Origin of the sequence: Komagataeibacter nataicola, from assembly GCF_003207795.1 — a bacterium.
In the GTDB taxonomy this organism is placed as follows: Bacteria; Pseudomonadota; Alphaproteobacteria; order Acetobacterales; family Acetobacteraceae; genus Komagataeibacter; species Komagataeibacter nataicola.
In genome coordinates this window covers 1-57671 of sequence record NZ_NIRT01000016.1, presented here as the reverse complement: position 1 = coordinate 57671, position 57671 = coordinate 1, and the positions used below count along the sequence as shown (strand labels likewise).

49 protein-coding genes (1 of these 49 running past the window's edge) are annotated in these 57671 nt (G+C 61.4%); 22 read left to right on the top strand and 27 right to left on the bottom strand.

Annotated elements, in window-relative coordinates:
- From CDI09_RS10320 to ppdK, 9 genes are all read right to left on the bottom strand, one after another.
- Window positions 1–32, bottom strand: partial view of an MFS transporter gene (locus CDI09_RS10320; RefSeq protein WP_078524709.1) — the 5' end (the start) only. Its footprint begins 1195 nt before the window's first position; the window shows 32 of its 1227 coding nt (coding positions 1–32); the start codon lies at window positions 30–32; its stop codon lies beyond the left edge, outside the window.
- Between the two features lie 404 nt (window positions 33–436).
- Complete coding sequence (locus CDI09_RS18840) at window positions 437–568, bottom strand: hypothetical protein (RefSeq protein WP_257788376.1); 132 nt, start codon at window positions 566–568, stop codon at window positions 437–439.
- A gap of 270 nt (window positions 569–838) precedes the next feature.
- Window positions 839–1078, bottom strand: a complete 240-nt coding sequence (locus tag CDI09_RS17745; protein ID WP_146220869.1) for a hypothetical protein — start codon at window positions 1076–1078, stop codon at window positions 839–841.
- A complete protein-coding gene (locus tag CDI09_RS10315) occupies window positions 1050–2723 on the bottom strand; it encodes an alpha-keto acid decarboxylase family protein (RefSeq protein ID WP_078524711.1) in 1674 nt (557 codons plus the stop codon). The genes CDI09_RS17745 and CDI09_RS10315 overlap by 29 nt, the downstream gene beginning before the upstream one ends.
- A gap of 52 nt (window positions 2724–2775) precedes the next feature.
- Window positions 2776–4116 (bottom strand): B12-binding domain-containing radical SAM protein, encoded by a 1341-nt coding sequence (locus tag CDI09_RS10310; protein WP_078524713.1) that lies wholly within the window; start codon window positions 4114–4116, stop codon window positions 2776–2778.
- Window positions 4117–4688: 572 nt separating this feature from the next.
- Window positions 4689–5870 carry an AGE family epimerase/isomerase gene (locus tag CDI09_RS10305; protein WP_078524715.1) on the bottom strand — a complete coding sequence of 394 codons (1182 nt, stop codon included), beginning with the start codon at window positions 5868–5870 and terminating at the stop codon, window positions 4689–4691.
- Window positions 5863–7308: a D-glycero-beta-D-manno-heptose 1-phosphate adenylyltransferase gene (gene rfaE2 / locus CDI09_RS10300; RefSeq protein ID WP_078524717.1), complete on the bottom strand. Its 1446-nt coding sequence runs from the start codon at window positions 7306–7308 to the stop codon at window positions 5863–5865. Before rfaE2 ends, CDI09_RS10305 begins: the two co-directional genes overlap by 8 nt.
- 137 nt (window positions 7309–7445) lie before the next feature.
- Entirely contained in the window at window positions 7446–8312 is an 867-nt protein-coding gene (locus CDI09_RS10295) for a pyruvate, water dikinase regulatory protein (protein WP_078524719.1), read from the bottom strand.
- Between the two features lie 79 nt (window positions 8313–8391).
- A complete protein-coding gene (gene ppdK / locus CDI09_RS10290; RefSeq protein ID WP_078524721.1) occupies window positions 8392–11067 on the bottom strand; it encodes a pyruvate, phosphate dikinase in 2676 nt (891 codons plus the stop codon).
- A gap of 558 nt (window positions 11068–11625) precedes the next feature.
- Here ppdK and CDI09_RS10285 point away from each other — a divergent pair.
- Window positions 11626–11802 (top strand): DUF3311 domain-containing protein, encoded by a 177-nt coding sequence (locus CDI09_RS10285; protein WP_078524723.1) that lies wholly within the window; start codon window positions 11626–11628, stop codon window positions 11800–11802.
- Entirely contained in the window at window positions 11799–13313 is a 1515-nt protein-coding gene (locus tag CDI09_RS10280; RefSeq protein WP_078524725.1) for a sodium:solute symporter family protein, read from the top strand. The genes CDI09_RS10285 and CDI09_RS10280 overlap by 4 nt, the downstream gene beginning before the upstream one ends.
- Before the next feature lie 295 nt (window positions 13314–13608).
- On the opposite strand, the gene CDI09_RS10275 is transcribed toward CDI09_RS10280, so the two are convergent.
- Together CDI09_RS10275 and CDI09_RS18175 are read right to left on the bottom strand one after the other, a co-directional pair.
- Complete coding sequence (locus tag CDI09_RS10275; RefSeq protein ID WP_205836673.1) at window positions 13609–13827, bottom strand: (2Fe-2S)-binding protein; 219 nt, start codon at window positions 13825–13827, stop codon at window positions 13609–13611.
- Window positions 13828–13840: 13 nt separating this feature from the next.
- On the bottom strand, window positions 13841–13999 hold the full coding sequence (locus CDI09_RS18175; protein WP_170120494.1) for a hypothetical protein: 159 nt from the start codon (window positions 13997–13999) through the stop codon (window positions 13841–13843).
- A gap of 65 nt (window positions 14000–14064) precedes the next feature.
- Between CDI09_RS18175 and CDI09_RS10270 the strand changes: the two genes are divergently transcribed.
- A complete protein-coding gene (locus CDI09_RS10270) occupies window positions 14065–14967 on the top strand; it encodes a delta(1)-pyrroline-2-carboxylate reductase family protein (protein ID WP_078524727.1) in 903 nt (300 codons plus the stop codon).
- Between the two features lie 81 nt (window positions 14968–15048).
- Here the strand turns inward: CDI09_RS10270 and CDI09_RS17740 are convergent, their stop codons facing one another.
- Window positions 15049–15348, bottom strand: coding sequence for a hypothetical protein (locus CDI09_RS17740; protein ID WP_146220868.1), 300 nt, complete (start codon window positions 15346–15348; stop codon window positions 15049–15051).
- 170 nt (window positions 15349–15518) lie between these two features.
- Between CDI09_RS17740 and CDI09_RS10265 the strand changes: the two genes are divergently transcribed.
- The 3 genes from CDI09_RS10265 to CDI09_RS10255 all read left to right on the top strand — a co-directional run bounded on the left by CDI09_RS10265 (window position 15519) and on the right by CDI09_RS10255 (window position 20520).
- The gene (locus CDI09_RS10265; protein WP_211308940.1) at window positions 15519–18110 is read left to right on the top strand and encodes a TonB-dependent receptor plug domain-containing protein; all 2592 of its coding nucleotides are present in this window, start codon (window positions 15519–15521) and stop codon (window positions 18108–18110) included.
- Window positions 18111–18428: 318 nt separating this feature from the next.
- Complete coding sequence (locus CDI09_RS10260) at window positions 18429–18887, top strand: Rrf2 family transcriptional regulator (protein WP_078526048.1); 459 nt, start codon at window positions 18429–18431, stop codon at window positions 18885–18887.
- A 241-nt stretch (window positions 18888–19128) separates the two neighbouring features.
- Window positions 19129–20520, top strand: a complete 1392-nt coding sequence (locus tag CDI09_RS10255; RefSeq protein WP_078526046.1) for an NAD-dependent succinate-semialdehyde dehydrogenase — start codon at window positions 19129–19131, stop codon at window positions 20518–20520.
- Window positions 20521–20632: 112 nt separating this feature from the next.
- Here CDI09_RS10255 and CDI09_RS10250 read toward each other — a convergent pair whose 3' ends face one another.
- The 5 genes from CDI09_RS10250 to CDI09_RS10225 all read right to left on the bottom strand — a co-directional run bounded on the left by CDI09_RS10250 (window position 20633) and on the right by CDI09_RS10225 (window position 28726).
- Window positions 20633–21196, bottom strand: a complete 564-nt coding sequence (locus tag CDI09_RS10250) for a phosphatase PAP2 family protein (protein ID WP_078526044.1) — start codon at window positions 21194–21196, stop codon at window positions 20633–20635.
- 574 nt (window positions 21197–21770) lie between these two features.
- Complete coding sequence (locus tag CDI09_RS10240; RefSeq protein ID WP_110571314.1) at window positions 21771–23093, bottom strand: cytochrome c; 1323 nt, start codon at window positions 23091–23093, stop codon at window positions 21771–21773.
- Window positions 23086–24723, bottom strand: a complete 1638-nt coding sequence (locus CDI09_RS10235; protein WP_078526038.1) for a GMC family oxidoreductase — start codon at window positions 24721–24723, stop codon at window positions 23086–23088. Before CDI09_RS10235 ends, CDI09_RS10240 begins: the two co-directional genes overlap by 8 nt.
- 17 nt (window positions 24724–24740) lie before the next feature.
- Complete coding sequence (locus tag CDI09_RS10230) at window positions 24741–25358, bottom strand: sugar dehydrogenase complex small subunit (RefSeq protein WP_078526036.1); 618 nt, start codon at window positions 25356–25358, stop codon at window positions 24741–24743.
- Window positions 25359–25819: 461 nt separating this feature from the next.
- Entirely contained in the window at window positions 25820–28726 is a 2907-nt protein-coding gene (locus tag CDI09_RS10225; RefSeq protein WP_078526034.1) for a TonB-dependent receptor, read from the bottom strand.
- Between the two features lie 203 nt (window positions 28727–28929).
- Between CDI09_RS10225 and CDI09_RS10220 the strand changes: the two genes are divergently transcribed.
- Window positions 28930–30036 carry a glycerophosphodiester phosphodiesterase gene (locus tag CDI09_RS10220; protein WP_078526032.1) on the top strand — a complete coding sequence of 369 codons (1107 nt, stop codon included), beginning with the start codon at window positions 28930–28932 and terminating at the stop codon, window positions 30034–30036.
- A 345-nt stretch (window positions 30037–30381) separates the two neighbouring features.
- Here CDI09_RS10220 and CDI09_RS10215 read toward each other — a convergent pair whose 3' ends face one another.
- The 4 genes from CDI09_RS10215 to CDI09_RS10200 all read right to left on the bottom strand — a co-directional run bounded on the left by CDI09_RS10215 (window position 30382) and on the right by CDI09_RS10200 (window position 35659).
- On the bottom strand, window positions 30382–30720 hold the full coding sequence (locus tag CDI09_RS10215; protein ID WP_078526030.1) for a metal-sensitive transcriptional regulator: 339 nt from the start codon (window positions 30718–30720) through the stop codon (window positions 30382–30384).
- A 104-nt stretch (window positions 30721–30824) separates the two neighbouring features.
- Entirely contained in the window at window positions 30825–33197 is a 2373-nt protein-coding gene (locus tag CDI09_RS10210) for a heavy metal translocating P-type ATPase (protein ID WP_078526028.1), read from the bottom strand.
- A gap of 72 nt (window positions 33198–33269) precedes the next feature.
- Window positions 33270–34892 carry an ABC-F family ATP-binding cassette domain-containing protein gene (locus CDI09_RS10205; RefSeq protein WP_078526026.1) on the bottom strand — a complete coding sequence of 541 codons (1623 nt, stop codon included), beginning with the start codon at window positions 34890–34892 and terminating at the stop codon, window positions 33270–33272.
- Window positions 34893–34966: 74 nt separating this feature from the next.
- Entirely contained in the window at window positions 34967–35659 is a 693-nt protein-coding gene (locus CDI09_RS10200; RefSeq protein ID WP_078526024.1) for a glutathione S-transferase, read from the bottom strand.
- 349 nt (window positions 35660–36008) lie between these two features.
- Here CDI09_RS10200 and CDI09_RS10195 point away from each other — a divergent pair, with 349 nt between their 5' ends.
- The 5 genes from CDI09_RS10195 to CDI09_RS10175 all read left to right on the top strand — a co-directional run bounded on the left by CDI09_RS10195 (window position 36009) and on the right by CDI09_RS10175 (window position 40637).
- Complete coding sequence (locus CDI09_RS10195; RefSeq protein WP_172155388.1) at window positions 36009–36350, top strand: cupredoxin domain-containing protein; 342 nt, start codon at window positions 36009–36011, stop codon at window positions 36348–36350.
- Window positions 36351–36352: 2 nt separating this feature from the next.
- Window positions 36353–37171, top strand: a complete 819-nt coding sequence (locus CDI09_RS10190) for an FTR1 family iron permease (protein WP_078526022.1) — start codon at window positions 36353–36355, stop codon at window positions 37169–37171.
- A 153-nt stretch (window positions 37172–37324) separates the two neighbouring features.
- Window positions 37325–37711: a hypothetical protein gene (locus CDI09_RS10185; protein ID WP_078526020.1), complete on the top strand. Its 387-nt coding sequence runs from the start codon at window positions 37325–37327 to the stop codon at window positions 37709–37711.
- An 80-nt stretch (window positions 37712–37791) separates the two neighbouring features.
- Window positions 37792–39807, top strand: coding sequence for a copper resistance system multicopper oxidase (locus tag CDI09_RS10180; RefSeq protein WP_078526018.1), 2016 nt, complete (start codon window positions 37792–37794; stop codon window positions 39805–39807).
- Complete coding sequence (locus tag CDI09_RS10175; RefSeq protein WP_078526016.1) at window positions 39804–40637, top strand: copper resistance protein B; 834 nt, start codon at window positions 39804–39806, stop codon at window positions 40635–40637. Before CDI09_RS10180 ends, CDI09_RS10175 begins: the two co-directional genes overlap by 4 nt.
- A gap of 55 nt (window positions 40638–40692) precedes the next feature.
- Here the strand turns inward: CDI09_RS10175 and CDI09_RS10170 are convergent, their stop codons facing one another.
- A complete protein-coding gene (locus CDI09_RS10170; protein ID WP_078526014.1) occupies window positions 40693–41154 on the bottom strand; it encodes an Lrp/AsnC family transcriptional regulator in 462 nt (153 codons plus the stop codon).
- 108 nt (window positions 41155–41262) lie between these two features.
- On the opposite strand from CDI09_RS10170, the gene CDI09_RS10165 reads away from it, so the two are divergent.
- Window positions 41263–42738: an aminotransferase class V-fold PLP-dependent enzyme gene (locus CDI09_RS10165; RefSeq protein WP_078526012.1), complete on the top strand. Its 1476-nt coding sequence runs from the start codon at window positions 41263–41265 to the stop codon at window positions 42736–42738.
- Between the two features lie 50 nt (window positions 42739–42788).
- On the opposite strand, the gene CDI09_RS10160 is transcribed toward CDI09_RS10165, so the two are convergent.
- The gene (locus tag CDI09_RS10160) at window positions 42789–43415 is read right to left on the bottom strand and encodes a glutathione S-transferase (RefSeq protein WP_078526010.1); all 627 of its coding nucleotides are present in this window, start codon (window positions 43413–43415) and stop codon (window positions 42789–42791) included.
- 11 nt (window positions 43416–43426) lie between these two features.
- Entirely contained in the window at window positions 43427–44623 is a 1197-nt protein-coding gene (locus CDI09_RS10155; RefSeq protein ID WP_078526008.1) for an MFS transporter, read from the bottom strand.
- 475 nt (window positions 44624–45098) lie between these two features.
- Here CDI09_RS10155 and CDI09_RS10150 point away from each other — a divergent pair, with 475 nt between their 5' ends.
- The 3 genes from CDI09_RS10150 to CDI09_RS10140 all read left to right on the top strand — a co-directional run bounded on the left by CDI09_RS10150 (window position 45099) and on the right by CDI09_RS10140 (window position 49613).
- The gene (locus CDI09_RS10150) at window positions 45099–47558 is read left to right on the top strand and encodes a membrane-bound PQQ-dependent dehydrogenase, glucose/quinate/shikimate family (protein WP_078526006.1); all 2460 of its coding nucleotides are present in this window, start codon (window positions 45099–45101) and stop codon (window positions 47556–47558) included.
- A gap of 66 nt (window positions 47559–47624) precedes the next feature.
- Window positions 47625–48515, top strand: a complete 891-nt coding sequence (locus CDI09_RS10145; RefSeq protein ID WP_078526004.1) for a transporter — start codon at window positions 47625–47627, stop codon at window positions 48513–48515.
- A 186-nt stretch (window positions 48516–48701) separates the two neighbouring features.
- Window positions 48702–49613: a helix-turn-helix domain-containing protein gene (locus CDI09_RS10140; protein ID WP_236944677.1), complete on the top strand. Its 912-nt coding sequence runs from the start codon at window positions 48702–48704 to the stop codon at window positions 49611–49613.
- A gap of 10 nt (window positions 49614–49623) precedes the next feature.
- Here CDI09_RS10140 and CDI09_RS10135 read toward each other — a convergent pair whose 3' ends face one another.
- The 3 genes from CDI09_RS10135 to CDI09_RS10125 all read right to left on the bottom strand — a co-directional run bounded on the left by CDI09_RS10135 (window position 49624) and on the right by CDI09_RS10125 (window position 52105).
- Window positions 49624–50856 (bottom strand): MFS transporter, encoded by a 1233-nt coding sequence (locus CDI09_RS10135; RefSeq protein WP_078526002.1) that lies wholly within the window; start codon window positions 50854–50856, stop codon window positions 49624–49626.
- A gap of 31 nt (window positions 50857–50887) precedes the next feature.
- Complete coding sequence (locus CDI09_RS10130) at window positions 50888–51286, bottom strand: GlcG/HbpS family heme-binding protein (protein WP_078527971.1); 399 nt, start codon at window positions 51284–51286, stop codon at window positions 50888–50890.
- 87 nt (window positions 51287–51373) lie between these two features.
- Complete coding sequence (locus CDI09_RS10125) at window positions 51374–52105, bottom strand: IclR family transcriptional regulator (protein WP_078527969.1); 732 nt, start codon at window positions 52103–52105, stop codon at window positions 51374–51376.
- A 212-nt stretch (window positions 52106–52317) separates the two neighbouring features.
- Here CDI09_RS10125 and CDI09_RS10120 point away from each other — a divergent pair, with 212 nt between their 5' ends.
- The 6 genes from CDI09_RS10120 to CDI09_RS10095 all read left to right on the top strand — a co-directional run bounded on the left by CDI09_RS10120 (window position 52318) and on the right by CDI09_RS10095 (window position 57628).
- Entirely contained in the window at window positions 52318–53241 is a 924-nt protein-coding gene (locus tag CDI09_RS10120; protein ID WP_078527967.1) for a ketopantoate reductase family protein, read from the top strand.
- Between the two features lie 275 nt (window positions 53242–53516).
- Window positions 53517–53996, top strand: a complete 480-nt coding sequence (locus CDI09_RS10115; RefSeq protein ID WP_078526000.1) for a hypothetical protein — start codon at window positions 53517–53519, stop codon at window positions 53994–53996.
- Window positions 53997–54172: 176 nt separating this feature from the next.
- Window positions 54173–54829 carry a TetR/AcrR family transcriptional regulator gene (locus tag CDI09_RS10110; protein ID WP_078525998.1) on the top strand — a complete coding sequence of 219 codons (657 nt, stop codon included), beginning with the start codon at window positions 54173–54175 and terminating at the stop codon, window positions 54827–54829.
- Between the two features lie 225 nt (window positions 54830–55054).
- Window positions 55055–55705 (top strand): Crp/Fnr family transcriptional regulator, encoded by a 651-nt coding sequence (locus CDI09_RS10105; RefSeq protein ID WP_313142712.1) that lies wholly within the window; start codon window positions 55055–55057, stop codon window positions 55703–55705.
- Window positions 55706–55852: 147 nt separating this feature from the next.
- On the top strand, window positions 55853–56872 hold the full coding sequence (locus CDI09_RS10100) for a Dyp-type peroxidase (RefSeq protein WP_078525996.1): 1020 nt from the start codon (window positions 55853–55855) through the stop codon (window positions 56870–56872).
- 12 nt (window positions 56873–56884) lie between these two features.
- On the top strand, window positions 56885–57628 hold the full coding sequence (locus CDI09_RS10095) for a family 1 encapsulin nanocompartment shell protein (RefSeq protein ID WP_078525994.1): 744 nt from the start codon (window positions 56885–56887) through the stop codon (window positions 57626–57628).
- Window positions 57629–57671 lie beyond the last annotated feature (43 nt).

The window sequence follows — 57671 nt, the reverse complement described above, 5'->3', positions numbered from 1 at the left end:
CCTCCACGGTCATGGATCATTGTCTGTGTCATGCATATGCTCTGGATGAATAGGGTAAAGCGCGCGTGTTGCACGCAAGCGGTTGCGCGCCGTTACACCCATGCCGACATGCCGACAAGCCCCGCTGGATGATGTATTTCAGCCCGCGCTGCAACCATGCGGGCGAAAGGGGCGGTAAACGCCTGATGCGGCGTTTTACGAAGTTTTGTGAAAAAATTTTCGCCACAAACGTCCTGATGCCGACACGGCGCGGACAGGCATGCGCCCTGTATGCAGCGCGGACCCTTCAGGACTGCTCAGGGCAGGACACCGGGCACAAAAAAAGACGCCGAAGCGCCTGTCATGGTCATTCTTTTTTTGCCTGCTGGCTGCCGGCCATTCCCACATTAACGTGGGAATTCCGGCGGCAGGGGTATCAGGACAGAAACCCCAAAGCTCAGGCAGCGCGATCGGACACGATGGTAGCGATCATCAGGGCAGCGATCATGGGCAGGAAAGCAACCATGGTCAGGGAGGACATGGCGTCAACGGAGTGGGCAATCATGGTGCTGATGTTTTCAATAAACATGTTTCAGTTCCTTTGGTGTCGTGTTGGTGAGACGGAAGGAACACCAGAACCGAAATACTGGCAATAAAAATTCTGGAACAGTTGGCAATAACTAACAGACCATTACAGTATCGGCATATTATTATTGTTCAATAAATACGCATACCCGCAAGGCCGTCCTGATCCTTTTTCTGATAGTCAGGAAACTATGCTGAACAAAACAGCATAATGGCCTCGCACCCCGCCTGAGGGCTGCAAGGCCAGATTAAAATCTATGCAAATGCACAATATTTAATCTTCTATTATCACGATTTCGTGATCTATCTGACTGTCTAATGGGCCTATTTTCAGGCCATGCCAGCCCGTTTCAGGCGACTTCAGGCGCAGGCCCGAAAAAACTGTCTTATTTTCAATAGCCTGCGCTGAAGCACCCGTCCAGCATAAAAACAGGTCATTTTCCCCCAAAGGCAAAAAAGTGACCTGCTGCGCCTGACCGCTCCGGTCAGGGCTGGTCGGGCAGATCGATTCCATAATCATAGCGCCGCACCGCCGCCCCCATTTTAGGCATGCCCGCCGGAGCATCCATGGGGGTGAACAGCACCTCGATAAAATTCACGCCTTTATGGGCCGCCGCCTGCTCCAGCGCGGTTTCAAGCGCATCCATGCCGCTCACCTTCCACGCACGCGGCGCCCTGTCAGGGCCAAAGGCCTGCGGCAGGTCGGCATAACGCCAGTTGGCAATGTCGTTATAAGCCGATTGCGGGCCAAGGATCATGCGCTCGATGGTGTAGCCACCATTATTGATGAGGAAGATGGTGATATTGGCCTCATGGCGCAGCAGGGTGGAGAGTTCCTGCACGGTCATCTGAAAGGAGCCATCGCCAATAAACAGCACATGCCGCCGCTCGGGGCGGGCAAGGCATGCGCCAAGACTGGCAGGCAGCGAATACCCGATCGCCGCCCAGACCGGCTGCACCACCAGGCTGCACCCAGCCGGCAGTTGCGCATGCAGCATGGCCGTCATGGATGAGCCGTTATCCGCCACCACCACGTCACCCGGCTGCAGGAAGGATTCGACCCGGCGCCAGAACGGGGCCTGCGCCCAGCCTTCGCCCTCAGGCGCGGGTGCTACGGGGGCTGCGGGGGCGGCAATCCGCTCGGGGCGCGCCATGCGCACGCTGGCCAGGCGCTGATGCACGCTATCAAGCAGGTCGGCTGCGGTAATGCCCTGAATGTTCTCGCCATTGCAGGTCAGGCTGAAGGGCTGCACATCCACCATGGCCCCCGGCGCGATCTGCTGCGAGAAATAGCCCGACGTGGAATCAACGAACCGGACCCCCAGCGCAAGCACGCAATCGGCGGTCTGCACGTAATCCGCAACCGTCGGGGCGGAGGCCGCTCCCCCATACGCCCCCAGCCATTCTGGTCCGGATTCAGGCAGCAGCGTGCGCGCGGTGGACAGGGCAGCATAGGGAATACCAAAGGTGGTGCACAACGCCTGCACGCGCTCGTGCAGGCCATACTGGCGCACCATCGCATCAACCAGCACCACGGACTTGCGGGCCTGGCTGAGACGCCGGACCACCTGCTCCGCCGCACGGGCAAGCAGGCCGGGATCGGACACCGCAGTAACCGTGGGCGGCGGCGGCACGTCAACCACGACATAGCAGATATCGGAGGGGAACTGGATATAGACCGGGCGGCGCAGTGTCTGCACGGCCTGCAGCACGCGGTCGGTTTCGGCCACGGCGCTGGCGGGGTTGAGCCGCGCACAGGCCACCGTGAACTGCCGGTAGCAGTTCAGCACGTTATCATAATTGCCATCGGCCAGGGTGTGGTGCACCAGCGCGCGTGACTGGATGGCGTGCCATGGCGGCATGCCCGAAATCACGACCAGCGGCACGCCCTCGGCACTCGCCCCCGCCACGGCGGAAAGGCATGACAGGTCGCCCACCCCGTAGGTGACCAGCACCGCCCCGATGCCCGCCAGCCGCGCATCGCCATCCGCCGCGTAGGCCGCATTGAGTTCATTGCAGGTGCCAATGAACTCAATGCCCGGCGTGCGCTCGATAAGCTCGAGGAATTCAAGATTGTAATCACCGGGGACGCCATAAATACGCGAAACACCAAGATGCCGGAGCCGGTCCAGCAGCATACTACCGATTGATCCGCGCATGCCGTCTTTCCCCTATCTGTTGCCACCCCCGCCGAAATTGGCGGGGGCAAGGTCAATAGATATCAAAATCATTGTTTCCGGTGGATGAAAAGGCCATACGGCGTTCCGTCATGTTCAGGATCCATGATGACATGTCCGAGCGCGTACGCGGAAACGGCAGGCGGTGCACCATCGAGCGCATGCTGTAGAATTTGCGGTACATGCTCTGGATGCGCTGCTCCATCTGCCCCGGCGTGCAGTTCTTGGGCCAGATATGGCAGACCTGTCCGGGCCAGCGGTCGATATCTTCGGGGTCGATGATGCGGCCCGCCTTCTTCATCCGCTCGAACAGGGCCGTGCCCTTGGTGGGGGTGAGAATATTGAAATAGGCGGCAGGCACCTTGTGCGCCTCGAGAAAGGAGAGGGTCGCCTCGTACACATCGGGGTGTTCGTTGTCGTAGCCAAAAATGAAGTTGAGCGAGTAGCTGATGTCGCGCCTGCGCAGGTTGTCGAACATCTCGCCATAGCGGCTGGCCTTGTTCCAGCCTTTCTTCATGCCCTGGAGCATCTCCTCATCAATGCTTTCGATGCCGATATTGACGTGCATGACCCCGCTGCGCCGGGCAAGGTCGAGGAAGTCCGTATCAAGGCACAGGTTGGATGACCACAGCGTGGACCACCGGATCTTCAGCGGCACCAGCCCTTCCATCAGTTCCATGGCGCGGCTTTTCTTGCCGCCGAAATTGCTCTCGCCAAAAAAGAAGTGACTGCCCTTGTCCTTGATGCGCTCAAGTTCGGCCACCATCTGGTCGACCGGCCGCCAGCGGAAACGCCCGCCAAGGTAGAACCGCTCCGAGCAGAAATCGCACACGAACGGGCACCCGCGCGAGGACTGCACGGCAAAGGTGCGGAAGGGGCCGAACTTCTTCAGGTCCAGCAGGTCATAGCGCGGAGGCGGCAGGTCATTGAGTTCCTTGAGCGGGGTGGCGCGGTAGATCTTTTGCAGCCGGTCGGCTGCCGCATCCTCGAGCATGGTGCGCCAGATGGGTTCGGCCTCGCCCACGCCTACTGCATCGCAATGTTCAGCCGCCTCCTCGGCATAGAAGAACACATGCGGACCACCCATGATGACCTTGACCCCGCGCCTGCGGAACTCGGCGGCGATGTCGTATGCGCGGGGGGAATGCAGTGTCCAGGCGCTGAGTGCGACCACATCGACCGGCACCTCGAAATTGATGTCCTCCAGCTGTTCATCGAGCAGGGTGACGGTCCATTCGCGTGGGGTAAGGGCCGCAAGGTAAGGCAGCGCCAGCGGCACCATCTGCCGCCGCCTGGTCTTGAAAATGGTCCGGTCGGTCTTGGAACGGTAATGCGATGGCTGGATAATCAGCAGCTTGAGATCTGCCTTGGACATGCTTCAACTCCATGGACCGGGATGTGAAGGAAATATGCTGGATAAATAACTGTCGGGCATATCGTACGGTTTTTGTCCCGCATGTCCACCGCATGCAGTAAACACGATTATATTCAGGAGCATCCATATAGAGTATGCATATTTCATATATCAAAAATTTGCATGATTATTTATTGAACAGATTTTTTATTACTTATTTATTATTTAATTTGTTTTTCTTGCTACAAAACATCCCGCCGCAACTTAAAACAGCCCACATATCAGGTTTAAGCCTGCTGCATGTCTGTGGCCCCTATATGCAAAAAGACCCGGTCCTTGCGGCACGGGTCCTGTCCCCTCCCCTCGCGTCAGGCTGCGCGTTGAGCCACACACCCTCCTAACCTTCGGTAATCAGAAAACGCCAGCCGGGAGCCAGCCCCAGATATGGGGATGACCAGCGCGCACCTTTCCATAAGGAGCGTTCAGGAACAGTTCACTGATGAAAAATAAAAGCTTTCGGGTGTCACCTTTTTTCAAGACGATGACATCTTCAGAAGCTTTTATAATTTCAGGATGGTATCGAGCCTGCCTGTTCAGACAGCTACTTCTGCTGACAGGCTGCTGCCTGAGCCGATTTCACGCACGGCGCCATAGATATGGTACAGCGAACTCGCGGGCATGTAGCCATCAAGCGGTGTGTCATCCACCCCCAGCCGGTCAAACCAGCCACCGCGCAGGGCGGGCGGCACATAGGCGCGCGCAAAACGGGCGCAGGCTGGCGCCACCAGCCTGGCGGCGGCATCATCGCCCCCTGCGGCGCGGCGGGCAAGCTGGCGGATGAATTCGGTCTGCTGCCAGATGCGTGTCGTGGCCTCGAGCGGAAAGCCCTGCTCGGTCACCGCATCGCACACGGCCAGCGTGTCGGGGCAGACGCCATGGCGCATGCCAAACGCATGCAACTGCTCCGATGCACGCATGAAGGGCGAACCTGCTCCCTCCCCCGCCAGCCGTGCATATTCCGCCAGCAACCAGGCCCATTCAAACACATGGCCCGGCTCGGTCCGGTTCTGGCCCGGGGGGGCCGCCGGCTGCCACAAGGGCGTGAACAGTTCGCCCACTGCACCGCCGGGCAGCATGAAATGCCGCATGCCCAGCACCGCAAGGGCGCGGGCGTGATCGAGATACACCTCGCCCCCCCCAACCTCGACCAGCGCAAGGAAGGCTTCAAGCAGGTGCATATGGGGGTTCTGGCGACGAAAACCATCCTGCCCCGGCACGGTATCAAGGTAACCGCCGACCTGGGCGGTGCCGAACAGGGTGGTTATTTCATCCACCGTCTGCCGTGCCGTCTCGAGCCATGTCCGCTCGCCCGAGAGCCTGTATGACCACGCGCAGGCATAAAGAACAAAGGCATGGGCATAGAGGTCGCGTCGTGTATCCGCCGGGGTGCCATCGGGGGCGAGTGAAAAGACCCAGCCCGGCGCGCCATCCGCCCGCCAGTAACGCTTTCGCACCTGCGCCATGCAGGCCAGCGCCGTAGCGCCAGCCGCACCATGGCCATCATCGGCGGCCCGTACATAGGTCGCGATCTGGCGGGCCTGCACCATCAGCCGCAGGGCGGGCGGGTTGCACGGCACGCCGTCAAAGCCCAGCCGCTCATGAAACAGGCGCCGCACGGGGTCGAAGCCCGCCCCGATCCATAACGGCAGGGCGGCCTGCGCCAGCCAGTCCCGCAGCCCCACACCCGGTTGTGCGCCCACGGGCGGCTCACCCATTGGCCTGCCCCGCGCCTGCGCGCCGGACCAGCGATGTGGTCGAACGGCCGTCAATCAGGTCGATCAGGGCCACGCGGCCACCATAACCACGCACGAAGGGCGCGCCCACCACCTGCTCTTCCGTATAGTCCGATCCCTTGACCAGCACATCGGGGCGCAGGGCCTTTATGGCTTCGATGGGCGTCTCCTCATCAAACAGCACCACAAGGTCCACATCACGCAGTGCGCCGAGCACGGTGGCCCGCGCCTGCTCATCCTGCACCGGGCGCGAAGGCCCCTTGAGTGCCGCCACCGAGCGGTCGGTATTGAGTGCGACCACCAGCCTGTCACCCTGCCGCGCGGCACCGCGCAGCAGGGCGATATGGCCGGGGTGCAGCAGGTCGAAACAGCCATTGGTGAACACGATGCGCGCGCCATGCCGCCGCCAGTCCGCTACGATGCGCGTGGCCTCGACCAGACTGACAAGGTTGCCGTGGCCCGTGGTTTCCCCATTAAGGGCATGTTGCAGTTCGTGGCGCGAGACGGTGGCCGTGCCATGCTTGCTGACCGAGATCGCCGCCGCCGTGGTGGCGATGACCACGGCTGTCTCGAGCGGCAGCCCGGCGGAGAGCATGGTGGCGATGGTGGCCACCACCGTATCGCCCGCGCCGCACACATCAAACACTTCCGAGCGCTGAGCCGAGACATGCCGCACATTGCCCGCCTGCTGCCACAGCGACATGCCCTGCTCCGAGCGCGTGACCAGCACATCACCGCCAAACTGGCCGCCCGCCGCGCGCGCCGCCGCCTCCACCTGCGCATCCGTGCCGGTGGGCAGGCCGGTGGCGCGGCTGATCTCGGCGCGGTTGGGCGTAATCAGCGCGGCCCCTGCGTAAATGCCGAATGTCTCGCGCTTGGGGTCCACGATCACGGGCACGCTGGCCGCCGCCGCCCGCGCCATAATGCCCCGTATCACATCATCCGACAGCACGCCCTTGGCGTAATCCGAGCAGACCAGCACCCGCGCGCCCGGCAGGGACGCATCAACGGCAGCAAGCAGGCGCGCATTGGTTTCATCACTGAAGGGGGTGAGAATTTCTTCATCAATGCGGATGATCTGCTGCTGGCCGCCCAGAATGCGGGTCTTGGTGATGGTGGTCCATGCGGGGTCGATCACCCATCCGCTTGTGTCGATGCCGGGCCATGCGGCCAGTTTTTCACGCAGGGTGCGGGCCGCGCCGTCCGCACCCACGACCCCGATCAGGCTGACCTGCGCGCCAAGGGCCGCCGCGTTCGCCGCCACGTTGGCGCCCCCGCCGGGGGTAGCGTGCTCGCGCGCATGCAGCAGCACGGGCACCGGGGCCTCGGGCGAGATCCGGTTGACCGAGCCGGTAATATAACGGTCCAGCAGAAGATCACCCACGACAACAATCCGGCCGGGTGTGAGTGTATCAATCATCCATGATCCATCGGGACAGAAAAAAGGCAGGCGCACGCGCTACCGCAGCAATAGGATATGGCGGCGTATCTGTCACGTCGCCCCGTCTGGATACGGCCTGCGCCCTGAGCGGATTTCAAAAACTTTCATTCCGCGCCTTACACGGCAGGCAGCGTCCTGGCGGCACCATCATGCTCGAGCATGTCGATGATGGCGGCTGCCGTTTCCTCCACCGAGCGGTGGGTGACGTTGATGACCGGCCATTTATGCCGCGTGCACAACCGCCGCGCCCATTGCAGCTCCTCCTGCACGTTGACCGGGTCGATATAGGGCTTGACCGATGTTTCCGACATGCCGGGCGCCGCCATGGAGCGGCCAGGCAGCATCATGCCCACGCGCGAGCGGCGGATTTCGAGCAGGGTATGCGCATCAATGGTCAGGCCGACCACAAGGCCGGGAAAATGTTCCAGCCCCGCAGGCAGCGGCGCATGCGGCACGAGTGGAATATTGGCAGCCCTGATGCCCCTGTTGGCCAGATAGAAACAGGTGGGTGTCTTGGATGTGCGCGACACCCCCACAAGCACCACCTCCGCGCGGGTCAGGTCGGTTGTCTTCTGCCCGTCATCATGGGCGATGACATACTGCATCGCATCGATGCGGCGGCGGTAGCTGTCATCCATCACGTACTGGCCACCGGGGTGGCGTTCGGCGGGGATGCCGGTCTGCTGTTCAAGGAAATGGATCGTGCCATCAAGGATGTTCTTGACCTGCACCCCAAGGCGCGCGCACCCCACCCGCAGCATGGTCTGCAATTCGGGCGATGTGAGCGAGGACAGGACCGGCCCCGGCTCTTGACTGATTCCGGCGAGCACGCGGCCAACCTGCACGCGCGTGCGCACGAGGTTCCAGTTACGGGGGGAAAACTTGGCATCCTGGAACTGGGCCCCGCAGGCGCGCATGACCGCCTCGAGCGCCTGCCCCGTCGCCTCGGATACAAGATGCAGGATAATCGGCTGTTCGCTCATTGTCCTGCCTGACAGGCGCGCCGCTGCCCGAAGGCAGGCGACGCGCCATTTTTTTAGTACCTGTGCCCCGTGGGACGTATCAGGCGGGGTTGCCTACCCTGTTGCGGGTGGCAAGAGCCGCCTGTGCCGCGGCAAGACGGGCTACCGGCACGCGGAAGGGCGAGCACGATACATAATCCAGCCCGACTTCCTCAAAGAAGGCGATGGAATCCGGGTCGCCCCCATGCTCGCCGCAGATGCCCAGCTTGAGGTCCGGGCAGGTCTGCCGCCCCCGCTCCACGCCAAGGCGCACGAGCGCGCCCACGCCATCGCGGTCGATGGACACGAACGGGTCGCGCGGCAGCAGGCCGTTATCGACATAATAAGGCAGGAACGAACCCGCATCATCACGCGACAGGCCAAAGGTGGTCTGGGTCAGATCGTTGGTGCCGAACGAGAAGAAATCAGCATATTCCGCAATTTTGTCCGCCTGGATGGCGGCACGCGGCAGTTCGATCATGGTGCCGATATAGTAGTTGAGGTTGGTGCCCTCTTCCTTCAGAACGCGGGCGATCTCGTCTTCCGCTGCCCGGCGGGTGGTGGCCAGCTCGGCCTGCGTCGCCACGAGCGGGATCATGATCTCGGGGCGGATGGGCTTGCCGAGTTCCTTCTCCACAATCACGGCGGCCTGGATCAGCGCGCGCACCTGCATGGCATAGATTTCCGGGCTGGTCAGGCCAAGGCGGCAGCCACGGTGGCCCAGCATCGGGTTGGTCTCGGCCAGCGCCGCACACCGGGCGCGAACTTCTTCCACGCTCTTGCCCAGCGCCTGCGCCACTTCGGCCATCTCGGCTTCCTCATGCGGCAGGAACTCGTGCAGCGGCGGGTCGAGCAGGCGCACGGTCACCGGCAGCCCGGCCATGATGCGAAACAGGCTGGCGAAGTCATCACGCTGGAAGGGCAGCAGCCCTGCAATGGCCTTCTGGCGCACCAGTTCGTCATCGGCGATGATCATCTGCCGCACCAGCCCGATGCGGTCAGGCCCGAAGAACATGTGCTCCGTGCGGGCAAGGCCAATGCCCTCCGCGCCGAAGCGGCGGGCTGTGGCGGCGTCATCAGGCGTTTCGGCATTGGCGCGCACGCCAAGGCGGCGCACGCTGTCGGCCCAGCCCATAAGCGTGTTGAAATCATCGGACAGCGCAGGCGCAATGGTGGGCACGCGGCCGAGATAGACAGCCCCCGTACCGCCATCGAGCGTGATCCACTCGCCCTGCGCAATGGTGTGCGCGCCGATGGTCATGGTGCCTGCGGCATAATCGACATGGATGCTGCCCGCACCCGCCACGCACACCCGGCCCATGCCACGCGCCACCACGGCGGCGTGCGAGGTCATGCCGCCACGGGTGGTGAGCACGCCACGGGCGGCGTGCATGCCGTGCACGTCTTCCGGCGAGGTCTCGATACGGACAAGGATCACATCCTCGCCCTTCGCGGCCCGCGCCTCGCATTCCTCGGCCGAGAACACGACGGCACCGGCAGCCGCACCCGGCGATGCGGGCAGGCCGCGGGTGAGCTGCACGCGCTCGGCCTTCGGGTCAAGCGTGGGGTGGAGAAGCTGGTCGAGCGAGGAGGCCGGCACGCGGCGGATCGCGTCCTCCTGCGTAATCAGGCCTTCACGCGCCATGTCGATGGCGATCTTGAGTGCCGCGGCAGCGGTGCGCTTGCCGCTGCGGGTCTGGAGAATGTAGAGGACATTGCGCTGGACGGTGAACTCGATGTCCTGCATGTCCTTGTAATGGGTTTCGAGCACCGAGCGCACGCGCAGCAGCTCGGCGTAGGCCTGCGGCAGGGTGGTTTCCATCGGGTGCTGGCCTGCCTCGGCGCGCGCGCACGCCATGGGCTGCGGGGTGCGGATGCCCGCCACCACGTCCTCGCCCTGCGCGTTGATGAGGTATTCGCCGTAGAAGATATTCTCGCCCGTGGACGGATCACGCGTGAAGCACACGCCCGTGGCGCAGTCATCGCCCATGTTGCCGAACACCATGGACTGCACGTTGACCGCCGTGCCCCATGAGGCGGGGATCTCGTGCAGCTTGCGGTAGGTGTTGGCGCGCGGGTTCATCCACGAGCCGAACACCGCCCCGATCGCGCCCCAGAGCTGGTCCTGCGGGCTGGTGGGGAATTCGGTGCCGGCATGGGTGCTGATGAGGTGGCGGTAATCGGCCACGATGGCGCGCCACTGCTCCGCCGTGATGGCGGTGTCGTCTTCCACCCTGCTCGCGCGCTTGAACTGCTCGAGCACGTCCTCGAAGTGATGGTGCGGCACGCCCATCACCACCGAGCCGTACATCTGGATGAAGCGGCGGTAGCTGTCCCATGCGAAGCGGGCATCGCCGGAGGAGCGGGCCAGGCCTTCCACCGTCTCGTCATTGAGGCCGAGGTTGAGCACGGTATCCATCATGCCCGGCATGGACACGCGCGCGCCCGAGCGCACAGAAACCAGCAGCGGGGCCGTGGCATCGCCAAAGCGCAGGCCCATCGACTGCTCGACCCGGCGCAGCGCCTCGTTCACCTGCGCCTCGAGTTCGGCGGGGTATTTGCGACCATTTTCATAAAAGGCCGAACAGACTTCCGTTGTAATGGTGAAGCCAGGCGGCACGGGCAGGCCGTTTGCCGCCATTTCCGCCAGGTTGGCGCCTTTGCCGCCCAGAAGGTTGCGCATCTCCGCGCGCCCTTCGTTCAGGCCATCTCCGAAGCTATAAACCCATTTGGTCATGTCTGTTCGTTCCTACGCGCGTCCGTCTGTTCAGGGTAACACCTGCTCCGGCACAGGGTAAAAACAGACGACCGTGCTTTTTAATATTGTTTGTTGTTGGCAGGTCCGGGCGATGAATTTAACCGGCACGGGCAAGGGCGGGCAATCACTAATTTCACCTGCCCCAGCGTGCCATGTGGCGCCGCCTCAGGTGTGGGAGGCGGGGCATAATATAAAAAATTAAAATAATATTGTTTAATTACAATGACGTATTTTTATAAACTGTCATAACAAACGCGGGCGCCCAAAAGGCGGGATATGCATTATATTATTTTTAATGATTTTAGTTATTTAATTTATGAATGATTTTCCTGCCCCGCGAAGCTCCTGTTTTTGCTGCATTGCATTGTGCATTGCAGCAAAAACATTGCGCGGCGCACAATAATGAAATGTAATTACAAAATAATTCGTTCAATTCTTCAGAAAATACTTTAAAAACGCCCTCAATTATGTTGACACCCTGTCGCGCTTTCCAGAAAAATTGCTGACGGCCACACAAAAACAAGAAGTTCGGTCAACATGAAAAAAACCATACTCCTCCTGCTGCCCTTCGCCGGGCTGCTCTGGGTGCCGCTGTATAACCGGCACGATCCGGTGCTGCTCGGCTTCCCGTTCTTTTACTGGTACCAGCTTGCCTGGGTGCCCGTCACATCCGTCCTGATCTGGATGGCATGGAAGGCGGACAAACAGTCATGAGCACCTCCCTGCCTGATAACGCCGCCATTGGCGTGTTTATCCTCTTTTTTGTCGCGACCATCTTGCTGGGCAGCACGGTGCGGTTCTGGCGCCCGCTGCTCAATCGCCGCAAGGCCGCGACCAACCACAGCCAGGGCGAGGAATGGGGGCTGGGCGGGCGTGAATTCGGCGCCTGGGTCACATGGTTCCTGGTGGGGGGAGATTTCTATACCGCCTACACGGTCATCGCGGTGCCGGCGCTTGTCTATTCCACCGGAGGGTTCGGCTTTTTCGCGCTGCCTTACACCATCATCGTCTATCCGTTCATCTTCGCCGTAATGCCAAAGCTGTGGACCATCGCGCGCGATGGGGGCCACGCCACGGCGGCCGACATCGTGCGTGCCCGCTTTGGCAGCCGCACGCTTGAACTGGCGGTGGCCATAAGCGGGCTTGTGGCGGTGCTGCCCTATATCGCGCTGCAACTGATCGGCATCCGCACGGTTGTCGAGGCGCTGGGCTATACCGGCATGCTGCCGCTGCTGTTCGCGTTCGTGTCGCTGGCCGCCTATACGTGGCTGGGCGGGCTGCATGCGCCTGCGCTGACCGCATTCATCAAGGATGTGATGATCTATATCGCCGTGCTGGCGGCGGTCATTATCGTGCCGATCCACCTCGGCGGCTATGGCGCCATGTTCCATGCGGCGTCCGAGCACCTGCCTGCCATTCCCGGCGGTCGCGTCGTGTCGCAGGACCAGACGGTGCCTTACGCCACGCTTGCGCTCTCATCGGCTTTTGCCGCCTTCCTCTACCCGCATACGCTGACCGGCATCCTGGCAGCGAAATCCGCCGATACCATCCGGCAGAATGCCGTGTTCCTGCCCATCTACACCATCGTCCTCGGGCTGATCGCGCTGCTGGGGCTGATGGCGCATGCGGCGGGAATCGTCACAACCTCGTCCTCGCAGGTGGTGCCGCAGCTGTTCCTGGCCATCTTCCCCTCATGGTTCGCGGGCTTCTGCTTTGCCGCCATCGCGGTGGGGGCGCTTGTGCCGGCCTCGGTCATGGCGATTGGCGCGGCCAACCTGATCATGCACAACATCCTGCCGCGCCACAGCGAATCGGTTACCGGCTCGCGCCTGGCCGGGCTGGGCGTGAAAGTGGGCGCGCTGGGCTGTGTCGTATTCCTCAACGCCAAGTTCGCCATCGACCTGCAATTGCTCGGTGGCGTCATCATCCTGCAGACCTTCCCCGCGCTGATCATGGGGCTGCTGCCGCTGCGGCTTTCGGCTCCTGCGCTGATTGGCGGCTGGGCCAGTGGCTCGCTGTTCGGGCTGGGGCTGTGCTGGATGGATGGGCTCAAACCCGTGCACCCCATTGCGTTTGGTGGCTTTTCGGCTTCCGTTTCAACCGGATTGCTGGCGCTGGGCGTCAATATCGTGGTGACGATGGTACTGGGCAGCGTGATCCGGCTGGCGCTGGGGGCTTCACCCTCCACCCTCCAGCCACGCCAGAGCATGCGGCGGCAGGGCTGACAGGGTGCTACCTTTATATTTGAAGGAAAACGGTGTTTCCTGAAGCTTCCTGAAAAAAGCTTCACCGGAAAATTCTGTTACTTCCCGTTATCGGATCATAGCGGCACGCCCTGCAAGGCGTGCCGTTTTTTATGCCTTCAACGCAGGTCGCCACGCCAGCGCCGCAGCACCCCGATAGCCGATCAGGCATGGCGTGCCGCCGGTTATCTGGCGTATCACACGCTTTTAAATCCTGATGAAGTCTCCTGCCGCACGATGGCAGGCGCATCCATGCTCGGGCAGGCCAGCAAGCCGGTCAGATGGCCTGCATATCAGGATGCACAGCCACCTCGGGCATGACCATGCGGCCCTGACGGGCGAGCTGGCGCAGGATGCACACCACACCGGGCACGCAGTTACCGCACTGGGCCCGACAACCTTTTGATTCATAGACTTCTTTAGGCCTGACCGCGCCATTGCGGGCTGCGGTCTCCACGTCCGTGTCAGTCAGCATATTGCAGGAGCAGACAAACATTTATCCATCCCATTCATGATGTGGGAGCACCATAATCACGAATGAGAACAAATCGCAATACAATTAACCCTAAAAAAATCGCGCGTGAATGGCAGACAGCCAGACGCATCATGCCCATTTCATTTTTATTATGGGCGATAACATTTATATATTTGACAGATGCACCATTCACGATGACGGTCGCCGCGAAATCCCATACCCATACATTCCCACCCCATGACGCAACGGTTCACACGCATGCAGCAGTATTCCGCGCCTGAAACGCGCGCTCTCCTCCCCTTCCCCGCTCTGATCGATGCCCTGGCACAGGCGGCGCGCGATACGGCGCGCGGCCTGATCCAGTGCCCCGAGCGCACCACCATCCGCACCCACGACCAACACGGCGCGCTCATGAACATGCCCTGCGTGGCTGATGACATCATGGTCACCAAACTGCTGACACTGTTTGCCAGCAATCCGGCCCTCGGGTTGCCCACCATACAGGGGCAGGTCATCTGCGCCGAAGCGCAGGCCGGGCGCTTCCTGTTCACGCTTGATGGCCCCACCGTCACCATGCGCCGCACCGCCGCCATCAGCCTGCTCGGCATCCGCACGCTGGCGCGCGGCCCCGTGCGGCGCGTGCTCCTTATCGGCACCGGCACGCAGGCCATCGCCCATTTGCAGGCACTTGATGCCGTTTATCCCGGCATCACCGTCGTCATACGCGGGCGCACGCCCGAGCGGGCACGAACCTTTTGCGCGGCGCACGCCATGCCCGGCCTGAGCGTGCGCCCCGAGCAGGCGGATGAAGATCCCTTTGATGTAGTGCTCACACTCACCGCCAGCACATCGGTCATCTATAATGAGCCCGCCCGCGCATCCTGCCTTGTCATAGGTGTCGGCGCCTACCGGACCGACATGGTGGAAATTGGCCCCACCACCATTGCGGGCAGCGCCCTTTATGTTGATGACCCCATCGGCGCCCCGACAGAAGCCGGCGATCTGCATCAGGCCAAGGTGGACTGGCAGACCGTCCGCCCTCTCTCTCTGGCGCTGCAGGGCAGCATTCCGGCCCCGGACCAGCCTGTGTTTTTCAAATCCGTCGGGTGCGCAGCATGGGATCTGGCCGCCTGCCGGGTTGCCCGCCAGCAAGGAGGATGAACGCACTCCCCCTCTGAACCCGGCCGCACTACATGGCCCGACTCTCCCGCCCCTGTCGCAGCAGCGCCGATTCCAGCTCTTTCACCCGCCGTCAGGGTGAAAGGCGCCCTCCACATCCGCAACTGCGGCAGCCTTACGGTTCGCGGCATCGGCATGCGCTGGAAATGCAGTTGGCACACAGGTGACCGTATCTTTTATATCACGCTTTTCTGGAACATATGGAAATATGCAATGCGTTGATTTTAGATTGTTATTACAAAGAACCAAATAACTTTTATGCGCTGTCAACCACGAAAGAACGCCAAAAAAGCCGGGCGGGCAGAAAATTATCAATATATTGAAAACAAAAGATATTCTGTAAAAATGATAGAAAATTTCCAAGCCGCCATCAGTTTCGTTTCGCGCAAAGTTAACTTAAAGTAACATCTAACATTGTGTTGCATCCCCGCAACATATCTCTAGTGCAATGATCGGAAGGCGTTTTTCCCTCTCGCAAATTGTTACGAGCCGCTAATAAATAAGATGACGAGCTATGGATTGCGGGGCCCTCAATGAACAGACGCACTTCTCTTTTGATTACGACTATCTGCTCTTTTGTTTCCTGTGGAGCGATGGCCGCCACGCCATCTGGTGGCGCGACAACAGCGGATCAGAAGGGAAGCACCGTGCGTGCGCACCACACCGCAACCGCGCAGACACAGGCGCACAGCCGTGCCGCCACCACCCTCAGGGCTAACAAGGCAGATAATGGGGGCGTGAACAGTTCCGGCGTCGAACAGATCAGCGTCTCCACCGGCACGCACTCCACCAACCGCAAGGCGCGTGACAGCATGAGCCCGGTCTCGGTCATCAGCGGGGCGGCACTGCGCCGCTCGGGCCAGATGAACCTGGCCGATGCGCTGACCCGCACCAATGCCTCGATCAATGTCAGCGCCATGGGCGCCGATGCGGGCGCGCTTACATCCTCCATCCGCATGCGCGGCCTGAACCCGAACGAAGTGCTCGTGCTCGTTGATGGCAAGCGCCGCCACACCACGGCCAACCTGTATGCGGATTCAGGCCCGGAATCAGGTTCCACCCCTGTTGACCTGAACATGATCCCCGCCAACGCCATCGACCATATCGAAGTGCTCGAGGATGGCGCGGCCGCCATGTATGGCTCGGACGCAATCGCCGGCGTGGTCAACATCATTACCAAGAAGCAGGATCACGGCCTCAATCTAAGCGGCCAGACCGGTGCAAACGCCTATAACGGCGATGGCTGGAACTACCAGCTCAATGCCGATGGCGGCATGAAGCTCGGTCAGGACGGCTTCCTGCACATCAGCGGGCAGATGTACCACACCGACCATTTCGTGGCCAACAACGCGCGTGATCATCGCCTGCTCGGCTCACAGCCCTCCTATGCCGCCAGCCCGACCTATACCGGCCCCAATGCCGGCAAGATCGCCACGAACTCCAACAAGATCATGAGCACGCCGGAAGAAACGCGCGAAAATCTTTCGATCGAATGGGGCAAGCAGTTTACGCCCGGCATCAATTTCTATGGGCTGATCACCTATGCCCATCGTCACGCGGAAGCTTACGAAAACTACCGCACGCCCGATGTCGGAGCCTCCTGCAGTGGCTGTGTCGCCATGGCGCCCTATGGCTTCTCCCCGCTGGAAACCATGGAAGAAAACGATTTTGCCGCCACGCTGGGCCTGAAGGGTGACAACTTCATGGGCTTCAACTGGGATCTCAGCACCACCTACGGCGAAGATATCGACAAGATCGGCAACAAGAATACCCTCAACAGCTATTACGTTAACAATTACGGCACCAGCCCGCGCAAGGCGCGCGCCGAGAGCTACAGCATGGTGCAGTGGACCAATAACCTTGATTTCCGCCGTCATTTCAATATCGGGAATACTGTTCCGATGACGCTGGCCTTCGGCGCTGAAGAACGGATGGAATCCTACAACATTACCGCAGGTATTCCCGCCTCTTATGAAAACGGCGGCACGCAGGGTTATGCCGGCATTTCACCCGCATCGGCCGGCACGTGGTACCGTGATATCTGGTCGTGGTACCTGGATGGTGACTTCCACCTGACCAAAAAATGGGAACTCGATTTCGCGGGTCGACTGGAGCATTACACCGACGTCGGCAATACCGAGAACGGCAAGATTTCAACACGCTATAACTTCAACAAGCGCGTTGCCATCCGTGGCACCATCAGCACGGGCTTCCGTGCGCCCACGCTGGCTGAATCGCACTTCAGCGCCGTCAACGTCTCGCCCACCGGTGCTAGCGGCCTGCTGGCAGCGGACTCGGCTGCGGGCCAGGCGGTGGGTGCCACAAAACTGAAGCCCGAGCGCTCGACCAGCGTCAGCGGCGGCATCGTGCTGGAACCCGTTAATAATTTTCATGTCGAAGCGGATGTCTACCAGATCAACCTGCGTGACCGCATCGTGCAGGACACCAATTTTGGTGGCGATACGCCTTATGGCAACGGCATGACCCAGGGTGACCGGGCCGCCCAGGTGATCAACACCATGAGCGCCATTCCCGCGGGCCTGACCGATCACAGCGACATCTATGCCGATTACTTCACCAACGGCGCCAGCACCCGCACGCAGGGCGTAGACATCAAGGCGGATTACCTCTTCCGCTTCCACAAGTATGGCAACCTCGCGCTGTCCATGTCGATTGACCTCAACCGCACGCGTCTGCACCATAACGGCGCGAACCTGAACCTGGCCGATATTGCCTCGATCACGTCTGACAACCCGCGCAGCAAGATCATCCTGAACGCCTATTACACCTACAAAAACTGGGATTTCAACATCCGCCAGACCCGTTATGGCCAGACCAGCGACATGGTGCAGTACCAGGACTGGATGCCCAAGGGTCTCCGCTATTCCAACGATCACCTTCAGCAGTTCATCAACACCCCGCACTGGATGACCGATATCGAAATTGGCGTGCGGTTCCAGAAGAACTGGCACTTTGCCGTCGGCGCGAACAACGTGTTCAACGTCCGTCCCCGCATGATGTCACAGGAACTCAATGCCCTTGGCGCCATGCCGTATGATGAGAACTCGGCGCAGATCCCCATCACGGGTGGCTACTACTACGGCCGCATCAACGCCAACTTCTGATCTTCTCCGCCTTTCCTGACGACAATGCCCATGGTGAAAGCCATGGGCATTTTCTGTTTCCCTGCCGGGCTTCAGCTCATGCGCGGGTGGCACACTGTCCCACCTCCTCATTGCCACGGTCGTGCGCAGTGCATGCCCTGACTGCGCCCGTAAGCCGTCCCTTCCCCCACTGCCATGCCGCCCGCGTGCAACCCGCCTGAAGATGCTGACCTTTTCCCCAGATCAGCCTGTCCGCCCTGCGCCTTCATCGGACGCAGCCGGAACGGGGAATGGCATTATCCACTGGAATTAAGAGGGGAAATCTATATATCTCCTTTCATGCGCCTGACCCTGCATACCGATTACGCCCTGAGAACCCTGATCTATCTGGGCATCCATACCGACCGCCTGACATCGATCAGGGAGGTCGCACAGGCTTATGGCATTTCGGAAAATCATCTGATCAAGATCATCCACAGGCTGGGACAGGGCGGCTTTGTGGAAACCATCCGTGGCCGTAATGGCGGCCTGCGGCTGGGGCGGCCCGCCGCGAAAATCCTGATCGGTGATGTCGTGCGCTATACGGAAGAAGATATGGGGCTGGTGGCCTGCATGCAGCCACCTCAGCCTGAAAGCCTGACACGCAGGGGGGGCTGCATTCTGAGCGATGTGTGCCGCCTGCGCGGCGTGCTGAATGAAGCGCTGGAGTTATTCATCTCGGTGCTGGACCGTTATACGCTGGCGGATGTCATAACCGACCGGGAACGCAAACTGCTCGACAGACCGCTTCCTGCCTGAGCGCGCCTGAAGCCTGAGGCGCGCGGACGGTAAATTCCATTTTACCATGCTCCTCCGCCCTTGGCGCAGAGCAGGTCAGGCAGCAGAAAAGTCCGGTTTTCCGCAAAAAATCTTCACGTTCTCTCCGCTTTGACGGAAAATCAGCTTTTGCACGTTCGGGGCGTTAGTGATAGCTGAAACGATTCTTGCACGCCTGCACGTGGAATATATACTTGACGAAACTCTAAGGAACAGATTGTCCATGGCTTATGCTACGACCAACCCTTATACTGGTGAAAAGCTGAAGACTTTCCCCGATGCTACGGATCAGGAAGTCCAGACCGCGCTGACCGAGGCTTATGACGCCTTCAAGGCCTGGCGCCACACCTCGTTTGCCAAACGTGCGGAAGTGATGAAGGCCGCGGCTGCCATCCTGCGTCGCGACATTGACAAATATGCCCGCCTGATCACGCTGGAGATGGGCAAGACATATGCGGAATCCAAGGCCGAGACCATCCTGTCGGCAGAGATCTTCGAATACTACGCCGAACATGCCGAGCGCCTGCTGAAAGCCGAGAAGCTGCCGGTCGCCAGCCCCGATGAGGGCGAGGCCATGATCATCCACCAGCCGCAGGGCATCGTTTTTGCCATCGAGCCGTGGAACTTCCCTTACTATCAGGTGGCCCGCATCATCGCGCCGCAGCTTTCCGCCGGTAACACGGTGCTGCTCAAGCATGCCTCCAACGTGCCGCAATGCGCCGCCGCTTTCGATACGCTGATGCAGGAAGCAGGCCTGCCCAAGGGCGGCTTCCGCAACCTGTATGCCGCCCGCCACCACACCGAGGTGATCCTGAGCGATTCGCGCGTCTGCGGCGTTGCGCTGACCGGCTCCGAAGGCGCGGGCGCCATTGTGGCTGGCGTTGCGGCCAAGGCGCTCAAGAAATCCACGATGGAACTTGGTGGTTCCGACGCGTTCGTGGTGCTGGAAGATGCCGACCTGGAAAAGACCGTGAAGTGGGCCGTGTACGGACGCCACTGGAACGCGGGCCAGGTCTGCGTCTCGGCCAAGCGTCTGATCGTGGCTGACGCGATCTATGACCGCTTTGTAGAGCTGTACAAGAAGGGCGTCGCAAGCCTGAAGGCAGGCGACCCGATGGACCCGGCAACGCAGCTGGCGCCCCTCTCCTCGCAGAAGGCGGCCGACGACCTGCGCGCGCAGGTTGAAGAAGCCAAGAAGCATGGCGCTGTTGTGGAAGTGATTGGTGCGCCCGTGCCGGAAAAGGGTGCCTTCTTCCAGCCGCTGCTCATGACCAACCTGCACGAGAACAACGAAGCCCGCCACTGGGAGTTCTTTGGCCCCGTAACGCAGCTTTACCGCGCCAAGGACGAGGCCGATGCCATCCGCATCGCCAATGACTCCCCCTACGGGCTGGGCGGCGCCGTCTTTACGAAGGACACCAAACGCGGCGTCAAGGTTGCCGAGCAGATCTATACCGGCATGGTTTACGTCAACCACCCGACCATGGTGAAGGCCGACCTGCCGTTTGGCGGCGTGGCCCGCTCGGGCTATGGCCGTGAACTGATCGGTCTTGGCATCAAGGAATTCGTCAATCACAAGCTGATTGACGTGGTGGACATTGACGCCCCGTTCTGATCCGGACAGATCAGGTAAAAAACCGGGCACTGGCTGAGACATCCCGTCTTGGCCAGTGCCTGTTCTGGTCTCTGGCCGCAGACCATTCTGAAATTATTATTATCCAGTCAGATTACGTAATAATTTTTCTGGGCAAGAACATTGAGCGTATCGCGCCTTCAATGCCCAGATGCGCCCCATGAAACAGCACGGCCACGCATGCCACCCCCGGCAGCAGATAGAGCCATAACCGCTGCGGCACAGGCCCACATGCACGCCCCAGCACCAGGCCTGCAGCACAGCCAACTACTCCCCCTGTCACAACCTCGAACAGGGTATGGGTATGCAACGCCATGCGGGTGCATGCCACGACAATGCCAATGCCTGATAACGGCACCAGCATGAGAGCCGGAAAACGCATGAAATAGCGGCGCCCCAGCAGCACAAAAAGGCCGCCATACACCATGCACGCTGCCGCGACATGCCCGCTGGGGCTAATGATGGCGGTCTGTTCAACCGCGGCATAATAAAGACCAGCTATTTTAAGCAGCAGCATGACCGCCAGCAACATGACGGCGGTAACCGCCCAGACCACAGCGCCACGCCACCATCCGTTCACAGCCATGATAAGGGCCACCGTTACCATCACCGGCAGCATCACGGCCTGATCGGCAAAATCGGTGATGAAATGCAACATTATGATCTTGTGCCCCGTTTACACCTGTCGTGCCTATCACAGACACTCACCGCTCGCTAGCAAACACCGCCCCCGGCAGCGGCTTGCCGTATTCGGCGCCAATCGGCCACAGGGCTCGATATTTCGTGCTTGAGGGACAGAAGCCGTCTGCTATGCTTGAGGCATGCGCTACTGGATCAAACGGATCTTGCTGCAATCAGGGGAAGTCGTGACCGAACGCGAACTCCGCGCTGATCAGAACCTCTTCAACGGTCCGGTTCCCGTAGTGGGTGATATGGTGAATGTTGAATGACGTGGCCGCACATTCGCAGCAAAAGTCATCTGGGGCCATGGGCCAGGCAGAAACCATGCGCCTGATACGATCGTTCCGCTGCGGGTAGAAGAACACGGCTTTGATACAGCAAAAACGCCAGTGCATTTTCCACCCCGGCGCAAAAAGTAAATAATACAGAGATCTATTTTTTTACTGCAACGGCAGAACAAAGCTTTCCCACGCTGACAGTATTGCAAAGACCCGCCCCGGCGGCCCTGCACCCCTAAATGGGGATGCAGGCACTGCCGGGGCGTGAAGCCTTTAGGGAGTCTTGGGCAGTTCCTTGCCCATTTTTTCCACCTGTTCGGCGGTTACACCGTGGTCGCCGCTGCCAAATGTGGCCGTGACGTAGTTGACCACACTGGCGATCTCGGCATTGCTCAGGCGCTCCACGTCGGAGCTCTGGTTGAAGGCGGGCATATACACATGCACTCCACCCGCATTACGGTCCACGCCATTGAGCACGGCCATAATCAGGTCATCGGGCCGTGCCGAGCCAACAACCGAGTTATGGAACAGCGAGGGTGCATAATGATCGGCCGTGCCCGCGCCATTGCCACCATGGCAGGCCGCACAGTTCGCATCATAGATCTGCGCGCCATCCATCTGGTCAAGCTTGTCGATGCGGGTGAGGTCGCCCGAGCGGACATCCGCCTCTTCAAGTGGCTTGCCATACTGCTCACGCGGGCTGTGCTCGGCCTCGTCATCCTTGGCGGGCACCTGCAGGATGTAGGCTGCAAGCGCATGCAGGTCATCATCGGTCAGATGACTGGTGCTATGCTCCACCGCCTCGCCCATCGGGCCGGCTGCCTGGCTCAGGCCTGCCACATGGCCGGTCTTGAGGTACTCAACGAGATTGTCCTCGCTCCAGTTGCCGATGCCGCCGGTCTTGCTGGAGGTGATGTTAGGGGCATACCACCCGAGCAGGCTCGCGCCAGACAGGTAGCTGTCCTCTTTCTCGCTGAGCATGATGTTGCGCGGGGTATGACAGGTGCCGCAATGCTCAAGGGCACGGGCCAGGTACTTACCCCGGCGCAGCTTGTCAAAGGTAGCGGAATCACCGGTCTCCGGGGTTTCGCTGGTGGCCACCATGTTCCACAGCCCCATGGTGATGCGCAGGTTAGCCGGAAAGTTGAGCGATGTGACCGGCGGCGTCTCGGCCACCGGCTTCACCCCGTGCATGAACCATGTATACAGCGCCTTCACGTCACCATCCGTCATGCCGGCATAGGACACGTAGGGCATGGCGGGATAAAGCCGGCTACCATCACGGCGGATGCCATGGCGCAGGCTCTTCTCGAAATCCTCTTCCGTGTATTTGCCAATGCCATGATCGGGATCAGGCGTGATGTTGGTCGTCACCACATCGCCCATGGGTGTGGTGATCTTCAGGCCACCTGCAAACGGCTTGCCGCCAGGGGCGGTATGACAGGCAACGCAGTCGCCTGCCGTGGCGATATATTCGCCACGGGCCATAAGGTCGGCAGAAGGATCATCCGCCCGGGCGGGAACGGCAGAAAATGTTGCAAGAGCAGTGCCTGCGGTCAGGACCGACCACAGGATCTTGCGCGTCACGTCAGGCATGGGCGAGTTCTTTTTTAAGCGTATCAGCCACGCGCAGGGCAAGTGCGGCGACTGTCAGGGTGATGTTGCCGGTTCCGACCGAAGAGAAAACGGACGAACTCGCGATGAACAGGTTCTCGTGGTCATGCGTGCGGCAGAAGCCGTCCACCACGGAATCCTTCGGGTCGGTGCCCATGATGGTGCTGCCTGCGGGATGGTCCTGCGGGAAGTAGCCCGGCGTCCATTCCTCGTCCGTGCCATGCATGAGACCGATCAGATCGCGGAACAGGCCGCGCGTGTGCTCACAGCTCTTCACCGTATATTCGGGCAGCTTGTAATAGACCTCGGGGTGCGGAATGCCGAGCATGTCCTTGTTGGTCTTGCTCAGCGTCAGGCGGTTGTCCGGGTCGGCAAGGCCTTCGTTATGGCTGAACAGGCGCACCGTGTGCGAGGCGAGATAGCGGATCTGCTCCTCAAGCTCGCGCCCGACATACCCCTTGGCAATGGCAAGCTGCGTGGCAAGGTCGACCTGGTTGTCATCGACCATGTGCACAAGATACGCACCACGCTCGTTGCGCCAGTCACCATCGCGGAAATTGTCAATCACGTTGGTTTCCAGCGGGCCACGACCCGGCCACAGGGCCTTGTCGCCACTGATGAAGCTCACCTGCACGCCGGTGTGGTCCATCATGTTGCGGCCCACATGGCCCGAACTGTTGGCAATGCCGTCAGGGCTCTGCTCATCGGCAGAGAACAGCATGAGCTTCGCGGTCTCGATGCAGTGCGCCGCAATCACGAAATACTTGCCGGTCACGCGGTGCGATCCCTTGTCGGGATCGTAATAATGCACGGCGGTCACGCGCTTGTTGGCGCTGTCACGCTCGATTCGGTACACCACGGCGTTGGGCACGAACTTCGCCCCGGCCGCCTCGGCATGATAGACGGAGTAGCTGCCGTTATACATGGCCCCGATCGGGCAGATGGGCATGCAGTTGTTATGCCCCTCGCAGGTCGGGCGGCTGTCATACGGGCGGGTGTTGCGGGCCTGCGGCTCATGCACCACGCGATACGGTGTCTTCTCGCCAATCAGCTTGCGAAACTGCTGGGCTGCGTAGGAAATGGGCAGCGCATCCATCGGGTAAGGCTGCTTGCGCGGCGAACCGAGGTCTTCCACCGACGGATCGGGGCCACACACGCCCATCATCACCTCGGCCTGGTAGTAGAACGGCTCGAGATCATCATATTTCAGCGCCCAGTCACGACCCTGGCCATAGCGGGTCTTGAGCTCGAAATCCGATGGCAGGTAACGCCACGCGCAGCCCGCCCAGTGCCATGTGGTGCCACCCATCATGCGCAGATAAACCTGCTGGTAGGCCTCGGCATCGGGGCCGGTGGTGTGCAGGTACTCGTTGGGGGTGATCTGGTTGGGCGGATGACGCGCCCACGGCACCGCCGGGAACGGCCCCTGATAGGAGGGCTTGTTCTCGAGGTTGCGGAAATTCTCGACAAAATGCTGGCGGTCAACCCGAGGCCCCGCTTCAAGCACGATGACGGAAATACCCGCGCGCGCCAGTTCGTTGGCAATGGAGCTGCCAGCGACGCCGGAGCCGACGATCACGACGTCAGCAGATAGGTCTTGTTCGGACGGCATAAAAAAGGCTCCGGATATCAGGTAGGTTCGATCACGAGTTTCGAAGGCGAAAGGGCAGGTTCACCAGTAGGAACAGCCACTTCCGGCGGGGTCTGGGTCCAGTAGAACGGGCCCCCGGTTGCATAGGTCTTGGGGTAGATCGCATCCTTGGTGATGTCGAACATCAGCGCGGAGCGGTAGACCACGACCTTGTGATCGGCCAGGCCGCGATACCAGCCGGTCATGATATCCTGAATGACATCCTTGAACACGGGATCCTGATGCTCGGCGGCGGAGGCGAGCGCGCGGGCGGAGGCGAAGCTGCCGCCAGTCATGAAGTCATGCAGCTTCTGGATCTGGTCGCGCCGCTCGGGCACCGCGTTGATGATGCCCGCATACAGGGCATTGCCAATGCGCGGGTCGAGCGTGTCACGGTCCGTCAGGCGCTGCGACAAGGCCATGAACAGCGGCACGCCCGTGTCGTCCTGCCCTGCCGTGGCGGCCATGCCCTGCCTGCTGCCCGTAACGACAGCGGCGGCCCCGAGCGCGCCAAGCAGCGCATCGCGGCGCGACATGCGCAGCGCCCGGTTCAGTCTGATGGCATTGGGGGTGGAACGATGAATACTGGTAGGAAAACAGGGCCGGTCTGCAGCCATCTAGGGTCGCCTCTCATGCACGTTGGTCCAGCAGGAATGCCGGAAGACAGGCATGACCATGCGGGATGCAATAGTGTTTATATCGATACCGCTCCTTACTGCAGTCCCGCAACCTTTTATACCCCCATCTCCGCGTATAGCAGCTTCACGTCCCATGAGTAAAAGCAGCGGTGATGCGGGCAGGACATGTTTTGTAAAAATATAGTGACATGGCCAGACCACCCGCCACCATAACCGCATGCCCCCGCACAGAAGACAGAACCATGCATGAAGGCCATTATGATGCCATGAGGCGTTCTGATTATGAAATACGTTTTAATATGTATTTGAAAAGAATCATTAATATTTCAGTTTTCCATGAACATAATGATCCCGTTCCTGTTCATTTCAATCATCGCCCGCTACACTACCATGCCCGGGCGGGCAGCGTTTGAAAATAACTCCGCCAGGCATGTAATCCGTCAGTTGAAAACAACATGGAAATAAACGGCACGGCCATAATTATCCATCTCATCAACATATTGCAGATGATTGCCGGTTACATAGCGCGGCTGCCAGTTGGCGAGGTTCATGACTTCGTATTTCAGTGTAATGCCCGGATAGACCTGATGCCAGAAGCCAAGGTTGAAGGTGAGGAAGTTGCCAAACCCGTCAGATGCGCCCGGCGTTGCACCAAAAGAGGTGAAATACTTTCCTGAATAATTGACGGTGGTGCGCAGCGCGCCTTTTATCTGCGGAATGTGCCATGTCATCATACCATTGGCGATAAAGCTGGGCTGGTAGATCATGGCATTGTAATTGACCACCGACGTACCGTTTGAATAACTTTCATGGCCCTTGAGCCATGTCACGTTCGCCTGCAGGTCAATAATCTGGCCAAAGGCGTGCAGGTTACGGTTCATGACATTGAATTCAATGCCCTTGACCCCGGCGGACTGCGCGTTCACCGGCATTGTCACCTGATAAAGCGTGCCTGTATTATCTGTATAAAGCGAGCGGCTGGTAACAATATCGTCCTTGATCCATTTACTGAAGAACGCAAGGCTGACCATGCCATTGCCACGGTTGAACCATTTATCAACCGAAATATCAAAGTTCTGGGACCGACGGGGCCTGAGGTGGGTATTGCCCTTGGAAATGGTGCAGTCTGTACCTCCCGAGTCATCATCACCACAGCTCTCGGATGCCGCCATGGCGATCTGCCCCGGCGCGGGGCGACCGATGGACTGGCTGTAGGATGTATGCACCGTAACCTCATGCGGGAAGTGATGCACGACATCAAACGAGGGTAGCGGGTTGATGTAAGACCCGCCCTGCTTTGTAAAACCGGGTGAAACCGTCTGCGTCGTGCCGTTGATCTGGGGAGCCCAGCCCGCATAATTGGTGGCGTCAGCCCGCACACCGGCAATAAAGGCGGTATGTTTCCAGATGTAGTGCAGCGAGACATAGCCGTCGAATATGTTCTCACGATATCTGTAGTTTGAAATGCCGCTATTATAGAGAGATTTTTTCTGGTCCACCGTCAGGCTGGACCAGTTGAAAGTATAGCCATTGGGGCCGATGAAGGTCTCGGGATAGGTATTGTTCCAGGGCACATGGCTGCTCTGGAGCATCTGGCCGGTGAAATTTTCCGTGCTGTCGTAATAGGTCTGCTGCTCATTATGGTCGAGCGTCAGTTCACGCCACTGAAAGCCGCTCACGATGCCAAACCCCCTGGCGTTCCTGTCGGCATTCCAGCTGTAATCCAGCCTTACGGATGGCACGCGCTCCGATGCGCGCTCCCATGTCTGGTAGGAGCCATCATTATACAGGTTCCATGTCGCGGTCTGTGCGGCGGTGGGGTTTGACAGCGGCCCCTGCTGCCACATGCCATCGCCCGAGGGGTAGCCGCTGTAACTGGCGGTCAGTTTTTTCGGGTAGGCACGTGCGGCAATATAGGGCTGGTAATCGTTATAGTCCTCCATCGTATAGCCCGCGCGCAGGATCAGGCTGTGCTTGTCCTTGTGCCAGTCAAGATGCCCGATAATGCCACTGTTCTGTCGGTGCCATTCGTTCTGCCTGCGGCGCGCGTAGATGCTGTTGACGGGAATATCCATCCCGTCCTCGCTCGTAACCGTGTTCTTCAGGTTATAGTCTTCCTTGTCCATGACCGAATGTTCCCACCGCGCGTAGGACCACCCCATGACCGACATGTACAGGTTCCTGTCGGTGGGTTTCCATTCCAGCTTGCCCGAGCCGCCAATATTGGTCACGTCATTGGCGTACTCACCTGTTGAATACTGGCTGGGCCTGACATGCCCGGTCCATGAGTTGCCGGGCGTGGTGCTGCTCGTGCCATCGGCATTGTCATAATCATAGGCCTGCCAGTTCTTGGTCGTGTTACGCGCGCGCTCCTGGTAGCGCATGGACAGCACGATGCCGAACTCATGGTGCCTGCCGAACGTATCGGAAAACGTGCCCTTGGCCCCCTCGCCCATATGCGGCGCATAACCCTTGAGCCCATTGGCCCCCACGCCCCCGCGCTTGCTGGACCAGATGCCATAGGCATCGAGGTATTTGTACATGCCTTTATGGTCAAAGGCACTCATGGGAATGAGATCGATCACGCCGCCAATCGCATCGCCATCCTGCTCGGCGGTGAAGCTTTTGTACACGTTCATCCGCGAGGTCATTTCCGATGGAATGTCCTGCAGGTTGACGCGCCGCGTGCCCGCACTTCCGCTCTCGCCAATGGAGGAGAGGGTAATGCCGTCCATTGTCGTATGGTTCAGGTCGGGGCTGATGCCGCGCACGCTGATGTAGCGCGGCTCATCGCCATCGGTAATGCCGGTCACGCCAGGCAACTGGATCAGGGACTGCGCCACCGAAGATACGCCGCCAAGGTTTTCAAACGGGTCATACGCCACCGTATCCATGATGATGTTGGAGGTGCGTTTCTCGTTCTGGCTTTTCTTGTGGGCTACGACAAACATCTTTTCAATGTCGTTCACGTCGCCCTTCTGTTCGCTTCCGTTCGGCAACGTGCCTGTTTTACCCGCCTTCCGGTCTGCCGCGCCTGAATGGATGATGAAACCGCCGTCATTCACGCTCTCGGCCGTAAGCCCGCTATGGGCGAGCGCGCGTCGCACCGCCTGTGCCGCCGTCATGTTGCCATTGACCGCATCCGCCCTGATATGGGCCACCTGCTGCGGCGTGAAAACGATGTTCTGGCCCGTCTGGCGCCCCAGCGCCTCAAGCGCCTGCGCCATGGGCTGGGCGGCAATATGAATGGTCCGGGCCTCGGCGCGCGCCCATGGCATGACCAGACTGGCCGTGCCAGCCGTAACAAGTAAAAAAGCACGGAAATCACACCGGAAGCGGACTGTCATGTATCATGGTTCCTGTTAGCGGGCGCCAAAAGCCGTCATGACAGGAGAGACAATCGAAAAAGCGGTTTTCTCCTTTTGCGGAAAAACTTTCATTAAACTGTCATATTGTATTTCCCGGTTAAGCGCCGTTCTGGCCAGTCGCCCTCCATTGCTCCGTGCGTATTCTTGTTTAAAATTGGCGCACGCTTTTAAAGGACAGAGGCATGCTGACACGCAGACAGGCCATGACAGGCACATTAATGGGCATGGCCGCGCTGACAGCAGCCCGGCAGGCTTTTGCAAACCCTTCCCTGGCACCGGTGCCCTCCGTCATGGCGCATCGGGGGGCATCGGCCCTGCGGCCCGAGCACACGCTCGCCGCCTATGCCCGCGCCATTGCCGATGGGGCGGATTATATCGAGCCTGACCTCGTGCCCACGCGCGATGGCGTGCTTGTCGCCCGCCATGAAAGCAATATCGCGGGCACGTCCGATGTGGCCAGCCACCCCGAATTTGCCAGCCGCCGCCGCACCATGACCATTGATGGCAAGGCGGAAACCGGCTGGTTCACGACCGACTTTACCTTAGCCGAACTCAAGACCCTGCGCGCCAGGGAACGCCTGCCCGCCATCCGTGCCCACAATACCCGCTATGACGGGCATTTCGATATTCCGACATTTGAGGAAGTGATCGACTTTGTCGCAGCCGAGGCGGCAACCCGCGGGCGCGTGATCGGGCTGATACCCGAAATAAAGAATTCAACGCATTTCCATCAGTTGGGCCATACGCCGGAAGAAACGTTCCTGCACGTCATCGCCGCCCACGACTACACCCGTTACTGCCCGCTTGAGGTGCAGTCCTTCGAGACGGCGAACCTGCGCGCGCTCCATGGCCGGGTGCAGGCCATCAACCCACAGGCCCGGCTCATGTTCCTGATGGGCGGGCGCACGGAAACGGTGCCCGACACGCTGGGCACAGCCAGGACAGTCACGTTTGGCGACTTCATGACCCCCGATGGCCTGCGCGGCGTGCGGGCCTATGCCGATGTCATTGGCCCCTCGAACGATGACATCATTCCGCGTGATGCCTCCGGCGCGTGGCTTGCCCCCACCAGCCTGATCGATGATGCCCACGCCGCAGGACTGCTGGTGCATTCCTACACCTTCCGCCCCGAGAACTTTTTCCTGCCCGCGCAGCTGCGCAATGGCGAGGGCGACAGCGCGCGTAACGTGCCCGGCTCGATTGCCGAAATACGGCGCCATCTGGATCTGGGGCTTGATGGCTTCTTTACCGATGACCCAGCCATAGGGCGCATGGCGCTGGGACTGTAAAGCCGGGAGGCACCCCGGAAGCAGAGGGGTGCCGTGATATATTACCAGTTCTTTGATAATTTATTTATTACATATTTATATATTTTATTTATTTATAGTTCTATACTTTATAGAAAATCTCAATTATAATAATAATTTCTCATTTTTGATGATTTAATACTTATATTCAGGGCATACCTCGCGCGATTTTGCATAATCAGGCGGTACGATCATTTTCATTACCCTATAGTAAAAGATGCATTGCGATAGTAATATTCAGCGCCAAGGCTATCTGTTTTGTGCCTGACGACTATGAAACGAACATTTTCAGCAAAGGCCGCATCTTTCACTTCATCAGGATCACACCTAGCGGATCAGCTTGCGGATGATGCCGAGCAATTCTTCCATGGTTTCCTCGCCGCCATCTTCCTGCACCGCCTTGCGCACGCAGCCCTTGGCGTGGGAGGACAGGATCTGGATCGCAACGCCATCGAGCGCCGATTTTACCGCCGAGATCTGGGTCAGGATATCCACGCAGTAGCGGTCGTTCTCAATCATGTTCAGCACGCCGCCCACCTGCCCTTCAATGCGGCGCACGCGGTTGGTCAGGGCTTTTTTATGGGGCTGTTCCACGACCCTGTCCTGCGGCGGGGCGCACTGCGTGCACGAGGCAGGGTCTGTCGCCTGCTGTTTATGTCTGGTCACGCGTCGTTCTATCCCTTGAATCATACTGGGTCATGCAACTGGCAATAGCATAGGCGAGCGCACGCACGCGGAACAGACCGTAACAGGGCGTACGCACCATTCAGCTATCGCGCGCGCGGTTTCCAGCGATTGAGCAGCAGCGCGTTGCTGACGACCGAGACCGAACTCATGGCCATGGCTCCTGCCGCCACAATGGGGTTGAGCAGGCCAAACGCTGCCAGCGGCAGGCCCAGAATGTTATAAATGAACGCAAAAAACAGGTTCTGCCGGATCTTGGCCAGTGTTGCGCGTGAGAGCGAGATGGCATCGCCCACGCTGGCCAGTTCATTTTTCATCAGCACGATATCCGCCATCTCGCGCGCAATGGCCGTACCGGCCCCGATGGCAAACCCCACATCGGCTGCCGCCAGCGCCGGGGCATCATTGATGCCGTCCCCCACCATGCCCACCACATGACCCTGCGCGCGATACTGTTCGATGATCCGCGCCTTGTCACCGGGCAGCACGCCCGCGTGGCAGTCATCCACCCCCACTTCCGCCGCGATGGGGCCTGCTGCCTGCGGACTGTCACCCGTGAGCATGACTACCCGGATGCCCGCCGCCCGGAATGCGGCCACACTGGCCACCGCATCAGGCCGCAACGTGTCGGACAGGGTGATATGGCCGAGCAGGCGCCCCGCCTGCGCCACGCCGATCACAGTGCGGCCCACGTCCGCCTGCCCGCCTGCCGCCTGCGGCTCCAGCGCAATGCCTTGTTCGGCCAGAAAGCGCGGCGCGCCGAGGCAGGCGGGCACGCCATCCACCGTGCCTGCCACCCCCATGCCCGGCGTGGCCTGAAAGGCGGCCAGCATGCCGTGCTGCACGCCAAGGTTTGCAGCATGCGCCATGATGGCGCGGGCCAGCGGGTGCTCGGAATCCTGCTCCAGCGTGCAGGCCACCCCCAGCAGGCGGACCGGGTCCACGCCGGGCCGGGGCTGCACATCCTGCACCATGGGCGTGCCTTGGGTCAGGGTGCCGGTCTTGTCGAGCATGAGCGTGTCCAGCTTCTGGGCCTGTTCCAGTGCATCGGCGTTCCGAAACAGGATGCCCGCGCGGGCTCCAAGCCCGGTACCCACCATGATGGCGGTGGGCGTTGCCAGCCCCAGCGAACACGGGCAGGCAATGACCAGCACCGACACGGCGGCGATAAGGCTGGGCGAAACCTGCCCACTCACCCCCCACCACACGCCAAAGGTGAGAGCCGCCAGCACCAGCACCACCGGCACGAACACGCCCGCCACCCGGTCGGCCAGACGTTGCACATGCGCCTTGCTGCCCTGGGCCTGCTCCACCATTTTCACGATATGGGCCAGCGCGGTATCCGCCCCTACCCCGGTGGCCTTTACCCGCAGGCTGCCGGTGGTGTTGAGCGTGCCCGCGAAAACCGTGTCATGCACCTGTTTGGCCACGGGCAGGCTCTCGCCGGTCAGCATGGCTTCATTCACGTCCGATGCGCCATCAAGCACCGTGCCATCCACTGGCAGGCTCTCGCCGGGGCGCACGACAAACACATCACCCACGCGCACCTGTTCCACCGGGCAGTCATGTACCACGCCAGCGCGCTCCACATGGGCCAGCGGGGGCTGGAGCTTCAGCAGGCTTTCCAGCCCCGCCGCGGTTTTATCGCGCGCGCGGCTCTCCATGAGGCGGCCCAGTGAGATGAGCGTGATGATGGCAACGCTGCTCTCGAAATACAGCGGCTGGGGCAGGCGCAGGACCAGAACGGCCAGACTGAAAAAATAGGCGATGCCTGTTCCCAGCACCACCAGCACATCCATGTTGGCAGCCCCCCCGCGCACGGCTTTCCACGCACGCGGATAAAGGTGGCGCGCGCAGTAGAACTGCACCACCGTAGCCAGCGCGGCCTGCACCCAGCCAGGCAGCATGAACCCCATGCCCCCCAGCATGGCCAGCATCTGCGCCCCGAACGGCAGCGCCAGCAACAGGGTCAGGACAAACTGGTTACGCTCCTCCCGCCAGGCCTGCATGCGCAGGGTGTGCGGGTTTGGGCGAGGTGCCGCGTCATCCACCGGAGCCGCGCCGAAACCGGCTTTTTCAATGCGGGTGATAAAGGTTTCCGGCCCGCTCACGCCAGGCACAAACGTGACATGCGCCCGCCCGGTAGCAAAATTCACGCTGGCCTGTGTCAGCGGCAGGCGGTTGAGAATTTTCTCGACCCGCGCCGCACAGGCGGCACAGCTCATGCCGGTAACCGACAGGTCCACGCTCTCCCGGGTGGTCGTGAATCCGGCCCTGTCAATCGCCGTGGCCATGGCGGGCAGCGCCGTTGCCGGATCATCGACCTCGGCCTGCACCCGAGCGGTGGCGAAGTTGACCGTGGCCTGCACGCCCGGCTGCCGGTTAAGCACCTTTTCAAGCCGCGTGGCGCAGGCCGCACAGCTCATGCCGCCTACGGGGAAACTGACAGTCTGGGCCACGGTGGCGCTCCTCATGCTCACCGAACTGACTTTATACCCCCCAATGGTATTTTCAAGGGCAGGCCCGCCGGGTCAGGCGTGCAGGCCGGGGGCTTCCTGCCCGGTGCGGGCGACATATTCCGTATAGCCACCATCATACTGATGGATGCCACCGGGGGTGACTTCCAGCACCCGGTTCGACAGGGCGGCAAGGAAGTGCCGGTCATGCGATACGAACAGCATGGTGCCCTCGTACTGCGCAAGCGATGCGATCAGCATTTCCTTCGTCGCGATGTCGAGGTGGTTGGTCGGCTCATCGAGCACCAGAAAGTTGGGCGGATCATACAGCATCAGCGCCATGACCAGCCGCGCCTTCTCGCCGCCTGACAGCACGCGGCAGCTTTTCTCCACCTCATCGCCAGAGAAGCCAAAGCTGCCTGCCAGCGCCCGCAGCGAGCCCTGACTGGCCAGCGGAAAGGCGTCATCCAGCGTTTCGAACACCGTGCGGCTGCCATCAAGCAGGTCCATGGCATGCTGGGCGAAATAGCCCAGCTTCACGCTGCCGCCCAGCGTGACCGTGCCCGCATCGGGCTGGGTCGCACCAGTGACCAGCTTGAGCAGCGTGGACTTGCCCGCACCGTTCACGCCCAGCACGCAGCAGCGCTCACGCCGGCGGATCAGCAGATCGAGGTTGTGATAGATCACGCGGCTGCCATAGCTTTTATCCACGCCACGCAGCTTGACCACATCCTCCCCCGAGCGCGGCGGGGGCGGAAAGTCGAAGCTCAGCGCCTGCCTGCGCTTGGGCGGATCGACGCGGTCGATCTTTTCCAGTTTCTTGACCCGGCTCTGCACCTGGGCTGCGTGCGAGGCGCGGGCCTTGAAGCGCTCGATGAAGCTGATTTCCTTGGCAAGGGCTGCCTGCTGGCGCTCGAACTGGGCCTGCTGCTGCTTCTCGTTCTGGGCGCGCTGCTGTTCATAGAACTCGTAATCGCCCGAAAAACTGGTCAGGCTGCCGCCATCAATCTCGATCACCTTGTTGATGACCCGGTTCATGAACGCCCGGTCATGCGATGTCATGAGCAGCGCGCCATCGTAACCGGCCAGGAACTGCTCGAGCCAGATCAGGCTTTCAAGGTCAAGATGGTTGCTTGGCTCATCAAGCAGCATCACATCGGGGCGCATGAGCAGGATGCGGCCAAGGGCCACGCGCATCTTCCACCCGCCCGAGAGGCGGCTGACATCGCCATCCATCATCTCCTGGCTGAAGCCAAGCCCGTGCAGCACCTCACGCGCCCTGCTGTCGAGCGCATAACCGCCGAGTTCCTCAAAGCGGGCCTGCACCTCGCCAAAGCGCTCAAGGATGGTTTCAAGCTGATCGGCCTGCTCGGGGTCGGCAAGTGCCGTTTCCAGCATGGCCAGTTCGGAGGCGACCTCCGATACCGCACCGGCCCCTTCCATCACCTCGGCCACGGCGCTGCGGCCGGTCATCTCGCCCACATCCTGGCTGAAGAAGCCAATGGTGATGCCGCGATCGGTCAGGATCTGGCCTTCATCAGGTTCGTCCTGCCCGGTAATCATGCGGAACAGCGTGGTCTTGCCCGCCCCGTTTGGCCCCACGAGGCCGATCTTCTCGCCCTTCTGCAAGGCAGCCGAAGCTTCGATGAAGACCAGACGCTGGCCGTTATGCTTGCTGATACTGTCGAGACGAATCATGGAACCTCGGAGGCGCGGAAGGAATGCGCGCACTTAATACGAACCGAGGTAGGGCGTAAACCGCAGCCGTGCGGTCAGCCAGCCGCATCACCCGCCGAGGCAAAGGCATAGGCGCCCCCTTTGATCAGCGCGCGCTGATAGGCAGGCCGTGCATGGATGCGCCGCAAAAAGGCACCCACATGCGGCCTGCCGCCCAGCGCTCCGGCGCGGGAGGCTGCGGCTTCAAGCGGAAAGCTCATCTGGATATCGGCCGCGGTGAAGTCCTTGCCCGTGAACCATTCACGCTGGCTGAGTGCGTGCTCCCAGAAATCCATGTGCAGTTTAAGCTGCGGGTTGATGATGCGTGACTGCACCCCGCCCGCGATCAGGCTGGCCACGGGGCGGATGATAAAGGGCACGCGCGTGGGCAGCAGGCCGAATACCAGCTTGAGCAGCAGCGGCGGCATGGCCGAGCCTTCGGCATAGTGCAGCCAGTACAGAAACTGCACGTGCTCGGGCGTGCCGCGTTCGGGCTGCAGCCGCCCGTTGCCGTAGCGTTCGACAAGGTATTCGATAATGGCCCCGCTTTCCGCAAGCGTCACGTCGCTCTCGGTATCCGTAATGATCGGGGCCTTGCCCAGCGGGTGGACCTTGCGCAGGCTTTTTGGGGCCAGCATGGTTTTGGGGTCGCGTTTGTAGAAACGGATCTCGTAGGGCAGCTCAAGTTCCTCAAGCAGCCACAGGATGCGCTGGGAACGCGAATTGTCGAGATGATGCACGGTAATCATGGCGGCTGACCTTCCGGGGCAGAACATGGACCCGCCTGGCGGCACACGCGCTGCGGATACAGGCGGTTAAGGGAATGGCCGTCTGTTTGGTTCCGCCTGATCTGCCCGCAGCGTGTCTGATCGCCACGAAAAAAGTAAAGGTTTCCGGGTGCCCTTTTTTTTTCGAAAAGACCGTATCCTGTGAAGCTTTTTGGGAAAAAGCTTCGCCAAAAACTTCTTATTTTATCACGCCTTTGGCGCTCATAGTGCCGGATCAACTGCCGGGCCGCAGAAGTCGTGATCGTAAGGCCAAAATTGACAGTGATAATAAGTCGCAATATTTTGCCGTCATTCCACGGAGAGTCTGTTCATGCGTTACGCGACCATCCTGTCCTGCCTCGGGCTTGCGGCCCTCCTGTCCGCCCCACCGGCATGGGCGCAGGACCCCGTGCACCTGGTGGTCAAGGACCATCATTTCAGCCCGGACCATTTTACGGTGCCCGCGGGCACGCGTTTCCTCATCATGCTGGACAATCAGGATGACACGACGGACGAATTTGAAAGCTATGACCTGAAATTCGAGAAGATCGTGGTACCGGGCAGCACCATTACGGTCCATGCCGGGCCGCTGCATCCGGGCACCTACAAATTCTTCGATGACTACCACCCAGACCAGGCAACGGGCACCGTTACCGTAACGCAGGAGCCCTGAACATGCTGGGAAGTCTGCTGATCGTTTTTCGCGAGGTCATGGAAGCGGGCCTGATCATTGGCATCGTGCTGGCGGCAACGCAGGGCATAGCGGGCCGGGGGCGCTGGGTGGCGGGCGGCATTGCCGCGGGCGTGGCAGGGGCCGCCGTGGTGGCTGTGTTTGCCGGCAGCCTCTCGGCGGCGCTGTCGGGCAACGGGCAGGATGTGTTCTCGGCCACCATCCTGTGCATCGCGGTGGTCATGCTGGGCTGGCACAATATCTGGATGACCCGCCACGGGCGCGAGATGGCGGGCGACATGAAGGCGCTGGGCGCCGAGGTGGCAACCGGCCAGCGCTCGCTTGCGGCCATGGCCGTGGTGGTGGCCGTGGCGGTGCTGCGCGAGGGGGTGGAGGTGGTGCTATTCCTGTATGGCATCGCGGTCTCCACCCATTCCGGCCCGGTGCCCATGCTGGTGGGCGGCCTGCTGGGCATTGTGGCGGGCGGCGGCATATCGTGGCTGCTGTATCGCGGGCTGATCGTCATTCCGCTGCACCGGCTGTTTGCTGTAACCGGCCTGCTCATCGCCCTGCTGGCCGCAGGCATGGCCAGCCAGGCCGCGGCCCTGCTGGCGGGCGATGATATCGTGCCCGCCCTGGGCTACGAGGTGTGGGATACGTCGTGGCTGCTGTCTGATGGCAGCATGGTGGGGCGGGCCGCCAAGGCACTGGTGGGCTATTCCGACCGGCCCATGGGCATCCAGCTCGTGGCATGGGGCGTTACGCTGGCGGTGATGCTGATCGCGACCCGCCTGGTGCGCAGGCAGCCTGTTAAGAAAGGATAAAAGTTTTCGGGTGCCGCCTTTTTGAAAAAAGCTTCACCTGAAACTTTCATCTGATAAAGCCGCAGGCGGACTGGCATAAAAAGCTTCCCTTTATGCCCCCCATGGGTATGATGGGCAACAGTTTGCAACGCTTCGTGCGGATGGGAGTGCGGAATGTTCAGGGCACGGGGCCGGACATGGGTTGGCCTGCTGGTCTGGCTGCTGATGCAGGCGGGGCTGCTTCTTGGCGCCGTTCCCGCGCCGACTGCCCACGCCCATACGCTGCCCCCCCCCTGCACCATGACGCCTGAGTGCATGACCCCCGCCCATGCCCTGCACATGACGCGCATGCATCATGCCCACCATGATCCATCCCCCCGCCAGGACCCGTGCTGTCATGTGCATGCGGGCCTGTCGGACATGCCCGCGCCGCCAGTGGCCGAGCGCCTGACCGGCCTGTCCGCCGAGGGAACACGTGCTTTCCTCGCATCCCGGCAGGCGCCCGCGCCGGGAGGCGACTGGCTGCCGCCCCTGCGCCCCCCAAAAATCCGGAACATCTGAACACGTCACCCCGTTCTGGCTCCCGCCCTGTCCTGTGCAGGGCGGGATCTGACTGACCTGTTTCTTTCCGGATTTTTTTCATGTTGATTCCGTCTCGCAACCGGGGCGGCCTGAGCCGTCGCCGTTTTGTAACGGGGCTGGGCGCAGGAGCGGCCATGGCCGCTCTGCCCCGCCCGCTGCATGCCCATACTCCTACCTCCGGCCAGGTGCCCCCCGCCGCCAGTGCGCGCTGGGACCTGCGCGTGGGCCGCACCCGTATTGAAATCGACCGCAAGGTGCTGCACGCGCCCTGTATTGGCGGGAGCGTGCCCGGCCCCATCCTGCGCTGGCGGCAGGGTGATACGGTGTGCATCAACGTCACCAACACGCTGGCGGATGAAGACACCTCCATCCACTGGCACGGCCTGCGCCTGCCCGCCACCATGGATGGCGTGCCGGGGCTGAGCTTTGCCGGCATCGCGCCCGGCCAGACCTTTACCTACCGCTTTCCCGTTACCCAGAGCGGCACGTACTGGTACCACAGCCATTCCGGCATGCAGGAGGCGCAGGGACTGTATGGCGCGATCGTCATTGATCCGCCTGTTCCCGACCCGCAGCCCTGCGCGCGTGACTACGTCATCGTGCTCTCGGAATGGACGGATGTCTCGCCCATGGACATGCTCTCCAACCTCAAGATGCAGGATGACTATTACGTCTTCCGCCAGCGCACGCTGGCCTCCTTCCCGCGCGAGGCCAGAGCGGCAGGCGGCCCTCTTGCCGCGCTGAAGGACCGGCTGGCCTGGTCGCGCATGCGCATGGCGGCAACAGACATCGCTGACGTAACGGGCGTGATCTATACCTACCTGCTCAACGGCCACGCGCCTGACATGAACTGGAACGCCATTTTCAAACCCGGCGAGCGGGTGCGGCTGCGCTTCATCAATGGCGCATCAATGACCTTTTTCGATATCCGCATACCGGGGCTGGAAATGCTGGTGGTCGCCGCCGATGGCAATGCGGTCGAACCCGTGCCGGTGGATGAGTTCCGCATTGGCGTGGCCGAGACCTATGACGTGATCGTGCAACCCAGGGAGGCGCGCGCCTACACCATCTTTGCCCAGAGCGAGGACCGCACCGGCTATGCCCGGGGCACACTGGCGCCACAACCGGGCATGCACGGCCCCCTCCCGCCCATGGACCCGCGCCCGGTGCGCACCATGGTCGATATGGGCATGGGCGACATGAAACCCGGCGAAAGCATGAACGGCATGGCAATGCCGGAGCCTGCATCCGACATGCAGACATCGCACACGCACAACCACCCCATGCCGCGCCATGAAAGCGGCATGATGGATCATGCACCGCAGCACCCCATGAGCGGCATGCAGGCATCCACCCCGGAACCGACACCCCACGGAGATGGCACGATGGATGACATGGACATGGAGGACATGCGGCCATCGCCCCCGGCGCCAGCCGGGCACGGACACGGCATGTCCATGCCTGAACACCGCATGGATGAACCCATGCACCACAAGCCTGCCGCCCACATGCACACACCCGAAGCCATGGACCATGACGCGCCCGTGCTGGTGGAAGTGGACGACCCCGGCCCCCCGCCCCTGAACGTGGAAAACCAGAATATCGCCCGCATGCCCACAGACCGCCTGGGCAGCCCCGGCGATGGGCTCGAGCATAATGGCCGCCGCGTGCTGAACTACAGCCAACTGCGCGCCACCCGGCCCGGAAGCGACCCAAGGCCACCCACGCGCGAGATCATCATGCACCTGACGGGCAACATGGAGCGCTATATCTGGGGCTTCAACGGGCGCAAGTTTTCCGAATCAGGGCCAATCCGGCTCAGACACAACGAACGCGTGCGCTTCACCCTCATCAATGACACGATGATGGAGCACCCCATTCACCTGCATGGCATGTGGAGCGAACTCGAAAACGGACAGGGCGCCTACCGCCCCTACAAGCACACCCTCATCTCGCAGCCCGGCTCGAAGCTGAGCTATCTTGTCACGGCGGATGCGCCGGGGCTGTGGGCCTATCACTGCCACCTCATGCTGCATATGGAAACGGGCATGTTCCGCACGGTCATCGTGGAATGAGGCGCGCGCTCCTTCTTGCAGCCCTGCTGCTGCCTGCCGCCACCGTGCCCGCACAGGCCCAGAGCCAGGCCACAGCCACGGCACGGAAAACCACAACGGCAACCGCACGCAAGCCTCCGCCCAAGCCGCTTTATCACGCGGCCGACGCCCCCACGAATACGCCGGTGGCCTATGTGGGCGGCATGAAGCCGGTCATGGATCAGGGCCACTACTTCCATGGCATTCTCGATCAGCTTGAGGGGCGTTACGCGCCCGGCGGCACGGATTTCCGCTGGGATGGCGAGGCGTGGTACGGTGGCGACTACAACAGGCTGTGGCTCAAATCGGAAGGCACGCTCGAGCATGGCCGCCTGCATGATGGCGACCACGAACTGCTGTACAGCCGCGCGGTCTCGCCTTACTGGAACGTGCAGGCCGGTATCCGTGCCGATATTGATGATGGCCCTACCCGCACATGGGGCGCGCTGGGCGTGCAGGGGCTGGCGCTGTACCAGTTCGAATTCCAGGCCACCGCCTATGCCAGCGACCGGGGGCGATTTGCTGGCCGTATTGAGGGATCATACGATTTCCTGCTCACCAACCGGCTGATCCTGCAGCCGCAGGCGGAGTTCAATCTCTATACCAGGTCCGACCCGGAACGGCAGGTTGGCGCGGGGCTTTCGGATGTCGATGCGGGTCTGCGCCTGCGCTATGAGATATGGCGCAAATTCGCGCCTTATGTAGCCGTGTCCTATGCGGGGTATCTGACACAGGCCCGCCGCATCGTGCATGACCAGCAGGGCGAGACCGGGGCGCTGCGCCTGACCTTTGGCGTGCGGAGCTGGTTCTGAACCGGCGTGAATGCCGCCGGAAGGGAGTGCCCGAAACCTTTTACCCTGCCCGGCTTCAGATTGGCAGATCACGGTTGGCCGCGATCGCCTCCATGGCGATATAGGATGTGACCGTATCGAGATCGACCCGGTTGATCAGGGTGCGGTATATGTTGTCAAACGAGGCCATGTCCCGGGTTATGATCTTGAGCATGTAATCGTAATCGCCCGCGATACGGTAGAAATCGATGACATCGGGGATGTCATTGACAGCCTTGTGAAAGCGCTCCAGCCATTCACGCGAATGGCTGCGCGTGCGGATCATGACAAAAACCGTAAGCCCCAGCCCCAGCTTTGCCGGATCAAGCCGCAGGGTGCGCTCGCCTGCCAGCCCCTGCGCGCGCAGGGCATTGAGCCGCCGCCAGCAGGCATTCTGTGACAGGCCGACCTGCTCGGCGAGTTCGCGCTGCGACAGGCCGGCATCCTTTTGCAGGGCGCGCAATATGGCACGATCGAAATGATCCAGTTTTTCGCTCATAGCCGATCATATGACACCATTTTCCCGCATGGATAGCATGAAATAGGGAAAAATATTGCCAAAAAGCCGATTAACATCTCCCTGCAACGCGCTTTTGGGGAACAGGCCATGCAGATGGATGACACGTCTTTTTCAGAGTTTGCAGCCAGCCTGCGCGCAGGCGGCCACGAGGGCCTGCGCGCAGGCCTGATCGGGGAAGGCGCGCCCGTTCCCGGCCCGTTTGGCGTCAAGCCGCTGGTCTATGCCGATTATGTCGCCTCCGGCCGGGCGCTGAAGCAGGTTGAAGAATTCGTGCTCACGCGCGTACTGCCCTATTACGCCAACTCCCATACCGAGGCCTCGTTCTGTGGTGGGTACATGACCCGCATGCGCCACGCCGCGCGCGCGCGGATTGCCCATCTGTGCGGGGCGGGCGAAGGGTTCTCCACCATATTCTGCGGCGCAGGCGCCACGGCGGGGCTCAACCGGCTGGTGCATCTGCTTGGCGTGCCGGAGGCTGCGGAAGCAGGAGAGCGGCCCGTGCTGTTCATCGGGCCGTACGAGCATCATTCCAACATCCTGCCCTGGCGCGAGAGCGGGGCGGAGGTCATCACCATTGATGAAGCCCCGGAAGGCGGCCCGGACCTTGCACAGCTTGAGCGCGCCCTTGCCGCAACCGACCCCACACGCCTGCGCATTGGCGCATTCTCGGCCGCCTCAAACGTCACGGGCATCATGACCGATGTAGATGCCGTGACAAAGGTGCTGAAAGCACATGGCGCGCTGGCCGTGTGGGATTATGCCGGTGGCGGGCCGTACCTGCCCATCAGCATGCGTGCGGACACGCCGTATGAAAAGGATGCCATTGTGCTCTCGGCGCATAAATTCGTGGGCGGGCCTGCAGCATCAGGCATCATGATCGTGCGCAATGCCGCCGTGTCACGCACGCGCCCGGTCCTGACCGGCGGGGGCACGGTGCGGTTCGTCTCGCCGTGGGGGCATGATTATTCAACCAGTCTCGAAAGCCGCGAGGAAGCAGGCACGCCCAACATCATTGGCGACATCCGCGCGGCCCTTGCCTTTATGGTCAAGGACGCCATGGGCCAGGACTGGCTCGATGCCCGCCACAATACCCTGCGCACCCGCGCCGGGCAGGTCTGGCGGCGCAACCCGCATATCGAGATCATAGGCAACGCACATGCGCGGCATGCCCTGCCCATCTTTTCCTTGCGCGTGCATGAGGCCGAAGCGGGCGAGATGGTGCACCAGCAGCTGTTCACGCGCATGCTGTCTGACGGGTATGGCATCCAGGCCCGTGGCGGGTGTGCCTGCGCGGGGCCTTATGCGCACAGCCTGCTTGATATTGATGAACCCCGCTCCAACACCCTGCGCCACGCCATTCTCAACGGCGAGGAGATCCGCAAGCCGGGCTGGACGCGGCTGAACTTCTGCGCCCTGATGGATGATGACAAGGCGGATTTCATTATCCGCTCGGTCGATGAACTCGCCCGCAACCCCGCCCCCATGGCGCAGGCCTATGTGTGCGACCCCAAAACCGCCCGCTTCCGCGCAGAGACAATGCCACAGGCCGAAACCATAACCTGAACAGAATAAAAGTTTCTGGGTGCCGCCTTCTTTCAAAAAGGCGGCGTTCTTCAACCCAGCAGAACCGGCGCATCGCCTTCGCGCCACGGGGCCAGGCGCTCCATGGCCCGCGCGAACAGCTTCATGGCCAGAAAAGCCTCCAGCCAGCCCTGCACGCGCGGCAGGGCACAGGCGCCGAACCAGTCAGGATCGGTTGCCGCAAACTGGCGCACGAACGGGGCAATGGCGGCATCGGTCATGCCCGGTTGCGCACCGTGCAGGAACGGGCCTGCCTGCAGCGCCGCTTCAAGATCATGCAGGACCTGCAGGGCCTGTGCCCGGTGGCGCAGCGCATCCGACTGATGGCGGGTCGCATATTTGTAACGATCGAGATGATATTTGAACGGCCCGTCATTCCGCGCGATCAGGTCAAGTCGCGTGCCGGGCCACCAGTGCCACGGGTCGTGGCGGGCCAGCGCCCAGTCCATGATCTCCAGGCTTTCGGCCAGCACGCGGCCCTCGGGCAGGACCAGCACCGGCACCGTCCCCTTGGGTGAGGCCCGCAGCATGGCGGCAGGCTTGGCCGCGAGCTTTACTTCACGCAGGGCGCATGGCGTTTCACTCGCCAGCAGCGCCAGCCGCGCCCGCATGGCATACGGGCAGCGGCGGAAGCTGTAGAGCACGGGCCATGATGTCATCACCCTCGCCCTTATTCCTCATGATCCGTGTCGGTCAACCTGTGGGGGAAAGCGCGGGGGTTGGTCATGGCCACAACCAGCCCCACCACCACCGTGATGATGGCCATGGGCGTGAGCACGCCAAAGCCCGCCGCGTTCAGAACCTGCCCGCCCACGGCCGAGCCCATGAGAATGCCCACATTGCTCGCGGCATTGATTCCGGCCCCGGCCACGTCAGGCCGCGTGGCCCGCGCGCGGATTGCGCCGGACATGACGCAGGGAATGACCGCCGAATAGCCCATGCACCACAGCCCGACCGGCGCCACCGCCGCCCAGCCCGAGAGGATGTGCCCGTACATCAGCCCCATGCCGATGAGCATAGCACCACCACCGCCCAGCAGGCCTGTTGCCGGTCGGGTATCGACAAACTGCCCCGCCCCCCACAGGCCCACGATGCTCACGCTGCCGGTCAGCAGCAGGGCAATGCTCAGGTTGCCCGTGGCCAGCCCATGATCGAGCAGCAGCGGGGTAACGTAGGTATAAAGCAGGTTATGGGCGAAGAAGAGGATGGCATTGACCGCAATCACCGCCAGAAAGATCCGCATGGCCCGGCTCGGCCCGGCCGAGGGCAACCCGTTCCTGACCTGCACCGGCGTGCTGACCGGCGGCAGGAAGAAGGCAATGCACAGCGTAAGCAGAACGGACAGGCCGGTCATCATGTACATCGCCATCCGCCAGCCCGCCAGATGCCCGATGGCCGCCGCCCCCGGCACGCCCAGAACCGCGCCAAGCGACGTGCCGCCATAAACGAATGAAATGGCCCGCCCGGTCATCTTGGCCGGAACCAGCCGCGCGGCATAGGCGGAAGCGATGGACATGAGCAGCGCATGCGCAACGCCACCAATCAGGCGCCCCGCGCACAGCACCATGAAAGTGGGCGCCGCCGCCACCACCAGGTTCGACACCACATAGCCCAGCAGTGACACCAGCACGAGCCGCTTGCGGTCGATATGCGCGGTCATGATGGTCAGCGGCACGGCGCACACCGCCACCATCAGGGCAAAGGCGCTGACGGCAAGCCCGGCCTCACCTTCGGGGATGTGAAAGGCGCGGGCCATGTCGATCAGGATACCGACAGGCGCCACCTCGGTTGTCAGCGCCGTGAAAGTACATGCAAACAGGGCGCAAAGACCGATAACGGCTTCAGCCGGGAGGGTTTTGAAAAGCATGATTGCCTGCAGAAATATAACGACACAACATCATGTCGCTTCACTTGTGGGCCTTCTGGCACTTCCCGCACTGTAGTGGAAGTGTCTATTATGCCAAGGCAGTACAGACTGCCCGTTCATAGAAAAACGTGCATAACGTCTATTGAACCGGCAAGCGCCGCACAGGCCATGCTCCTGCCGCCCGGCCTGACCCGCCAGCCCGGCCCCGCCACGGCGGGAAGACCTGCGACACCCGCCCATACAGACAGCACGCCCGCACGGCTTTCAGGCCTTATCATGACAGCAGGGCACGGAACCCGTCTCGATTTTGAGACAGTTGCGCCATGCCCGGACACAGCTGCGTGAAGCCCGCGCGGTAGGGCATGGCATTTTGCGCCTCCCTCATGCTGAACAACGGGTTCTGGCTGGGCGGGATAGGCAACCCAATACCTACACACGTAGCACAGCTTTGGAAAACTATGGAAAGAAACGCGGCATGCGAGAAACCACCAAGAGGTTATTATCTATCATAACCTCAGTCTTGCTGGCCCTGATCGGGCTTTTTCTATTCTTTGGCGGCGCCCAACTGCTCCTGCTGGGCGGCTCCTGGTTCTATGCGCTGACGGGCTGCGTCCTGCTCGCCGCTGCAGTCCTGGGGCTGAAGCAGCCCCGGCTGGCAAGCAGCCTGTATGCCGCCCTGCTGGTGGTTGCCACCATCTGGGCGCTGGTCGAGACCGGCTTCAACATCTGGGGCCTCGAAGTCCGGCTGATGACGCTGGTGGGCATTGGCGCCTGGCTGCTGCTGCCGCAGGTGTGGCGCGCAAACGAAAGCTGGCTGGCTGACAAGAAGGCCCTGCTCGGCGCGGTTGGCGTGTCGTGCCTTGTGCTGCTCATCAGCTGTTTTTCGTCCTATTCCATTGACGGCACGGTCCCTGCCGATCGCATGGCGGCACAGGGCCAGCCGGAATCAGCGGCCGAGAACATGCCCGATGGCGACTGGCAGGCCTATGGCCGCACCGCGGGCGGCGACCGCTATTCCCCGCTGGGCCAGATCACGCCCGCCAACGTGGGCAAGCTCAAACGCGCGTGGCTGACCCGCACGGGTGACGTGCAGCAGGCGGGCGAAGGCACCGTGGCCGGCCCCGATCAGGGCCATGAGTTCAACCTCGAGGTCACACCCATCAAGATCGACAACACGCTGTACATGTGCACGCCCCATAGCTGGGTGATTGCGATGGATGCCGCCACCGGCAAGGTGAAGTGGAAGTTCGATCCCCACCCCGATACCGCCGACCTGGCCAAGAACGTCTATCTCGCCTGCCGTGGCGTATCGTATTACCGCATTCCCGACGAGATCCAGACAAGCTGCCGCACCCGCATCTACTCCCCCGTGGCGGATGTGCGCATGGTGGCGCTTGATGCCGAAACCGGCAAGCCGTGCGATGATTTTGGCGATCACGGTTTCATTTCCCTGCGTGAATATCTCGGCCACGTGCCACATGGCTTCCACTTCGTCACCTCGCCGCCGCTGGTGGCCAAGAACCGCCTGATTACGGGTGGCTGGGTGTTTGACAACCAGGCCAATTTCGAGCCCTCAGGCGCGATCCGCGGCTTTGACGCGACAACCGGCGCACTGGCCTGGGCATGGGATGCGGGCCACACCCCCGAAACCTGGAAACCCAACCCCGATGAAGTCCTGACCCGCGACACCCCCAATGCCTGGGGCGTGTACACCGCCGACCTCAACCTTGGCATGGTCTATATCCCCACCGGCAACTCGCCGCCCGATAACTGGGGTGGCACGCGCCGCCCGTTTGATGATGCGACCTCCTCGGCCACCATCGCGCTTGATATCGTAACCGGCGAGCGCCGCTGGACCTACCAGACCGTGCACCATGACCTGTGGGACATGGACATCCCCTCCGGCCCGTCCATGGTCGACCTGCCCGGCCCCAATGGCGAGACCATCCCCGCCCTGGTGCAGAGCACCAAGCGCGGCGAGTTCTTCGTGCTTGACCGCCGCACCGGCGAGACCGTGCCCGGCTACCCGGTAGAAGAACGCCCCGTGCCGACCGCGGGTGTTGCGCCTGATGACCATGCCTCCCCCACGCAGCCCTTCCCGGCGGCCATGCCCAGCCTTACGCCACCGAACCTGAAGGAAAGCGACATGTGGGGCGCAACCCTGCTCGACCAGATGCTGTGCCGCATCGAGTACCGCCAGTCCGCCTATGAGGGGCAGTTCACGCCGCCGCATGTGGGCCAGACCACCGTGGTCTATCCCGCCTTCTATGGCGTGGTTGACTGGCAGGGCATCACCATCGACCCGCAGCGCAAGATCATGCTGGCCAATGCGAGCTACCTGCCCTTCCGCATCAAGCTCGACCACCGCCAGAAGCTCGAAGGCAATGGCACGCTGCCCAAGTGGAACGGCCAGGGCGAAGAGCCTGCCGCCAAGGGTGATGCGCTTTCCGTCTCGCCTGATTACGGCACGCCTTACATCGCGCTGACCAACCCGTGGCTGAACCCGCTGCAGATTCCGTGCAAGGGCCCGGTCTGGGGCACGCTGAGCGCGATCGACCTCGTGACCAAGAAAATCGTGTGGCAGCACCCGGTGGGGACCACGCGCGATACGGGTCCGTTCCGAACCCACAACAACATCCCCCTGCCGACCGGCATGTATAACGTCGGTGGCAATATTGTGACCAGGGGTGGCGTTGTCTTCATGGGGGCCACGGCGGATGATTACCTGCGCGCCTTCGACCTTGCGACCGGCAACGTGCTGTGGACCGACCGCCTGCCCGCAGGCGGCCAGGCAACGCCCATGTCGTATGAGGTTGGCGGCAAGCAGTATGTCCTGATTGCGGCTGGCGGCCATGGTGGCCTGGGCACCCGGAGTGGCGATTACATCATCGCCTACACGCTCGATGGTGCACAGGCTGGCAATGCAGCCCAATAAAAAACAATAACCGTGCAGGTATCCGGTTCACCCGGATACCTGCTTTTCATCAGGGAAGCCCCTCCCATGCGTCTGACAGAAAGATCGGCATGGCTCCATGCCATGCTGCGCCTTACCCTTCCTTCGGCCATACTGTTCCTTACGCCAAAGGCCCATGGCGCAGACGTAACCCTCGGGATCATCGGCCCCCACGAATATGACCTGCCCGTCGACTTCAAGCCTTTCAACGTGCTGGTGCAGTATGGCGATGGCAATGCGGCGGGCCACTCCTACAACAGCCTGGGGCAGCGCAAGCCAAATGGCGGCAGCCATACCTGGGCGGGCATGACCAAATATGTCCATTTCCGCAGTTTTGACGCCATTCCCCATGTGGGCTTCGCCTTCGAGCTGATCCAGAGCGAAAGCTACACTCTGGCCGATGGCACGAATTACGGCGGCCTTGGCCCCACCATTGTGGGGCCTGCCGCGTGGTTCAAGCCCAACAAACACAGCACGTTTGGCATCCAGACCTTCATGCAGACGGCTGTTGGCACGCGTGATGCCACCTCACCCAATTACTGGTCGAACATCTCGAGCTTCATTTTCGATTATGAATGGAAGCATTTCAGCTTTGATGGCGATGCCGGCACCGTGGCGGGGGCGGCCAAGCACGTCAAGGGCGGGCATACCTATTCGCCCGGCGTGGTGTTCTACACCAACCTGCGCTTCAGCTGGAAGGCGACCAGACTGTTCGAGCCGTTTTTCGCGCTGGACTGGCAGAACGTGAAAGGCACCTACGACCGGACCGCAAGCCAGTACATGGATAATTCGGACAGCCGTGAAATAACACTGGGTGCGGGCGCGATGCTCAATATTTCAAAACACTTTTCCTTTACATCGCGCTACTCGCACTCTGTTGATGGGCGGAACATACCCGAAAGTAATGCCTATTACGTGAAAGTCGTCTATCTGTGGTAGCGCCTGGCATCGCCACAGGCCTGCCCGGTTCCATGCATTCATTTAATGTAATATGGCATGGCGGATAATAGATATATACAATCATAGCCAGACAGGCCATTACGGCCGCCATGCTGCATGCAGCCTGACAGCCAGGGGCAGGGAGAAATGAAACCGCATTGCCATAACCCCACCCAGCCGCCCCCCATGGGCCAGACCCTGCGCCCCGCCGGTGCAACCGAGGTGGCCAAGTCGTGGCAGCGCTGTGTTTCATCCTACAATCTCGATCCCTCGCAGGGGTGGCAGGCCGATGTGCTTTCGGGCGCGGAGCTGCGGCATGTCAGCACCCGTTCCGCCAGCCTGCTGCGTATCGCCATGCCGGAAATGCAGCGCCTGTTCAGCCTTGTGCAGGGGCTCGACTTCATGGTGCTGCTTGCCGACCCCGACGCCACGATCCTCGCCCGCAACATAGACGATGCCCATATGGGCCTGTGCCGCAGGCTCGCCCTTCGCGAAGGTGCTGTGTGGAGCGAACGCATGGCGGGCACCAACGGCATTGGCACGGCGGTGCAGGATGGCTGCCCCATCTTCCTCGGTGAAGGCGAGCACTGGCGCTTCTGCTTCTCGCTGCTGGCCAGCTATGCCGTGCCAATCTTCAACGCACACGGTCAGGTTGCGGGCGCGATCAACCTTGCCGCCTTCAATGGCGATACCTCGCGCAGGCTCGCCCCGCTCGTGCTCGACACCCTTTTGCAATCAGGCCGCCGGGTCGAGGAGCAGCTCTTTCGTGAATATCACGAGGGGGCACGGGTGCTGACGCTGGGCGTGGCCGAAGGGTGCTCGGCCCCGCTTGTCGCCATCAATGCCGAGGGCGAGGTGACGGGCGCCACCCATGCCGCCCGCGCCCTGACCGGCTGGACGGATGACATGATCCGCACCCACCCCAACCTGCTGGACCGGCTTGAGGCGGAGGATCGGGTGAGCTTTCGCAAGGCGGAGGAAAATGTCATCCGCTCGGCGCTGGCCCTGGCGCATGGCAATGTTACAGCCACGGCCCGCCATCTTGGCATCAGCCGGGCCACGCTCTACCGCAAGATGAAGGCGCTAGGCGTGCGCTAGGCGCTCCCACTCACTCAATATCGCCACGCACCTCCACCTGCCCGCTGCGCCGGAGCAGGGCAATGGCCAGCAGGTAGACTACAAGCCCCCCGGCCGACAGCACCGCGCCGCCCACGCCCAACGCGCCATACCCGAACTGCCGCGCCAGCAGGGCGCTGCCCAATGATGCGCCAAGCGCGTTGGCGATGTTGAACGCCGAATGGTTGAGCGAGGCTGCAAGTGTCTGCGCATCGCCTGCAAAGTCCATCAGCCGGGTCTGCAATGCCGGACCAAGCGCGTTGACGAAGGCAGGCACGAGCAGCACATCGAGCATGAGGGCCGGCTCGTTATGCAGCACAAACGGAAAGGCCAGCATGACCACCGCACTGCCCCCCAGCGCCAGCAGGGCGGCACGGTCGAGGTTGCGGTCCACGATCCACGCGCCCACATTCGCGCCGATCAGCATGCCCGCGCCGCACACGATCATGTAGATCATGATGCGCCATTCAGGCACATGCGTCACGTTCTGCAGCACGCTGGTCAGGTAGGTATAGATGGCGAACATGCCGCCAAAGCCGATCGACGCCGTCACCAGCGTGAGCAGTACCTGCGTGCTGGCCAGCGCGCGGATCTCCTTCAGCGGGGAGTTCTTGCGATTGGGCGGGTCTGTAGGGATATAGCGCCAGATTCCCGCCACCGTCAGCAGCCCCAGCGCCGCGATGATGAGATAGGCGATGCGCCAGCCAAAATGATCGGCGGCGAATGTGGAGAACGGCGCCCCCACCAGGGTGGAAATGGCAATGCCCGACAGGATGCGCCCCACGGCCCAGCCACGCCGCGCGCGCTCCACCATCGAGGCGCCGACAAGCGCCGAGATGCCGATCAGCGCGCCATGCGGCAGGCCGGTGATGAAGCGGGCCACCTCCACCAGCTCCGGCGTGGGCATGGCCACGCTGAGCAGGTTGGCGCAGCAGAACAGGGCAAACAGGATCAGCAGCAGTTCACGCCGCGACAGGCGCGCGCCCAGAATGGTGATGAGCGGCGCCCCCACCACCACGCCCAGCGCATAGGCCGTAATGGCATGCCCCGCATCGGAGGCGGACAGCCCCAGCGAGGATGCAAATTCGGGCAGCATGCCCATGATGGCGAACTCACCCGTGCCAACCACGAACGTGCCAAAGGTGAGGACGAAGAAAGCAGCCTTTGCCCCATGGGGCGCCGTGATGGGGGCTACCCCGCCTGCGGGGGGTGCGGTCTGGGTCATATGGGCGGATCCGGTCAGGTAAAGGGGGCGCTCAGGCCCCGAGCATATTCGCGGCGATGCGGGCAATGGCGATGTCATCTTCCGTGGGCGCGCCAGACACACCGATCGCGCCGACCACGCTGCCATGCGCGCCCCTAAGCACGAGGCCACCGCCAAAGCTGGTCAGGCCGCCATTGGTGTTCTCCAGCGTGTAAGCCGCGCCCTCGGGGCGGGCGATCGTGGCCAGGTCGGCGCTGTCCATATGAAACAGGGCCGCCGTGCGCGCCTTCTTGGTCGCAACATCGATCAGGCCCAGCGGCACGCCATCCATGCGGGTAAAGGCCACGGGCCACGCCCCGGCATCCACGATGGAAATGCACACGCCAAACCCGCGCTTGCGCGCCTCGGCCAGGGCGGCCTCCATCATGGTCATCGCATCGGTCAGTTTCATGTCGGTTTCCATGGCTTGCACAAAAAGCGCAGCCTAGCCCCTCGCCTGCGCGGGCGTAACACACCAATTACCAAAATCCCGATTTGTTCAACATTGCTGAACCGTGGCGCGCGCCACGTGCTGCATCATCATCCACGCCAGCCGCACCAGACGCGGGCGCGGCAGGTCGGCGCAGGAGCCGGTTATGGCAATGGCGGCCCGCACCTCGCCCTGCTCCCGCCACGGCACGGCCACCGCGTTCTGGCCGGGGCGGTAGCTTTCAAGATCAAGGGCATAGCCCTTGAGTCGTACGGCCTCGATCTGCTCGCGCACATGGCCATCAAGCGCATGGGCACGGGTGCTGAGCACGCGCTGGCCCATGCCGGGCACGAAGGCCAGGAACACCAGCCCCACCGCCGAGCCCTCGATGGTTTCGCGCCGCTGCGCGGCCGGGGCCGGAACCCCGGGGGCGTGGGGGTCCACCCGGTCCAGATAGGCGGCTTCATCCCCGCTGGGCACGCCAAGGTGCACGGTCGCCCCGCTCTGCCGCGCAATGGCCTCGAGCGTAGGGCGCATGCGCGCGCGCAAGCCATGGTCATCGCCCATGATGCGCGACAGGTTGAGAATGCGCCCGCCCAGATGATAGCGCATGTCACCCGGTCTGCGCTGCACGTAGCCCAGGTGGTCGAGGGTCTGGAGAATGTTGTGGGCGGTGGTTTTTTCCATGCCCGCCCTTGCCGCGATTTCGCCCAGCCGCGCGCTGCCACCGGCCTGGGCCATAATTTCCAGAATGGCGGCGGAACGCACGATGGACTGGATCCGTTTTGGCGTGCTGGCCATGTCACCCTCCTGCATGCCTCCCGGCGCGGCATGACCGGGCAGGCCCGGAACATGCCCTTACCTGAAAAATAACCGGTTACAAGAGGGAGCGCATGGCCATGCAGCGTGAGCCATCAGGCCGCCCCCACGCGCCTGCCGGCTTGACCGCCCCGGCAGGACGGGAGCAGATTCACATTGAAACGCAGGACCGGATACAGGCGGAAAACACCATGATGACTCCAAAGATTCTTGTTGTCGGCGCGGGTGCCGTGGGGGGCTATTTTGGCGCGCGCCTCGCCGCTTCTGGCCATGATGTAACGTTTCTCGTGCGCCCGCGGCGGCAGGCGCAGCTTAGCGCAACAGGGCTGTGCCTTGTCAGCCCGCTTGGTGATGCAACGCTTACGCCGCGCATGGTCACGGCGGATCAGCTCACCCAACCCCATGACATCGTCATCCTGAGTGTAAAAGCCTACTCCCTTGCCGCCGCGATAGTAGACATGGCCCCCGCCATCGGCCCGCAGACACGCATCATACCGCTGCTCAATGGCATGCAGCACCTTGATGTGCTGTCCAGCCGCTTTGGCCATGAGGCGGTCATGGGGGGTACCTGCTTCATTGTCAGCAGCCTCGACGGCGAAGGCCGCATCCATCAGGCTGGTGTCACCCCCCGGCTGGTATTCGGCCCCCTGGTGGCGGGGCAGGATGCCAGCACCATGGCCGAAGCCCTGCGTGCGCCGGGGTTCGATACCGTGCCCTCGCCCCACATCATGCAGGATATGTGGAACAAATGGTCGCTTCTGGCCTCGCTGGGCACGCTATGCTGCCTCATGCGCGCGAATGTAGGCGAGGTGGCCCGCCTGGCCGGGGGCACCGATTTCGTGCACGCCACGATAAAGGAATGCACCTCGATTGCCGCAGCCGCCGGCTACCCGCTGGCAGACGACACCATAAACGGCATTGTCAAAAGACTGACGCAGCCGGATTCCACGCTGACCTCCTCCATGTTCCGCGACCTTTCGCAGGGCGCCCCGGTGGAAGCGCAGCAGATTATTGGCGATCTTGTCACCCGCGCCCGCATGCATGGCGTTGCCACCCCCATTCTCGGTCTGACGGACCTGAACCTGCGCGCTTATGAACTACGCCGCGACAGCCGGTAAAACCGGTGCCTTAATACCTTCAGGCGATGCCTTCCGAAGCTTTTTGAAAAAGCTTCACCGAAAACTTTTATGATTTTCGTCTATTATTGGACCTGCTTTTTCAATCGCCGCCCTAAAATAAAGCGGCGATTGTGGACGGGCATCGCGCTGCACTGTTTCCAGACAACTGTTCACCCCACACCCGGCGCGGGAAGTGCTGCGGTCGGCCTGTTTTGTCATTGACTGGCCTTTTGCCCTCAATTAAACGAAACCGAACCGTTCTGTTCAAGGAGCGAATGGCGTCCGCACTTCTTTCACTGGATCACGTGATGAACCGCTTCCGGCATACAGGCCTTCTGGCCCTCGCCAGCTTTCTGGCCCTTCATGGCACGGCGCAGGCAACGTGCGCGGCCACGGATGCCCGGATCGAACTCTCGGCGCACCATATCGCCGTCGGGGTCGGTTATGTGTGGGGGCGGGGCACGCTGTATGACGGCACGCATGCCTATCCCTTCACCATTCGGGGCGGCGGCATGCTGAGCGTGGGCGGCATGGCGCTGTCGGGTCAGGGCTGCGTGCGCAATCTCGCCCGCCTGCAGGACTTCAATGGCACGTACTGGAGCGTGGGCGGCACGGCCACCATCCACCACGGCACGGCGGGCCTTGTCATGGAAAATGGCCGGGGCGTGGACATCAATCTCGTCGCACACACCCGGGGCGCTTTCCTGTCCGGGCAGATCGCACGGCTTTCCTTCCGCCTGAAGGGAAGCAGATAGTACGAAACATGGCGAACCACCCATTCGCAATGACCATTTGAACACGAACCGCCGTTCTGGCATCTCCGTGGCGACAGGCTGGATTGTAGGGCTGAATGGCAGCAGGCCCAACATATCATGTTATGTTTCGTGGCATGACATGAACGACTGACGGCTGGAGTAGTAAGGGACGAAAAATGTCTGACGTATCATCAAGACCGCCACATACGGGCGGACGCCCGACGCCTGAAGGCTCGGCACAACTTGACCGGCATGTTCTTGAAGTTGCAACGGCATTATTCATCAAGCAGGGTTACGCCGCCACGTCGCTTGAACGGATCGCGCGCGTGGCGGAGTGCAGCAAGGCCAGCCTGTACCGACGCTACGCATCAAAGGAAGACCTGTTCCGCGCGGTGGTGGCGGCACGCGGCACGTTGCTGCTCGAGGCGGCGGGCGCGGTCGAGGCTTCCTCCACCGACCCGCTGCTCGCCACGCGTGAAATCAGCCAGTTCTTCCTTGACTTCATGCTGCGGCCCGAAACGCTTGAAGCCTACCGCATCGTTATTGCAGATGGGCATCGCATCGCCTCTGTCGTGGATGACATGATGCACACCATCGTGGAACCCTTCGTGGCCACGCTGAGCCGCCTTATCAAGGCCGCCGCCGATGCGGGGCGCATCCACTCTCCCGACCATGAAGAGACGGCCCGGGTCCTGATAAGCCTGATCCTGGGATGGCCGCTCCAGAACACCATGCTGCGCCTGAACAGGCTGCATGATCCGCAGATGCGCGCGCGCTTCTTTGAACGCGCCTGGCAGATCTTCACTTCAGGCATCTGCATCAAGGAGGAATAAGGGTTGCCGGATGTCGTCTTTTTTTCAGGAAGGCGGCATTTCTCTGAAGCTTTTTCAGATGCTGCGACAGATACTTTTTTATAGTGGCTTTATATATGCCATGTTGCGATACGATACGGTATCGTATATATGGGTGTTAAAAGTAAGACCCCCTTACAGGTGGCCACCCACCATGCGGGCGAAGCCTTGACGAAAACATAAAAAACAACGCGTCCCTGCATATAGATGTTCATGATGTTCAGAGATTTTACGCTTACTGACAAAGAACGGGAGGCGTTAAATGCGATCTCCACGAAAATACACAGACCCGCGAAGCGCCGTATCTATACTCAGGGCGAAGCAGGCAGATATGTCTACCGCATCCGTTCGGGCGCCGTGCGGCTGGAACATCAGCTGAATGATGGCCGCAACCATATCTTTGCCTTCATATGGCCCGACGACATGTTCGGCACCATTGAAGACGGGGTCTATCCCGCCTCCGCCATTGCACTGGTAGATACCTACCTGTTCCAGATCCCCTATTCCGCGCTGCTCAACCTGATCGAGATCCATCCGCGCATCCAGACCCTGTTCCTGCAGCAGGCGCTCAATTACACCAGGGCGGCGCAGCGCCACCTGCTGCTGGCCACCTACCCGCTTGTGCTCAAGCGGCTGGCGGGTTTTCTGCTTGAATGCAGCAAACAGGCCGATTTCTATGATCGACACTCCAATATCCTGACCCTGGCCATGGACCGCAAGGATATTGCCGACTACCTCGGCTTCGCCGTTGAAACGACAAGCCGCATGCTCAAGGAACTTGAAGACATGCGGCTGATCAAACGCCTCTCATCACAGCGCATCATACTGGACCGGCATAAAATCATGGAAATATTTTAACAGCCGGCCCGACAGGCCCATAACCGGGCGGCCGCGTGCTCAATCCGCCTACCTGCCCCCTGCCGCCCCATCTTGCCACGCCCCGCCACCTCCTTATGCTAGGCCGCCATAAGCGTTGCGCGCGTTTCTGCAGGGAGTTCGAAAGCATTGCCCACACCCCAACCCATTGACACAAAGCTGACCCAGGCTGCGGTTTTCCTTGTCCTGACCCTCAGCCCCGACACCGAGGTCGGCCCCCAGGTGCGCGACCTGATGGGAGACCTGTCCTCGCTTGTGCGCGGTGTCGGATTCCGTATTGATGATGGTCGGCTGAGCTGCATCACCGGTATAGGATCGCAGGCATGGGACCGCCTGTTCGGCGCGCCGCGCCCGATGGACCTGCACCCGTTTGCCGAAATCAATGGCGTGCACCACGCCCCCTCCACGCCGGGCGACCTCCTGTTCCATATCCGCGCAACCCGGATGGACCTGTGCTTTGAACTCGCCACCGCCATCGTCTCGCGGCTTGAAGGTGTGGCCACGGTGGTGGATGAAGTACACGGGTTCAAGTATTTCGATGCCCGCGACCTGCTCGGTTTTGTCGATGGCACCGAAAACCCGGTGGACCAGCCCGCCCGTGACGCAACGCTGATCGGTGATGAAGACCCGGCCTTTCAGGGCGGCAGTTATGTCATCATCCAGAAATACCTGCATGACCTGAAGAAATGGGATGCCATACCCACCGAGGTACAGGAGCACATCATTGGCCGCAGGAAGGTCTCGGATATTGAACTGCCCGAGGCCGCCAAGCCCAGCTATGCCCACAATGTGCTGACCAATATTGAAGAAAACGGCCAGCAGCTTCAGATCGTGCGCGACAACATGCCCTTTGGCACGGTGGGTACGGGCGAGTTCGGCACCTATTTCATCGGTTATGCCCGCTCGCCCGCGCGCATCGAACGGATGCTCGACAACATGTTCGTGGGCCTGCCGCCAGGCAATTACGACCGGCTGCTTGATGTCAGCACGGCGGTGACGGGCAACCTGTTCTTCATTCCCACCTCTGATTTTCTTGATGCAGCACCCGACCTGCCTGCGCCACAGGCCGCCGTGGCGCCTCCCCCGCCCGCGGCACCGCAACCCGTAGCTGTACCCACCGGTTCGCTGGGCATCGGATCATTGAAGTAAAGGACACCAGACATGAACAACCTGCACAGACACCTCGCCCCCGTTTCATCCGCCGCCTGGACCGAAATCGAGGAAGAAGCCACCCGCACCCTGCGCCGTCACCTTGCCGGACGGCGCGTGGTTGATGTTTCCGAACCCAAGGGCACGGCCTTTGCCGCCGTGGGCACGGGGCGCGACAGGCGCATCGATGCCCCGAACGATGGCGTGCAGGCCGTAATGCGCGACGTGCTGCCGGTGGTGGAACTGCGCGTGCCCTTTACCCTGTCACGCGCGGAAATCGATGCGGTGGAACGCGGCGCGCTTGATGCCGACTGGCAGCCGGTGAAGGATGCGGCAAAGAAAATCGCCTTTGCCGAGGATCGCGCCATTTTCACAGGCTACGCCGCAGCCGGCATGGCCGGGATCGCGCAGGCCACATCCAACGCGCATGTCAAGCTGCCCGCAGCGGTCAAGGATTATCCGCATGCCATTGCCGATGCCCTGAGTGAGTTGCGCCTTGCGGGCGTCAACGGCCCCTATGCCATCGTGCTCGGCGCCAGGGCGTATGAGGCTGTCAGCGGCGGTGATGATGAAGGCTACCCGGTGCGCAAGCACATCGAAAGCCTGATTGAAGGCAAGCTGATCTGGGCGCCCGCCATTGAAGGGGCGTTTGTCATCTCCCTGCGCGGCGGCGACCTGCAGCTTGATATCGGGCAGGATTTCTTCTGTGGTTACCGTCCGTTATGCAAGAGTTTTCTGACCCATATTGACGTGTGATCGTGTGCGGTCTTCTGTAAGGCCTGTTGATGTGGCCTTTCAG

Coding starts and splice junctions, on each gene's coding strand:
- CDI09_RS10125 (WP_078527969.1), bottom strand. CDS start 52,105: ATGGCCAGCACGCCAAAACGGATCCAGTCCATCGTGCGTTCCGCCGCC.
- CDI09_RS10305 (WP_078524715.1), bottom strand. CDS start 5,870: ATGGGTGAGCCGCCCGTGGGCGCACAACCGGGTGTGGGGCTGCGGGAC.
- CDI09_RS10240 (WP_110571314.1), bottom strand. CDS start 23,093: ATGCCTGACGTGACGCGCAAGATCCTGTGGTCGGTCCTGACCGCAGGC.
- CDI09_RS10280 (WP_078524725.1), top strand. CDS start 11,799: ATGAGCACCTCCCTGCCTGATAACGCCGCCATTGGCGTGTTTATCCTC.
- CDI09_RS10130 (WP_078527971.1), bottom strand. CDS start 51,286: ATGAAACTGACCGATGCGATGACCATGATGGAGGCCGCCCTGGCCGAG.
- CDI09_RS10140 (WP_236944677.1), top strand. CDS start 48,702: ATGGGCCAGACCCTGCGCCCCGCCGGTGCAACCGAGGTGGCCAAGTCG.
- CDI09_RS10270 (WP_078524727.1), top strand. CDS start 14,065: ATGCAGCAGTATTCCGCGCCTGAAACGCGCGCTCTCCTCCCCTTCCCC.
- CDI09_RS10255 (WP_078526046.1), top strand. CDS start 19,129: ATGGCTTATGCTACGACCAACCCTTATACTGGTGAAAAGCTGAAGACT.
- CDI09_RS10190 (WP_078526022.1), top strand. CDS start 36,353: ATGCTGGGAAGTCTGCTGATCGTTTTTCGCGAGGTCATGGAAGCGGGC.
- CDI09_RS10310 (WP_078524713.1), bottom strand. CDS start 4,116: ATGTCCAAGGCAGATCTCAAGCTGCTGATTATCCAGCCATCGCATTAC.
- CDI09_RS10115 (WP_078526000.1), top strand. CDS start 53,517: ATGGCGTCCGCACTTCTTTCACTGGATCACGTGATGAACCGCTTCCGG.
- CDI09_RS10095 (WP_078525994.1), top strand. CDS start 56,885: ATGAACAACCTGCACAGACACCTCGCCCCCGTTTCATCCGCCGCCTGG.
- CDI09_RS10165 (WP_078526012.1), top strand. CDS start 41,263: ATGCAGATGGATGACACGTCTTTTTCAGAGTTTGCAGCCAGCCTGCGC.
- CDI09_RS18840 (WP_257788376.1), bottom strand. CDS start 568: ATGTTTATTGAAAACATCAGCACCATGATTGCCCACTCCGTTGACGCC.
- CDI09_RS10265 (WP_211308940.1), top strand. CDS start 15,519: ATGAACAGACGCACTTCTCTTTTGATTACGACTATCTGCTCTTTTGTT.
- CDI09_RS10260 (WP_078526048.1), top strand. CDS start 18,429: ATGCGCCTGACCCTGCATACCGATTACGCCCTGAGAACCCTGATCTAT.
- CDI09_RS10235 (WP_078526038.1), bottom strand. CDS start 24,723: ATGCCGTCCGAACAAGACCTATCTGCTGACGTCGTGATCGTCGGCTCC.
- CDI09_RS10105 (WP_313142712.1), top strand. CDS start 55,055: ATGTTCATGATGTTCAGAGATTTTACGCTTACTGACAAAGAACGGGAG.
- CDI09_RS10285 (WP_078524723.1), top strand. CDS start 11,626: ATGAAAAAAACCATACTCCTCCTGCTGCCCTTCGCCGGGCTGCTCTGG.
- CDI09_RS10185 (WP_078526020.1), top strand. CDS start 37,325: ATGTTCAGGGCACGGGGCCGGACATGGGTTGGCCTGCTGGTCTGGCTG.
- CDI09_RS10275 (WP_205836673.1), bottom strand. CDS start 13,827: ATGTTTGTCTGCTCCTGCAATATGCTGACTGACACGGACGTGGAGACC.
- rfaE2 (WP_078524717.1), bottom strand. CDS start 7,308: ATGATTGATACACTCACACCCGGCCGGATTGTTGTCGTGGGTGATCTT.
- ppdK (WP_078524721.1), bottom strand. CDS start 11,067: ATGACCAAATGGGTTTATAGCTTCGGAGATGGCCTGAACGAAGGGCGC.
- CDI09_RS10150 (WP_078526006.1), top strand. CDS start 45,099: ATGCGAGAAACCACCAAGAGGTTATTATCTATCATAACCTCAGTCTTG.
- CDI09_RS10315 (WP_078524711.1), bottom strand. CDS start 2,723: ATGCGCGGATCAATCGGTAGTATGCTGCTGGACCGGCTCCGGCATCTT.
- CDI09_RS10225 (WP_078526034.1), bottom strand. CDS start 28,726: ATGACAGTCCGCTTCCGGTGTGATTTCCGTGCTTTTTTACTTGTTACG.
- CDI09_RS10195 (WP_172155388.1), top strand. CDS start 36,009: ATGCGTTACGCGACCATCCTGTCCTGCCTCGGGCTTGCGGCCCTCCTG.
- CDI09_RS10200 (WP_078526024.1), bottom strand. CDS start 35,659: ATGATTACCGTGCATCATCTCGACAATTCGCGTTCCCAGCGCATCCTG.
- CDI09_RS10120 (WP_078527967.1), top strand. CDS start 52,318: ATGACTCCAAAGATTCTTGTTGTCGGCGCGGGTGCCGTGGGGGGCTAT.
- CDI09_RS10230 (WP_078526036.1), bottom strand. CDS start 25,358: ATGGCTGCAGACCGGCCCTGTTTTCCTACCAGTATTCATCGTTCCACC.
- CDI09_RS17745 (WP_146220869.1), bottom strand. CDS start 1,078: ATGGAATCGATCTGCCCGACCAGCCCTGACCGGAGCGGTCAGGCGCAG.
- CDI09_RS10180 (WP_078526018.1), top strand. CDS start 37,792: ATGTTGATTCCGTCTCGCAACCGGGGCGGCCTGAGCCGTCGCCGTTTT.
- CDI09_RS10295 (WP_078524719.1), bottom strand. CDS start 8,312: ATGAGCGAACAGCCGATTATCCTGCATCTTGTATCCGAGGCGACGGGG.
- CDI09_RS10160 (WP_078526010.1), bottom strand. CDS start 43,415: ATGACATCATGGCCCGTGCTCTACAGCTTCCGCCGCTGCCCGTATGCC.
- CDI09_RS10135 (WP_078526002.1), bottom strand. CDS start 50,856: ATGACCCAGACCGCACCCCCCGCAGGCGGGGTAGCCCCCATCACGGCG.
- CDI09_RS10220 (WP_078526032.1), top strand. CDS start 28,930: ATGCTGACACGCAGACAGGCCATGACAGGCACATTAATGGGCATGGCC.
- CDI09_RS10205 (WP_078526026.1), bottom strand. CDS start 34,892: ATGATTCGTCTCGACAGTATCAGCAAGCATAACGGCCAGCGTCTGGTC.
- CDI09_RS10155 (WP_078526008.1), bottom strand. CDS start 44,623: ATGCTTTTCAAAACCCTCCCGGCTGAAGCCGTTATCGGTCTTTGCGCC.
- CDI09_RS10250 (WP_078526044.1), bottom strand. CDS start 21,196: ATGTTGCATTTCATCACCGATTTTGCCGATCAGGCCGTGATGCTGCCG.
- CDI09_RS10175 (WP_078526016.1), top strand. CDS start 39,804: ATGAGGCGCGCGCTCCTTCTTGCAGCCCTGCTGCTGCCTGCCGCCACC.
- CDI09_RS10170 (WP_078526014.1), bottom strand. CDS start 41,154: ATGAGCGAAAAACTGGATCATTTCGATCGTGCCATATTGCGCGCCCTG.
- CDI09_RS10110 (WP_078525998.1), top strand. CDS start 54,173: ATGTCTGACGTATCATCAAGACCGCCACATACGGGCGGACGCCCGACG.
- CDI09_RS10145 (WP_078526004.1), top strand. CDS start 47,625: ATGCGTCTGACAGAAAGATCGGCATGGCTCCATGCCATGCTGCGCCTT.